The following is a 48771-nucleotide window of genomic DNA, read 5'->3' on the forward strand; positions in this document are numbered from 1 at the left end:
GATCGGGCGGCCTGATCGGCTATCATGGCGCCTCCCTTGTAACTGGAGGTGGCCGATGGAGGCTCTTGACGTTCTGCTCAACCGCGTATCCCAGGCCCGTCTGCAGGACCCGGCGCCATCCGCCGCGCAGCGTGACATCCTGTTCCGTGCTGCCCTGCGCGCGCCCGACCACGGCTACCTGCGCCCCTGGCGCTTCCTCTGCGTGGAAGGCGAGGCCCGCCAGCGCCTGGGCGAGCTGTATGCGGCCGCGCTGCTGAGGAAGAATCCTGAAGCGGCCCCCGAGGCTCTGGCCAAGGCCCGCGCCATGCCGCTGCGCGCACCGCTGCTGGTGGTGGTGATCGCCAAGGTCCAGAAACATCCCAAGGTGCCCGAGGAAGAGCAACTGCTGTCCGCTGGCTGCGCCGCCCACGGCATTCTGCTCGCCGCCCACGCCCAGGGCTTCGGTGCCATCTGGCGCACCGGCGAGATGGCCCACGACCGCTGCGTCGCCGAGGGACTGGGCCTGGCCGCCAACGAACGGATCGTCGGCTTCCTCTACCTGGGCTCCGTGGAGGGCGAACGGCGCAATGCGCCGCAGCTGGATCCGGTGGACTTCGTCAGCAACTGGTAATTCCCGTCTTCAGTGCCCGCCGGCGCTGCCGCCTCCGATGCTGGCCGGCAGCGGGCGGGTCAACAGCACGGCAAGCATGCTCACCCCCAGGGCGATGCCGATGAAATGGAAGGCGTCGTTGTAGGCCATGATCAGCGCCTGCTGGTGGACCAGTTCGTTGAGCTTGCCAAGTGCTGCCTGCTCGCTGCCCAGGCGTTCGCCCAACTGCGCCAGGCGCTCGGCGACCTGTGGGTTGCCGGGGGCCACCGCCTCGCGCAGGTAGTCGAAATACACCTTGGCGCGGCTGTCCAGAAGCGTGGCCAGCAAGGCGATGCCGATCGCCCCGCCGAGGTTGCGCAGGATGTTGAACAGGCTGGAGGCCGAGCCGGCGTCCTGGGGAAGGGTGTAGGCGGTGGCGATCAGCGAGATGGTCACCATCACCAGCGGCTGGCCGAGGGCGCGGATGATCTGGATATGGTTGAACTGCTCGCCGGCGAAGTCTGGGTTGAGCACCCCGGAGGCGAAGCTGGCCAGGCCGAACAGGCCGAAGCCGGCGGCGCACAGCAGCTTCGGCGGGATGCGCTTCATCAGTTTGGGCACCAGCGGGATGAGGAACAGCTGGGGAATGCCCATCCACATGATCACCTCGCCGATCTGCAATGCGTTGTAGCCCTGGATCTGCGCCAGGTACAGCGGCAGTACGTAAATCGAACCGTACAGGCCGATACCCAGGCCCACGCTGGAGATGCTCGCCAGGCCGAAGTTGCGCTCGCGCAACACGCTCAGGTTGATCAGCGGCTGCGGGCGGGACAGCTGGAGGATGACGAACAGCACCAGGCTGACCAGGGCGATGCCGCCCAGGCCGACGATCAACTGCGATTCCAGCCAGTCCTTGCGGTGGCCCTCTTCAAGGAACACCTGCAGGCAGCCGAGGCCCAGGCCGAGAGTGAGGATGCCGGCGTAGTCGGTGGTCCTCAGCAGCGCCCAGTGCGGTGGTTTCCTTTCCAGACCGTAGAGCAGTCCGGCGATCATCAGCAGGCCCGGCGGCACGTTGATGTAGAAGATGTATTCCCAGCCCCAGTTCTCGGTCAGCCAGCCGCCCAGGGTCGGGCCGATGGCCGGGGCGAAGGTGGCGGTCACGGCGAACAGCGCCATGCCCTTGGGGCGCTGGTGCTCGGGCAGCCTGATCAGGGTGAGGGTGAAGGCAAGGGGGATCAGCGCGCCACTGGTGAAACCCTGCAGGGCGCGGAACAGGATCATGCTCTCCAGGTTCCAGGCCATCGAGCAGAGCAGCGAGGAGGCCAGGAAGCCCAGCGACACCCAGAGCGCCAGGCGTCGTGCGGAGAGCAGCTGCACCAGCCAGGCGGTCAGCGGGATCATGATGATCTCCGCTACCAGATAGGAGGTGGATATCCACGAGCCTTCCTCCAGGGTGGCGGACAGCGCGCCCTGGATGTCCTTCAGCGAGGAGTTGGTGATCTGGATGTCCAGTACCGCCATGAAGGCGCCGAGCATGGCGCTCATCACCGCGATCCAGTCGCGGCGGCTGGGCTCGGCGGTGGGCCGCACCAGCGCCTCAGCCGCCACTGGCTTCGGCCTTCAGGTGGACCTTGACCAGCACCGACATGCCGGGGCGGATCTTGCCGCGCAGCGGGTTATCGGCAGCGAGGGTCAGCTTCACCGGAATGCGTTGCACCACCTTGGTGAAGTTGCCGGTGGCGTTGTCCGGCGGCAGCAGGCTGAACTGCGCGCCGGAGGCGGCGAACAGACTGTCCACCCGGCCCTCGATGGAGGTGTCGGGGAAGCTGTCGAAGACCAGTTCGGCGCGCTGTCCGGGCTGCATGCGGCCGATCTGGGTTTCCTTGAAATTGGCCTGCACCCAGATGTCCTCGTCCGGGACCACCGCCAGCAGGTAGGCGCCGGCCTGCACGAACTGGCCGTTGCGTGCCGAGCGCTGGCCGACCAGGCCGCTGATCGGCGCGCGGATCTCGGTGCGGCTGAGATTCAGCTCGGCCTGAGCCAACTCGGCGCGGGCGGTGGCGATCAGGGCGTCGAGGCGCTTGAGCTCGGCATTCAGGGTGTCCAGCTGCTGGCGTCGGGCGGTCAGGTCCGCCTGTGCCTTGGCGTAGCGCGAACGGGCCACCTGGCTGTCGGCGCTTAGGGTGGTGACCCGTTCCTCGGAGACGAAGCCGGGCTTGCGCAGCGCCTGGGCGCGGGCCAGGTCTAGGCGGGTGCGCTCCAGGGTCGCTTGGCTGGCGGCCAGGTCCGCCTCGCTGGCGGCGATCAGGCTGGATTGGCGGTTAAGCTCGCTCTGCGCCTGGACGCGCTCCGCCTCGCGGGTGGCCAGGGCGGCGCGGGCGCGCTCCACGGCCAGACGGAAGTCGTCGGCCTCCAGCCGGACCAGCAGCTGGCCACGCTCCACGTGCTGGTTGTCGCGCACCAGCACCTCCTCGATGCGCGCGGACAGCTGGCTGGAGAGGCGGGTGATCTCGCCCTGCACGTAGGCATTGTCGGTACTTTCCACGAAGCGGCCGACGAACAGCCAGTGGGTGAGGAGGCCGGCCAGGACCAAGCCGAGCACGACAAGGAAGACTGTCAGGCGGCGTTGTAGTTGTGTGGGCATGCGGATGCTCGCGAGGCAGGCAAAAGTGTTGGCAAATGTAACAATGTTGCCCTTGGGGTAATAGACGCTACACTCCGGACACTTTGTTGCTTGTGAGGAACAATCATGGGGCTGGATGATGCCCTGGTCTTCACCCGCGTGGTGGAATGCCACAGCTTCACCTTGGCTGCCCAGGTGCTGGGCATGCAGAAATCCACGGTCAGTCGGCGCATCGCCATGCTCGAGGAACGCCTCGGCGTGCGCCTGCTCAACCGTACCACCCGCAAGCTGCGTCTCACCGAGGTGGGACAGGCCTATTACGAGCGCTGCCGGCAGATCATGTTGGACTTCGCCGAGGCCGAGCAGGCGGTCATGCAGCTGCAGCAGGAACCGGCCGGGCTGCTGCGCATCACTGCGCCCATCGAGTTCGGCCAGTTGTTCCTCGGCCGGGTGCTCGGGGCCTTCATGCGTCAGTACCCGCAGATCACCGCCGAGGTGGAGCTCACCTCGCGTCACGTGGACGTGGTGGAGGAGGGCGTGGACATCGCCATCGCCCTCGGCCAGCCGCAGGACTCCACGCTGATCGCCCGCAAGCTGTTCGAAAGCCGCCGCTATTTCTACGCCAGCCCCGGTTACCTGCAGGCCCACGGAACGCCGCGGAGCACTGCCGAGCTGGCCGGCCACCGGGCCATCCTGCTGCCCAGCGACTCGCAGCGCTACTGGCCGCTGGCGAACGAGAGCGTGCCCTGCCAGCGGGTGTTGTTCTGCAACAACATCACCTTCGTGCGCGAAGCGGCCATCGCCGGAGCCGGGATCTGTGGCCTGCCGGCGATGATCTGCCAGGAGGCCCTGGCCGCCGGCAGCCTGGTGCAGCTGCTGCCGGAGGCCCGACTGTCCTCCGGCGAGCTCTACGCCCTGTATCCGTCACGGCGTTTCCAGGCGATGAAGGTCAAGGCCTTCCTCGACTTCCTGATGCGCAGCCTGGCGGTGGACGAGGGCCGCGTGCTGGAGCCGACCTCGGTCGGCCTGATAACATCGCGACTTTGATCCCTTCCTCTGTTTCGCCTCTTCCCGAGAGATTTCCATGACCACTGTTCGCACCCGCATCGCGCCGTCGCCCACTGGCGATCCGCACGTCGGCACCGCCTATATCGCTTTGTTCAACCTGTGCTTCGCCCGGCAGCACGGCGGTCAGTTCATCCTGCGCATCGAGGATACCGACCAGTTGCGCTCGACCCGCGAGTCCGAACAGCAGATCTTCGACGCCCTGCGCTGGCTGGGCATCGAGTGGGACGAAGGCCCGGACGTCGGCGGCCCGCACGGCCCCTACCGGCAGAGCGAGCGTGGCGAGATCTACAAGAAGTACTCGGACGAGCTGGTCGCCAAGGGCCACGCCTTCCCCTGCTTCTGTTCCGCCGAGCGCCTGGAGAAGGTGCGTGCCGAGCAGATGGCGCGCAAGGAAACCCCGCGCTACGACGGCCACTGCCTGCACATCGATCCGGCCGAGGCGCAGCGCCGGATCGCCGCCGGCGAGCCCCACGTGGTGCGCATGAAGGTGCCCAGCGAGGGCATCTGCGAGGTGCCGGACATGCTCCGCGGCACCGTGGAGATCCCCTGGGACCGCATGGACATGCAGGTGCTGATGAAGGCCGACGGCCTGCCCACCTACTTCCTGGCCAACGTGGTGGATGACCACCTGATGGGCATCACCCACGTGCTGCGCGGCGAGGAATGGCTGCCTTCGGCGCCCAAGCTGATCAAACTCTACGAATACTTCGGCTGGGAGCAGCCCAAGCTCTGCTACATGCCGCTGCTGCGCAACCCGGACAAGAGCAAGCTGTCCAAGCGCAAGAACCCCACCTCGATCACCTTCTACCAGCGCATGGGCTTCCTCCCGGAGGCCATGCTCAACTACCTGGGGCGCATGGGCTGGTCGATGCCCGACGAGCGCGAGAAGTTCTCCCTGGCCGAGATGATCGAGCACTTCGACCTGTCGCGGGTCTCCCTGGGTGGGCCGATCTTCGACCTGGAGAAGCTCTCCTGGCTGAACGGCCAGTGGCTGCGCGAGCTGCCCCTGGAGCGCTTCGCCGAGGAGGTGCAGAAGTGGGCCTTCAACCGCGACTACCTGATGAAAATCGCCCCGCACGTGCAGGGCAGGGTGGAGACCCTCAGCCAGATCGCCCCGCTTGCCGGCTTCTTCTTCACCGGCGGGGTGCCGCTGGACGCCAGGCTGTTCGAGCACAAGAAGCTGTCGCCCGACCAGGTGCGCCAGGTCCTGCAGCTGATCCTCTGGAAGCTGGAGGCTCTGCGCCAGTGGCAGAAGGACAGGATCACCGCCTGCATCCAGGCCGTGGCCGAGCACCTGGGGCTCAAGCTGCGCGATGTGATGCCGCTGATCTTCCCGGCGATCACCGGCCAGGCCAGCTCGGTCTCGGTGCTCGACGCCATGGAGATCCTCGGCGCCGACCTGTCGCGCTACCGGCTGCGCCAGGCCATCGAGCTGCTCGGCGGGGTGTCGAAGAAGGAAAGCAAGGAGTGGGAGAAGCTGCTGGCGGCCATCCCTTCCTGAGTCGCCAGGGTAAGTGGTTGTTCTAACGGTGAATTTTTTTCGCCAAGGCGGAAAAATTCTGTTGACAGCCCGGCGGGGCGCCCCTAATATGCGCCCCGTCCAAGCGACGGGGCTATAGCTCAGCTGGGAGAGCGCTTGCATGGCATGCAAGAGGTCGACGGTTCGATCCCGTCTAGCTCCACCAAATTTGCCGCCGAACGAATTTCCAGCGCGTTCGGTCTACCGAAGGATTCGTCCCCTTCGTCTAGTGGCCTAGGACACCGCCCTTTCACGGCGGTAACAGGGGTTCGAGTCCCCTAGGGGACGCCACTTCAAAGCAGCATCCGTGCTGCGCGTCGCGAGACGTAAAATCCGGGGCTATAGCTCAGCTGGGAGAGCGCTTGCATGGCATGCAAGAGGTCGACGGTTCGATCCCGTCTAGCTCCACCAAATTCCACACAAGGCCAGCCTCAGCGCTGGCCTTGTTCGTCGAAGGATCCGTCCCCTTCGTCTAGTGGCCTAGGACACCGCCCTTTCACGGCGGTAACAGGGGTTCGAGTCCCCTAGGGGACGCCAGTTTCTCCCAGTCTGGGAGTCTCAAGGGTCATTCCATGGTGAATGACCCTTTTTGTTTTTTCCGCGAAAAAACTCTCCGCCCGCGACACCGGTACGGCTTGGGCTGCGCGTGCCGATCGCGCATCATGGGGCAATTCCTAGCATTGGGGGATGCCGTCATGACTGCCACGCTGATCAGCTTTTCCGAGCGCAGTGCCTGCGTGCGGCAGCTTGCCGAGGATCTCGGCCACCAGCTGCGCGAAGTGCTGGCGCGCAAGCCCAGGGCCGGCCTGCTGCTGCCCGGTGGCAGCAGTCCGCAGGCGCTGCTGCCGCTGCTGCGCCGCCAGGCGCTGGACTGGAGCCGGGTGGACCTGAGTCCCACCGACGAACGCTGGGTGGAAGCCGAGGACCCGGCCAGCAATTGGCGGCTGCTCAGCCACGGCCTGCCTGAGGTGGCCTGTCTGGACCCGCGCCAAGCCGAGGACCCGCAAAGCGCCGCCGAGCATTGGGGGCGCAACCTGGAGGGCTGGCAGCCCTTCGCTGCAGTGCTGCTGGGCATGGGCGAGGACGGTCACATCGCCTCGCTGTTTCCCGGCATGCCGGGGCTGGCCGCGGCCCTGGACCTGGGGATGCCGCCCCGCGCCCTGCTCGGCTGGGCGCCGGAGGCGCCGCGCCAGCGCCTGTCGCTCAGCCTGAGCCTGCTCTGCGACTGCGACTGGCTGGGCCTGCTGGCCTTCGGCGCGGTCAAGCGTCGGCTGCTCGAGCAGGCGCTGGCCGACCAGCCGGACAGCCGAGGACTACCGCTGCATGCGCTGCTGCACCAGGAGGCGCGCCCGGTGCGCCTGTACTGGGCGCCCTGAAGCGGCGCGCCAGACGCTGTCGCTGGGCATGATCCCCGGCCGCTTAACCGTTACACTGCCGGGGTAGAGCCCCATCGGAAGCCGCCATGCCGCATCCCGTCGTCGAACAGGTCACCGCCGCCCTTGAGCAGCGCTCCGCCACTCGCCGTCAGCGCTACCTGGAGCGTCTGCGCTCCGCCGCTGCGCGCGAGCCACGGGACCGGCTGGGCTGCTCCAACCTGGCCCATGCGCTGGCGGCCCAGCCGGAGCAGGCGCGGCTGATCATCCGCCAGGGCGGGGCGCCGCACATTGCCATCGTCTCCAGCTACAACGACCTGCTTTCCGCCCACGCACCGCTGCGCGACTACCCAGAGCGTCTCAAGCGCAGCCTGGCCCAGCAGGGCGCCACCGCGCAGTTCGCCGCCGGGGTGCCGGCCATGTGCGACGGCATCACCCAGGGCCAGGCGGGCATGCAGCTGTCGCTGTTCTCTCGCGACCTGATCGCCCAAGCCACGGCCATCGGCCTGACCCACGGGATATTCGACGGCGCCCTGTACCTCGGGGTGTGCGACAAGATCGTTCCCGGCCTGCTGATCGGCGCGCTGGCCTTCGGTCATCTGCCGGCGGTGTTCGTCCCGGCCGGGCCCATGCATTCCGGCCTGCCCAACAAGGACAAGGCCGCCGTGCGCCAGCGCTTCGTGCGCGGCGAGGCCAGCCGCGACGAGCTGCTCGCCGCCGAGCTGGCCGCCTACCACCAGGACGGCACCTGCACCTTCTACGGCACCGCCAACACCAACCAGCTGCTGATGGAGGTCATGGGCCTGCACGTGCCGGGCAGTGCCTTCGTCCATCCCCACACCCCACTGCGCGATGCCATGACCGACGAGGCCGCGCGCCTGGTGGCGCGCAACAGCCGCCAGGGCGAGCGCTACCTGCCGCTCGGCGAGCAGGTCGACGCGCGGGTGCTGGTCAACGCCGTGGTGGCCCTGCTGGCCAGTGGCGGCTCCACCAACCACAGCCTGCACCTGCCCGCCATCGCCCGCGCCGCCGGCTACGAGCTGACCTGGGAGGACTTCGCCGCGCTGTCGAAGGTGGTGCCGCTGCTGGCGCGGGTCTACCCCAACGGTGCGGCGGACGTGAACCAGTTCCAGGCCGCCGGCGGGCCGGCCTGGATCATCCGCGAGCTGCTCGGCGCCGACCTGCTGCATGCCGAGGTGCCCACGGTGGCCGGCGTGGGGCTGGCCGCCTACGCCCGCGAGCCCTGGCTGGACGCTGGTCGGCTGGCCTGGCGCGAGCTGCCGGCGCAGAGTTCGGCGCCGGACATCGTGCGGCCCGCCGCGCAGCCGTTCGCGGAGGAGGGTGGCCTGGTGCTGCTCTCGGGCAACCTGGGCCGCGCCATCCTCAAGACCTCGGCGGTGGACCCGGCGCACTGGTGGGTGCGGGCCCCGGCCCGGGTGTTCGACAGCGAGGCGGCGGTCCAGGCCGCCTATGCGGCCGGCGCGCTGCGCGGCGACCTGGTCCTGGTGGTGCGCTTCCAGGGCCCGCGGGCCAACGGCATGCCCGAGCTGCACAGGCTGATGCCGCTGCTGGCCAACCTGCAGCAGGCTGGCCAGCAGGTGGCGTTGGTCACCGACGGGCGACTGTCCGGCGCCTCCGGGCAGGTCCCGGCGGCCTTGCACCTGACGCCGGAGGCGGCCGCCGGTGGGCCGCTGGCTCGGGTGCGTGACGGCGACTGGATCGAGCTGGATGCCCGCCGGGGCGTGCTGCGCCTGGAGGTGGACGAGGCCGCGCTAGACGCCCGCGAGGCAGCGGCCGCCCCGGCCGGGTTGGCGGAGGGCTTCGGATTGGAATTGTTCGCGGCGCAGCGCCAGCTGGTCGGTCCGGCCGACCAGGGCGCTTCGACGCTGTCATGGGATTGCGTGGAGTGAGAAGAGCATGACCCTGAGGATGGACGAGGTGTTGCAACAGGCACGCCCGGTGCTGCCGGTGCTGGTGATCGAGGAGCCCGGCCTGGCCATCGACGTGGCCCGCGCGCTGCATGCCGGCGGCGTGCGCGTACTGGAAGTGACCCTGCGCACCCCGCGCGCCCTGGATGCCCTGGCGGCGATCCGCGCCGAGCTGCCGGAGCTGCTGGTCGGCGCCGGCACCCTGATCCACCCCGAGCAGTTCCTCGAGGTCCGCGAGGCCGGCGCGCAGTTCGCCGTGAGTCCCGGCTTCACCGAGCGCCTCGGCGCCGCCGCGGAGGATTCCGGGCTGCCCTACCTGCCCGGGGTGATGACCCCCTCCGAGGTGCTGCTCGCCCTGGAGTACGGCTATCGCTCGCTGAAGCTGTTCCCCGCCAACGGCAATGCCAGCGTGAAGATGCTCAAGAGCCTCAAGGGGCCCTTCACCGGCATCCGCTTCTGTCCGACCGGCGGTATCACTCCGGACAACCTGTTGAGCTTCCTGCGCCTGCCCAACGTCGCCTGCGTCGGCGGCACCTGGGTGGCGCCGGCCAACCTGATCCGCGCCCGCGCCTGGGACCAGATCACCCAATTGGCCAGCGAGGCCTTCGAGCTGGCCAGCAGCCTGGAGCATCACCCATGAACTGGGACCTGCCCGAGCCCTTCACCATCGACCTCAGGGTGAGCGCCGAGGACATCGACGGCCTCGGCCATGCCAACAACGCCGCCTACGTCACCTGGATGGAACGCTGCGCCTGGCGCCACTCGCAGAGCCTGGGTCTGGACCTGGCCGAATACCGTCGCCTGGACCGTGCCATGGCGGTGGTCCGCCACGAGATCGATTACCTGGCCAGCGCCTACGAGGACGACGAGCTGCAGATCGGCACGTGGATCGTCGAGTCCGATCAGCGCCTGAAGATGACCCGGCGCTTCCAGCTGATCCGCCCGGCCGACGCCACCACCCTGCTGCGTGCGCAGACCACCTTCGTGTGCATCGAGCTGTCCAGCGGGCGGCCGAAGCGCATGCCGGCGGAGTTCATCGAGGGCTACGGCGCGGCCCTGCGCCAGCCGCCGGCCGATTGAGCCGCCCTGCGCCGGGAGCCTACAAAGGCGGCGATCCGGCCGCTACAATCGCCGCCCCGCAATTTGCCGAGCCGTAGTCCATGCAAATCGCCCTGGCGCCGATGGAAGGCCTGGTCGACGAAATCCTCCGCGACGTCCTGACCCGTATTGGCGGCATCGACTGGTGCGTCACCGAATTCATCCGGGTCTGCAACCGCCTGCTGCCCGAGGCCACCTACCGCAAGCTGGCCCCCGAGCTGTTCGCTGGCGCGCAGACCGACGCCGGTACGCCCCTGCGCGTGCAGTTCCTCGGCTCCGACCCGGTGTGCCTGGGCGACAACGCGGCCTTCGCCGCCAGCCTGGGTGCGCCGGTGATCGACCTCAACTTCGGCTGCCCGGCCAAGACGGTGAACAAGTCCCGCGGCGGGGCCATCCTGCTGCGTGAGCCCGAGCTGCTCCACGCCATCGTTCGCGAGGTGCGCCGCAGCGTGCCGGCCGGGATCCCGGTGACCGCCAAGATGCGCCTTGGCTACGACCACAAGGACGGTGCCCTGGACTGCGCCCGCGCCCTGGCCGAGGGCGGCGCCGCGCAGATCGTGGTGCACGCGCGCACCAAGACCGAGGGCTACAAGCCGCCGGCGCACTGGGAATGGGTGGCGCGCATCCAGGAGGTGGTCGGCGTGCCGGTGTTCGCCAACGGTGAGATCTGGAGCCTGGAGGACTGGCAGCGTTGCCGGGAGGTGAGCGGGGTGGACGACGTGATGCTCGGCCGCGGCCTGGTGGCGCGTCCGGACCTGGCCCGGCAGATTGCCGCGGCGCGTGCCGGCGAAGCCGTGACGGCGCTGGGCTGGGCGGAGCTGCTGCCGCATCTGCGCGACTTCTGGCTGCAGGTGCGCCGCAAGGTGCCGCCGCGCCACGCGCCAGGGCGCATGAAGCAGTGGTTGGCGCTGCTGACCCGCAGCTATCCAGAGGCGGTGCGCATGTTCGACACCATCCGCCGGGAGAACGACAGCGAGCGGATCGACGCTCTGCTGGGCCTGCGCTGCGTCGAGGCGGCGGAAGTGGCCTGATCCCGGCACGCCGGGCGGGGCAGGGCGGCTTGCCGAGGCGCCAGGCCTTGACGTTTTTTTTACAGACTCGAGGGGAGAATGCCGGCCTCTGACCGGACACTTCCGGCCTGTCTGTGAATCGCAATGGATTTCCCCGCTTCATGACCTCCTGCGACAAGAGTTCCCTCCGGCCTGCCGCCGTCACCTTGCCTCACCACCTCGGCTTCACCGTCCTCTCCGGCCTGATCCTGCTGCTGCTCTGCACCCTGCTGCGCGCGGCCCTGCTGGTCTACAACCGCGAGCTGATCGGCGACAGCCCCGCGGCGGTGTTCGCCGAAGCCTTCTTCAATGGCCTGCGCTTCGATCTGCGCCTGGTGGTGTTCGTCTGCGCGCCGCTGCTTTTGGCACTGCTCAGCCACCGCGCCATGGCCGCCCGGCGCCTGCAGCGCCTCTGGCTGACCGGCTGCGGCAGCCTGATCCTGCTGCTCGGCGTCACCGAACTGGACTTCTACCGGGAGTTCCATCAGCGCCTGAACAGCCTGGTGTTCCAGTATCTGCAGGAGGACCTGGGCACGGTGTCCAGTATGCTCTGGCACGGTTTCCCGGTGGTCCGCTACCTGCTGGCTTGGGCGCTGGCCACCTGGCTGCTGTACTGGCTGTTCGGGTGCCTCGACCGCGCCACCCGCAGCGCCGCCGGTACGCATTCGGGCGTGTCCTGGTATCTGCGCGGCACGGTGTTCGTGCTCTGCCTGCTGGTGGCGGTGGTCGCCGCCCGCGGCCATCTGCGCCAGGGCCCGCCGCTGCGCTGGGGCGATGCCTACACCACGGAGTCCATGTTCGCCAACCACCTCGGCCTGAACGGCGTGTTGACCCTGGCCGACGCCGCCAGGCACAGCTTCTCGGCGCACCGCGACAATGCGTGGCAGGCGACCCTGCCGGCCAAGCAGGCGGTAGCACTAACCCGCGAGATGCTGCTCACCCCACACGACAGCCTGGTGGACGCCGAGCGCGCCGCCGTGCGCCGCGACTTCAGGCCGCCGGCGGCGAATACCCTGCCGGTGCGCAACGTGGTGGTGATCCTCATGGAAAGCTTCGCCGGCCACGCGGTGGGGGCGCTGGGCAGCAGGGTCAGGGGCATCACCCCGAACTTCGACCGTCTGGCTGAGGAGGGACTGCTGTTCGAGCGCTTCTTCTCCAACGGCACCCACACCCACCAGGGGATGTTCGCCACCATGGCCTGCTTCCCCAACCTGCCGGGCTTCGAGTACCTGATGCGCATGCCCGAGGGCGCCCACCTGTTTTCCGGCCTGCCGCAGCAGCTGAGCGCCCGCGGCTATGCCGACCTGTACGTCTACAACGGCAACTTCCAGTGGGACAACCAGTCCGGGTTCTTCAGCAACCAGGGCATGACCCGCTTCATTGGCCGCGAGGACTTCGTCGACCCGGTGTTCATGGATCCCACCTGGGGTGTCTCCGATCAGGACATGTTCGACCGCGCCGCCGAGGAACTGGCCCGGTTGCCCGCCGGCCGGCCGTTCTACGCGCTCCTGCAGACCCTCTCCAACCACACGCCCTACGCGCTGCCGGAGAACCTGCCGGTGGAACCGGTCACCGACCAGGGCAGCCTGAACGAGCACCTGACCGCCATGCGCTACGCCGACTGGGCGCTGGGTCGTTTCTTCGAGCAGGTGAAGCAGGCACCGTACTACAAGGACACCCTGTTCGTGCTGGTGGGCGACCACGGCTTCGGCAACCGCATGCAGATCACCGAGATGGACCTGTCGCGCTTCCATGTGCCGCTGCTGCTGATCGGGCCGGGCGTGCAGGAGAAGTTCGGCCGGCGCAGCCGGACGGTGGGCACCCAGGTCGACGTGGTGCCCACCATCATGGGCCGCTTGGGCGCCACCAGCCGCCATCAGTGCTGGGGCCGCGATCTGCTCAACCTGCCGGAAGGCGATCCCGGCATCGGGGTGATCAAGCCGTCCGGCAGCGACCAGACGGTGGCCATCGTCCGTGGCGGGCACATCCTGGTGCAGCCCAAGGACTTCGCGCCCAGCCTGTACCGCTACCGTTTAGGCGCACGGGCCGGCGCCGAGCGCGAGGCAGCGGTGGATGCGCAGCTTGCTCGCTACCTGGAAGCCTTCCTGCAGACCGCCACCGACAGCCTGCGCCGCAATACCGCCGGGGTCGTCGACCCGCGCTAGCGCTGGCTGCGCTGGAAGCGCCGCGGCGGCACCCCCTTCCAGCGCTTGAAGGCGTGGATGAAGTTGGACACCTCGCTGTAGCCCAGGCGCTCGGCGATCTCCTCCAGGCTCAGGCTGCCGAGGCCGAGCAGTTCCTCGGCGAGGGTCTGGCGCACCTCCTCCTGGAGCAGTCTGAAGCTGGTTCCCTCGGCGCCCAGGTGGCGGCGCAAGGTGCGCGAGGTCATGTGCAGGTCGGCGGCCACCTGTTCCAGGTCTGGCAGGCGCCCGGGGCTTTCCAGCAGGCGACTGCGCACTCGCGCGGCCAGGCCGTCGCGCTGCCGGCGGCGGGCGAGCAGATGCTGGCACTGGCGTTCGCAGAGCAGGGCGGTCTGCGGGCTGGCGCTGGCCAGCGGCAGGTCGAGCAGCCGGCGCGGGAACACGAAGCGGTTCTGCGCCTGGCCGAATTGCGGCAGCACGCCGATCTCCGCCTCGTACAGCCGGGTGTCCGCCGGCTCCGCCAGGCGCAGCTCCACGCGCAGCGGTGGCAAGTCGCGGCCGAACAGCTCGCGCTGCACCTGCAGCAGGCCGCCCAGGTCGCGCTCCAGCAGGAAGGCGCGCAGGTCCTCGGGCACCTGGTCGTCGTCGAGCAGCAGCCGGGCTTCCTCACCATGCTCTTCCAGGTGCATGCCGTGGAAGGCGTATGTCAGGTCCAGGTAGCGCAGGCCGAGGCGGGCGGCATCCCGGTAGGTGGGGCTGCTGAGCAGGGCGAAGCCCCAGATCCCATAGCTGTTCAGCTGGTAGCGCCGTCCGGCCAGCAGGCCCAGGCCCGGCCGGTGGCCCAGCTGGCGGGCCAGGTTGCGCAGCAACTGCAGCTCCTGCTCGGCGTCGATCTCCGCGCCGGGGTCGGCGAGCAGGCGCCAGTCCAGGCCGGTGCCGGCCAGGCAGGCGTCGATGCTCAGGCCGTGGTCGCGGCCGAACTGGGTGAGTAGCTGCACGCTGATGGCACTGCGGCGGGGGCGAGACATGCTTGTCCGAAACTCACAATTTTTGGCCGACTATGCCATAAACAAGATCCCGGGCAACCCCTAGCATCGCAAGGGCCTCAGGCGTGATTTCGAGGCGCAGAGAACCTGGGAGACAACAATGCATAACAATTCCCCATCGCCCGTGCGGGTACTGATCATCGGTGCCGGCTTTGGCGGGCTGGGCCTGGCCATCCGGCTGCGCCAGGCCGGCATCGAGGACTTCCTGATCCTGGAGAAGGCCGACGAGGTCGGCGGCACCTGGCGCGACAACTGCTACCCGGGTGCGGCCTGCGACGTGCCCTCCCACCTGTATTCCTTTTCCTTCGCCCCCAAGCTCGACTGGTCGCGCAAGTTCGCGCCCCAGGAGGAGATCTTCGCCTACCAGCGCCAGCTGGCCGACGACCATGGCCTGCGCCCGCGCATCCGCTTCGGCGTCGAGGTGTCCGGTGCCGAGTTCGACGAGGCCCGGGCCCTCTGGCAGGTGACCAGCACCGGCGGTGAGACCTTCCTGGCCCGCGTCTTGGTGAGCGCCTGCGGCCAGCTCAACCGCCCGCTGTACCCGCAGCTGCCGGGGATCGAGCGCTTCCGTGGCGAGGTATTCCATTCGGCACGCTGGAACCATGCCTACGACCTCTCCGGCAAGCGCGTGGCGGTGATCGGCACCGGCGCCAGCGCCATCCAGTTCGTCCCGCAGATCGCCCCCAAGGTAGCCAGGCTGCACCTGTTCCAGCGCTCGGCGGCCTACGTGATTCGCAAGCCGGACCGCGCCTACCGCAGTTGGGAGATCGCCCTGATGCGGCGCTTCCCGCTGCTGCAGAAGCTCGACCGGCTGCTCAAGTACGTGCAGCACGAGTCGCGGGTGCTGGCCTTCAGCGTATTTCCGCCGCTGATGCAGCTGTTCCGCATGAGCTTTTACGCCAACCTGCGCCGCGGCATCGCCGACCCGCAGCTGCGCCGCAAGCTGATCCCCGACTACCCGATGGGCTGCAAGCGCATCCTCATGGCCAACGACTACTACCCGGCGCTGGCCCGGGACAACGTCGAGGTGGTCACCGAGGGGATCCGTGAAGTGACTGAGACCGGGCTGATCGCTGGTGACGGTCGCGAGCGCGAGGTGGATGCGATCATCTACGGCACCGGCTTCGCCGCCACCGACTTCCTCGCGCCGATGCGCATCATCGGTCGCCACGGCCGGGAGCTGAACCAGGTATGGCGGGAGGGCGCCGAGGCCTACCTGGGGACCAGCGTCAGCGGCTTCCCCAACCTGTTCGTGCTCTACGGGCCGAACACCAACCTCGGCCACAACTCCATCCTCTACATGCTGGAGAGCCAGTTCAGCTATGTGCTCGGCTGCCTGCGCGCGCTGGAGGAGCGGGGCCTGCGCTACCTGGACGTGAAGCCCGAGGTGCAGCAGCGCTTCAACCAGCGTCTGCAGCAGCGCATCCGCCACACCGTCTGGGAGCAGGGCTGCACCAGCTGGTACAAGACCGCCGATGGCAAGAACACCAATAACTGGCCCGGCTTCACCATCGCCTATCGCCAGCTGACCCGCCAGCCTGAGCTTGCCGACTATGAATGCGTGCGCTGAATTCACCGCCCCGGCACCTGGGCAGCCGCTGCTCCGTGCCCTGCTGCGCGGCGCCCTGCGCCTGCTGTTCCGCGGCCTGGTGCGGCCGCCCATGCCGATCGCCGGGCAGCGCCTGGTACTGCGCCTGCTCACCGCGGCGACCCTGACTCCCGGCGGGGTACGGCGCAGCGCCGGCGAGCTGGGCGGGCGGCCCTGCGAATGGCATCACCCGGACCAGGCGGAGGAGGGCGTGCTGCTCTACCTGCACGGCGGCGCCTACCTGATCGGCGCGCCGGCCACCCACCGGGCGATCTGCGCCCATCTGGCCCGGCGCGCGCGTCTGGTGGTATGCGCCCTGGACTACCGGCTGGCCCCCGAGCATCCCTATCCAGCCGCATGCGAGGATGCCCTGGCCGCCTACCGGGAGCTACTGCGGCAGGGCCATCGACCGGAGCGGATTTTCATCGGCGGCGACTCGGCCGGCGGCAACCTGACCCTAGTCACCGCCCAGCGCCTGATCCGGGAGGGCCTGCCGGTTCCGGCCGGGCTGGTATGCCTGTCACCCTGGACCGACGCCAGCGGCGCGCACCTGCACCAGCCGCCGGGCGGCGATCCGCTGCTGCACCCGGCCTGGCTGGAACAGGCCGTGGGGCTGTTCTGTCCGCCAGGAATGGACCGCCGCGACCCCGGCCTGTCGCCGCTGTATGGCGAGCTGGCCGGGCTGCCGCCCCTGCTCATCCAGGTCGGCGAGGACGAGGTGTTGCGCGACGACAGCCTGCGCCTGGCCGAACGGGCCCGCGCCGCCGGCGTGGCGGTGACCCTGGAGCGTTATCCGGGGCTCTGGCACGTGTTTCAGGCCCATGCCGGCCTGCTGCGCAGCGCCGACCTGGCTCTGGCGCGCGTCGCCGCCTTCATCGATCAGCTGAGGAGAAGTACGGATGCCTAACATTCTGATTACCGGCGCCGCCTCGGGGATCGGCGCGGCCACCGCCCGGCTGTTCCATGCGCGCGGCTGGGCGGTCGGCCTGCTGGACGTCAACCGGGAGGCGCTGCTCGCCCTGTCCGACGAGCTGGGCGGCGCCTGGCACGCAGTGGTGGACGTCACCGATGCAGCGGCCGTGCGCCAGGCCCTGGCGGACTTCTGCGGCCGCCACGACGGTCGCCTGCGCCTGCTGTTCAACTGCGCCGGGGGGCTGCGCTTCGGGCACTTCGAGAGCATCGACCTGGACGAGCACGTGCGCATCCTCGACATCAACCTGCGCGGCTTGTTGCAGGTCACCTACGCGGCCTTCCCGTACCTCAAGGCGGCCTCGGGCGCCCAGGTGATCAACATGGGGTCGGCATCCGGGCTCTATGGCACGCCGCACATGGTCAGCTACTCGGCCTCCAAGTTCGCCGTGCGCGGGCTGACCGAGGCACTGGAGCTGGAATGGCGCCGCCACGGCATCCACGTCGGCGACCTGATGCCGCCCTTCGTGCGCACCCCTATGGTCGACAGTCAGCGCTTCGTGCCGCCGACCCTGCGGCGCCTGGGCGTGCGGCTGGAGGCCGAGCATATCGCCGAGGCGGTCTGGCAGCAGGCTCGGCACGCCCGGGTGCACCGGCCGATCAGCTGGAGCTTCAGGCTGATGTACTGGACCGGGCAGCTGTCGCCGAGCTGGCTGAACCGAGCGGTGATGGGCTGGCTGAGCCGGGAGGGCTGAGAGCTCCTGCTCCCGCGCCGTTCCGCCGACCGTCCTTCGGAGCGGCGATGTTTCCGTGGCCGCCCGTCCGTCCGCAGCCTCGGCCGCCGGCAGATCCTGGCGCCGGGCGCTAAGCTGCAAGGCAGGGCTCTGGCCGGCCGTGAGCCTGGCGGCCACCCCGCACGGGTCCAGTGCTGCCGGGCCCGACGCTTGCTTGATCGCGGCACGTCCCTCCAGTGTCGCCGTGCCGGTCGCCAGACCGGTCGCACCCAGCGAAATGCGGTACCCATCAGCCGTCGCTTGAGAGGAGGTTTGTCATGAGCACTGCCTTCCACGATGACGCCAGCAGTAAAGTGCTGCGCCGCATGAAAGAGGGTGGCTTCGATTTCACCCGGTTCCATCCCATCGAGTTCTACGCCATCTTTCCCGACGAGGAGCGGGCGCGACTGGCGGCCCGCCGACTGCCCCAGGGCGAGTCTCTGAACACCCAGGTCAGTGCCGACGAGAATGGCGCCTGGCAGCTGGCGGTGAGCAAGGTGATGTACGCCACCAGAGAGGACATCGGCGACTTCGCGCAGAGTCTGGAGACCCTGGTCGCACCCCTGGGCGGGGTGCTGGATGGCTGGGGCGTGACCCAGGAAGCCTACGAGCGACGAACCTGAGTCGCGGGCCCTCGCGCCGCGGGCACGGTTTGCGTCAGACTGTGCCCCGGAGGAATTCCCGACATGTCCGACATCCTGATCCTGACGCACGTCGACTACTGTCCCCCCGGCCATCTGAGCGATTTCCTGACGGCGCGGCGCCTGGACTTCCGGGTGCTGCGCGCCGACCTGGGCGAGCTGGACGGCTACGACCTCGACCGCCCCAGGGCGGTGGCGGTGATGGGCGGGCCGATGAGCGTCAACGACCCGCTGCCTTGGCTGAGCACCGAGGTGGCGGCCCTGCGTCACTTCATCCGCCGCGACATCCCGCTGATCGGCCACTGCCTGGGCGGCCAGCTGATCGCCAGGGCACTGGGGGCTCGGGTGCAGCGCATGCCCTATACCGAGGTCGGCTGGCAGCCGCTGCGGCGCCTGCCGCAGGCGGCCGACGATCCTTGGGTCGCCGGACTGCCCGAGGAACTGGTCATCTACCAGTGGCATAGCGATACCTTTGACTTGCCGGAGGGCGCCCGGCACCTGCTGTCCAGCGCCTGGTGCCGCAACCAGGCGTTCGCCTGGGGCGAGCGGGTGCTGGCTCTGCAGGGCCATCCGGAAATCACCGAGTCCCTGCTGCGTGCCTGGCTGGAAGGCTGGTCGCACCTGCTGGATGCCAGCCAGCCGAGCCAGCAGGGCGTGGAGCAGATGCTCGAAGCCCTGCCGGAGAAGGTCTCCGCCCTGCAGCGGGTCGCCGAGCACTTCTGGAGCCGCTGGCTGGGCCTGGCCGGGCTGGCCTGAGTCAGCCGCTGCGTGGCCGGCGGCCGTTGCGACGCCTGGCCCAGTTGCGCTGCACCCACCAGCGCCAGTAGAGCAGGGTCAGCAGGTAGCCGAGCAGGCCGGCGACCACCCCGCAGATCAGGGAGCCGACCAGGAAGGGTTCGAGGATCGGCTTCCACATCAGCTGCAGCAGATCCCACGAGGGTTCGTCGAGGAAGCCGCTGACCTTCGGCCAGACCTGTTCGGCGACCTGGCCTGCGGGCGTCTGGAGGATCCAGGTGCCCAGCTTGTAGGTGCAGTAGAACACCGGCGGCATGGTGATCGGATTGGTCAGCCAGACCAGGCCCACGGCGATCGGCAGGTTGCCGCGCACCAGTACCGCCAGGCTGGCGGCTATTAGCATCTGCATGGGGAGGGGCACGAAGGCGGCGAACAGCCCCATGGCCATGGCCCGGGACACCGAGTGGCGGTTGAGGTGCCAGAGGTTGGGGTCGTGGAGCAGGGTGCCGAGAAAGCGCAGCGACCGGTGTTCGCGAATGCTCTGCGGGTCGGGCATGTAGCGCTTGAACAGGCGGCGGGGCATGCGGGGTTCTCGGGCTGAACATGAAACCGGGCTATTATGCCCGTTGGCTTCGGAAGACCCAGCGGCATTTTGTGACAACAAATAAGCGGCCGTCTCCCGGGGCCTGCCGGCCGTTTCCCGACGGTTCCGGCTCATCGACCTGACCGGCACGGATGCTTGTTCGGAGTTCCCATGCGCACAGGGATGATCGCGCTCGCCGCGGGGCTGCTCGCCCTGCGCTTTTTGCCCGAGCTGCCGCCGGGCTGGCTGCTCGGGCTGTTCACGGTGCTCGGGCTGATGCTCTTGCCCTATCGCAGCTACCCGCTGGCCTTCTTCCTGTTCGGCCTGACCTGGGCCTGCATCTCGGCGCACTGGGCGCTGGCCGAGCGCCTGCCTGCCGCGCTGGACGGCCGTACCCTGTGGCTGGAAGGGCGGGTGAGCGGCCTGCCGGAGCAGCGCGACGGGGTGGTGCGCTTCCAGCTGGAGGAGCCCCGCTCGCGGCGTGCCGAATTGCCCCGACGGCTGCGCCTGGCCTGGTACGGCGGCCCACAGGTCAAGGCCGGCGAGCGCTGGCGTCTGGCGGTCAAGCTCAAGCGCGGTCGCGGCCTGGTCAACCCGCAGGCCTTCGACTACGAGGCCTGGCTGCTGGCCCAGCGCATCGGCGCCACCGGCACGGTGAAGCAGGGCGAACGGCTCGCCGAGGCCCGGGGCCCGGCGGCCTGGCGGGATGCCCTGCGTTTGCGCCTGTTGGCGGTGGACGCCTTCGGCCGCGCGGGCGGTCTGGCCGCGTTGGTGCTGGGTGACGACTCGGGCTTGTCGACCGATGACTGGCGGCTGCTGCAGGACACCGGTACCGTGCACCTGATGGTGATCTCCGGCCAGCACGTGGCGCTGGTCGCTGCGCTGATCTACGGCCTGATCGCCGGCCTGGCCCGCCTGGGCTGCTGGCCGTCGGGCCGCCCCTGGCTGACCTGGGCCTGCGCGCTGGCCTTCGCCGCGGCGCTCGGCTACGGGCTGCTGGCCGGCTTCGAGGTGCCGGTGCGCCGCGCTTGCGTGATGGTCGGCCTGGTTTTGCTGTGGCGGCTGCGCTTCCGCCATCTCGGCGTCTGGCTGCCCTGGCTGCTGGCCCTGGATGCCGTGCTGCTGGTGGAGCCGCTGGCCAGCCTGCAGGCCGGCTTCTGGCTGTCCTTCGCCGCCGTGGCGGTGCTCGCGCTGGTGTTCGCCGGCCGGCTCGGCGCCTGGAGCCCCTGGCGCAGCTGGGGGCGGGCGCAGTGGACCATGGCCGTCGGTCTGCTCCCGGTGCTCCTGGCCCTGGGCCTGCCGGTCAGCCTGAGCGGGCCGCTAGCCAACCTGATCGCGGTGCCCTGGGTGAGCTTCCTGGTGGTGCCTCTGGCCCTGCTCGGCACCTGCCTGCTGCCGTTGCCCGGCGTCGGCGCGGGACTGCTGTGGCTGGCCGGCGGTCTTCTGGAGCTGCTGTTCCGCCTCCTCGCCGGCATTGCCGCCTGGCTGCCGGCCTGGACGGCTCCGACGCTGCCCGGGTGGGCCTGGGCCCTGGGTGCCCTCGGCGCCTTTCTAGTCCTGCTGCCGCCTGGCGTGCCGCCGCGCCTGCTCGGCCTGGCCCTGCTGGTGCCCATGCTGGCGCCGCCGGTGCCGCGTCCGGCGCCGGGACAGGCCGAGGTCTGGGTGCTGGACGTGGGGCAAGGGCTTTCCGTGCTGGTGCGTACCCGCGAGCACGCGCTGCTCTACGACGCTGGGCCGCGCTTCGGCGAGTTCGACCTCGGCGAGCGGGTGGTGGTCCCCGCGCTGCGCGGGATGGGGGTAGGGCGGCTGGATCTGTTGCTGCTCAGCCATGCCGATACGGATCACGCCGGCGGCGCTGTGGCTGTGCACCGGGCCCTGCCGGTGACGCGGGTGGTCAGCGGCGAGCACGAGGCGCTGACCGAGGAGCTGGCGGCCGAGCCCTGCGTCGACGGCGCCGACTGGCGGTGGGACGGCGTGCGCTTCACCACCTGGCGCTGGCCGGAGGCGACCGCGGGCAATGCCGCCAGCTGCGTGCTGCGGGTCGAGGCCGGCGGCGAGCGCCTGCTGCTCACCGGCGATATCGATGCCCGGGCCGAGCGGGCGCTGCGTGCGGCTGGCCGCGACCTGCGCGCCGACTGGCTGCTGGCGCCACATCACGGCAGCCGCAGCTCCTCGTCCATGGCCTTCCTCAAGGCGGTGCGACCGCACACGGTGCTGATCTCCCGCGGCGTGCACAATGCCTTCGGCCATCCCCATCCGCTGGTGCTGGCCCGCTACCGGGCGCTCGGCAGCGAGGTGGCGGACACCGCCGAGCGCGGTGCCTTGCGCATCCGCCTGGGCCAGCACTCGACCATCGAAGCGCTGCGCGACCAGCCGCGCTTCTGGCGGGAAAAATGAGAACGGCGGCGGTCGGCGCGCCCCGCTCCCTATGCTAGAGTGGCGCCATTTTTCCGAGGGGAAACAACGTCGTGTGGGAACTGATCAAAGCCGGCGGCTGGCTGATGCTGCCGATCATCCTCTGCTCCATCGCCGCCATGGGGATCATCGTCGAACGCCTCTGGACCCTGCGGATCAGCCGGGTATCACCCCCGCACCTGCTCGGCCAGGTCTGGCGCTTGGTCAAGGACAAGAAGCTCAACGCCCAGAAGCTCAAGGAAATCCGCGCCTCCTCGCCGCTCGGCGAGGTGCTGGCCGCCGGTCTGGCCAACTCCAAGCATGGCCGCGAGGTGATGAAGGAGTGCATCGAGGAGTCCGCCAGCCGGGTCATCCATGAGCTGGAGCGCTACCTGAGCGCTCTCGGCACCATCGCCGCGGTGGCGCCGCTGCTCGGCCTACTCGGCACCATCCTCGGCATGATCGAGATCTTCAGTGGCTTCATGGAAGGCGGCATGGCCAACCCCGCGGTGCTCGCCAGCGGCATCGGCAAGGCGCTGATCACCACCGCCGCCGGTCTGGTGGTGGCGATTCCGGCGGTGTTCTTCCACCGATTCTTCGTGCGCCGCGTCGACGAGTTGGTGATCGCCATGGAGCAGGAAGCCATCAAGCTGGTGGAAGTGCTGCAGGGCGATCGTGAAGTGGACTTCGCCGAGGTGAGCAAAGCGTGAAATTCCGTCGCCGCGCGGGCAATGTCGCCCGGGAGGAGGTCTTTCTCAACCTGACCTCGATGATCGACGTGATCTTCGTGCTGCTGCTGTTCTTCGTGGTCACCACCACCTTCATCCGTCCGGCGCAGATGAAGGTGGAACTGCCAGAGGCGGTCAGCGGCACCCCGCCGGAGGCCACCGACCAGCGCCAGCTGGAGGTGGCGATCAGCGCCGACGGCAGCTATGCGCTGAACGGCCAGCCGCTGGCCAAGAGCGACCTGGCCACCCTGATGGCCGCGCTGCAGAAAGAGTCGCAGGGCGACAGCAGCCTGCCGCTGACCATCAGCGCCGACGGCAAGGCCACCCACCAGGCGGTGGTCACTGCCATGGACGCGGCCGGCAAGCTCGGCTTCAGCCAGCTGCGCATCACCACCGTCGAGCCCCAGGCGACCCCCTGATGGCCTTCGCCGATCGCCTGCTGGCAGCCTGGTATGCCGGGCATCCGGTACTGCACCTGCTGCGCCCCCTGGAATGGCTGTACCGCGGCGTGGTGCAGCGCCGGCGGCGGCGCTTCCTGGCGGGCGAGGGCGACATCTACCGCGCTCCGGTGCCGGTGCTGGTGGTCGGCAACATCACCGTCGGCGGCACCGGCAAGACCCCGCTGATCCTCTGGCTGGTCGAGCACTGCCGGCGTCGCGGCCTCAGGGTCGGGGTGGTCAGCCGTGGCTATGGCGCCCGGCCGCCGCGGCTGCCCTGGCGGGTCGAGGCCGGGCAGGACGCCGCGCTGGCCGGCGACGAGCCGCTGCTGATCGTCGAGCGCAGCGGCGTGCCGCTGATGATCGATCCGGACCGTGCCCGCGCGGTGCGCGCGCTGCTGGAGGCCGAGCCGTTGGACCTTATCCTCTGCGACGACGGCCTGCAGCACTACCGCCTGGCACGCGACCTGGAGCTGGTGCTGGTGGACGCCGCGCGTGGCCTGGGCAACCGCCGCTGCCTGCCGGCCGGGCCGCTGCGCGAGCCGCTGGAGCGCCTGGACAGCGTCGACGCCATGCTGTTCAACGGCGCCGACGCGGACCGCGTGGAGGGCTTCGCCTTCCGCCTGCAGCCTTCGATGCTGGTCAACCTGGCCAGCGGTCAGCGAGCCGGTCTCGACCATTTTCCTCCCGGCCAGGCAGTCCATGCCGTGGCCGGCATCGGCAACCCCCAGCGTTTCTTCGCCACGCTCGAAGCGCTAAACTGGCGACCAGTGACGCACGCCTTCCCCGACCATGCGCGGTACAGTGCGGGACAGCTGGCGTTCAGCCCCGAGCTGCCGCTGCTGATGACCGAGAAGGATGCCGTCAAGTGCCGGGCCTTCGCAGCGCCGGACTGGTGGTATCTGGCGGTCGACGCCGTTCCCTCGCCGGCCTTCGTCGCCTGGCTCGATGCGCAACTGGCCCGCCTGCTGCCCGGGCGTTCCGACCTCAAAGGATGTTCCGATGGATCCGAAACTGCTTGATATCCTTGCCTGCCCGATCACCAAGGGCCCGCTCAAGCTCAGCGAGGACAAGACCGAACTGATCAGCAAGGCCGCCGGCCTGGCCTTTCCCATCCGCGACGGCATCCCGGTGATGCTGGAAAGCGAGGCCCGCACCCTGACCGCAGAAGAGCGACTGGAGAAATGAGCCAGGCGTTCACTGTCGTCATTCCCGCCCGCTACGCCTCCACCCGCCTGCCCGGCAAGCCGTTGCAGGACATCGCCGGCAAGCCGATGGTCCGCCACGTCTGGGAGCAGGCCCGCAAGAGCCGCGCCGAGCGCGTGGTGATCGCCACCGACGACGCGCGCATCGTCGAGGCCTGCCAGGCCTTCGGCGCCGAGGTGCTGCTGACCCGCGAGGACCACAACTCGGGCACCGACCGCCTGGCCGAGGTGGCCAGCCGGCTGGAGCTCCCCGGCGATGCCATCGTGGTCAACGTGCAGGGCGACGAACCGCTGATTCCGCCGGCGATCATCGACCAGGTGGCGGCCAACCTGGCGACCCATCCAGAAGCGGGGATCGCCACCCTGGCCGAGCCCATCGAGGAGGTGGCTGCGCTGTTCAATCCCAATGTGGTCAAGGTGGTCACCGACCGGAACGGCCTGGCCCTGACCTTCAGCCGCGCTCCGCTGCCCTGGGCGCGCGACGCCTTCGCCGCCAGCCGCGACCAGCTGCCGGCCGGCATTCCCTACCGCCGGCACATCGGTATCTACGCCTACCGTGCGCAGTTCCTTCACGACTTCGTCGCCTGGGGGGCGTGTTGGCTGGAGAGCTGCGAGAGCCTGGAACAGCTGCGCGCGCTCTGGCACGGGGTGCGCATCCACGTCGCCGATGCCCTGGAGGCACCGCCCACCGGGGTGGACACCGCGGAAGACCTGGAGCGCGTGCGCCGCTTGCTGGGGGCCTGATGAAGATCCTGTTCGTCTGTCTGGGCAACATCTGCCGTTCGCCCACCGCCGAGGGCGTGTTCCGTCACAAGCTGCAGCAGGCGGGATTGGCTGAGCGGGTGTTGGTGGAATCCGCCGGCACCGGAGACTGGCACGTCGGCAAGGCACCGGACCGGCGTGCCCAGCAGGCCGCCGCCCGACGTGGCTATGACCTCTCTGGGCTGCGCGCCCGTCAGGTGGCGGTCGAGGATTTCCAGCGCTTCGACCTGATCCTCGCCATGGATCACGATAACCTGGCCCGCCTGCGCGCCCTGCATGATGGCGGGCGCGCCGAGCTGGACCTGTTCCTGCGCCGCTACCGGGTGGGTGACGAGGTGCCTGATCCCTATTACGGCGGCCCCGGCGGCTTCGAGGCGGTCCTCGACCTGATCGAGCAGGCCAGCGATGCGCTGCTCGACGAGGTCCGGCAACGACTATGAGCCTGTCGATCCGCCAGCACGTTTCCCTCAAGCCCTACAACAGCTTCGGCGTCGAGGTGCAGGCCCGCGCGTTCGCCGAGGCCCATGACGATGACGAGGTCCGCGAGGCCCTCGCCCATGCCCGGGCGCACGGCCTGTCCCTGTTGGTGATCGGCGGCGGCAGCAACCTGCTCCTTACCGGCGACCAGGACGCCTTGGTGCTGCGCATGGCCAGCCGCGGTCTGCGTATCCTCGCCGACGACGGCGAGCGGGTGCTGGTTGAGGCCGAGGCCGGCGAGCCCTGGCATCCCTTCGTGCTCTGGACCCTGGAGCAGGGTCTGGGCGGGCTGGAGAACCTCAGCCTGATCCCCGGTACCGTGGGCGCTGCGCCCATGCAGAACATCGGCGCTTACGGAGTGGAGCTCAAGGACGTGTTCGCCGGACTCACCGCCCTGGACCGGCAGAGCGGCGAGCTGCGCGATTTCGTTCTGGAGGAATGCCGCTTCGCCTACCGTGACAGCCTGTTCAAGCAGCAGCCGGGGCGCTGGCTGATCCTCCGCGTGCGTTTCGCCCTGTCGCGCAGACCCACCCTGCACCTGGATTACGGTCCGGTGTGTCAGCGCCTGGCCGAGCAGGGCATCGAGCGACCGACGCCCAAGGACGTCAGCCGGGCGATCTGCGCGATCCGCAGCGAGAAGCTCCCCGACCCGGCGCAGTTGGGCAATGCCGGCAGCTTCTTCAAGAACCCTGTGGTCTCCGCCGAGAGGGCTGCTCGGCTGCGTCAGCAACACGCCGATCTGGTCGCCTATCCGCAACCCGATGGCCAGGTAAAGCTGGCTGCCGGCTGGCTGATCGAGCGCGCCGGGTGGAAGGGTTTCCGCGATGGCGACGCTGGGGTGCACCGCCTGCAGGCCCTGGTGCTGGTCAACTACGGCAAGGCCAGCGGTCGGCAGTTGCTGGATCTGGCGCGGCGCATCCAGGTCGACGTCGCGGCGCGCTTCGGCGTGGAGCTGGAGATCGAGCCCAACGTGCTCTAAATCCCGCGCTCTGCGGCCCGGCTCGTCGAACTGTTGCTCCGAGCGAATCCGCCAGAAATGAAAAAGGGATGCTTACGCATCCCTTTTTCGTGGCTGCCTGAAACTCAGGCGAGCGGCTTGGCGTCCGGATCGGCCGGTTTTTCAGCCTGATCTTCCGCCTTGGTTTCCTCAGCCTGGACGGCAGGTTCGGCGGCCGGTTCGGCTTCGGCGGTCGGAGCTTCCTGCGCGACCGGCTGTTCGGCCTGCGACGCCGTTTCGGGGCTTTCCGCGGTGGCCGGGGTCGGCTCGCTGGCGCTCACCGGCTGTTCAGCCGCTTCGGCTTGGGCCGGGGCTTCGCTCGCAGCGGCCTCGGCTTCCGCCTGAGCCTGTTCGCGGGCCAGCCGCTCGGCCTCCTCACGCTGCCGGCGTTCGGCCTCCTCGCGCTGACGGCGACGCACTTCACGTGGGTCGTTCGGCGCGCGGCCGGTGAACACAGGCGCCGGCTGGACCGGAGCGGGTTCGGCCTGGACGGCCGGGGCCGGTTCGGCGGGCGACTGGGTAGCTTCGACGGCAGGCGCGCTCTCCTCGGCGACCTGCGGAGCCGGGGCGGCGGATTCGGCAGCAGACGGAACTTCCTGGGCCGGCGCTTCGTTCTCGACCGGAGCCGGGGCGGTCTCGGCGCTCGAGGTGCTTTCCTCGGCAGCGGCCGGAACTTCGGCCGGGGCCTCGGCGACCGGCTGGGCGACCACGGCGGTTTCCTCGGCGCTTTCAGTTTCGGCCGCTTCGGCAGTCGCGGCGACCACGGCACTGGCGGCCACGGCGGCGGCTGCGGCGATGGCGCCGTCGCTACCTTCCTCGGCGGCTTCGATCAGGTTGCCTTCGGCATCACGCTGGCGCTCGCGGCGGTTGCTGCGGCGGCGCTGGCCGCGGGAGCGGCGGCGCGGACGTTCGTTCTCGCCGGCTTCCTGCTGCTCGTCCTCGTTCAGCAACTCCTCGTTGGGCAGGGCTTCAGCCTCGCTGGCGGCCTGTTCGGAAACGGCGCGGGCCTGGCGCTCCTCACGCGGCGGACGGGGCTGGCGTTCCTCGCGCGGCTTGCGCTCGGCACGTTCCTCGCCGGCGGCCGGGGCATCCAGCGGCTCGCGCAGTTCGCGCACGCGCTCTTCGCGGGCCTGGCGCTCGCGGCGGTTGTCCTCGCGGGGCTTGCGTTCCTCGCGGGCCGGACGCTCGCGGCGGCCTTCCTCGCGGGGCTGCTGCTCGTCGCGGGCCTGGCGCTCCTCGCGGGGCTTGCGCTCCTCGTCGCGACGGCCACCGCGGTCACGATCGCGATTGCGGTTCTGCTGACGGCCGCTGCGGCGCTCCTCGTTACGCGGCTGACGCTCGCCGGCAGCCTTCTTCTCGGCCACGGCGGGCTTTTCCTCTTCCTTGGAGGCGAACAGGCTGACCAGCGATTTCACCAGCCCCTTGAACAGGCTGGGCTGCGGCGCGGGAGCGGCGGCGGGGGCTTCCTCGACCACCTGCACCGGGGCGGCCGGACGCGGCGGGGCGGCCTTGATCGCGGCCTCCTGGCGCACCAGGGTACGGGTAGCGCTGACCGGCTGCTCTTCCTCGACCTCCGAGCCGGCCATCTCGTAGCTGGACTGACCGCTGAGCACTTCCGGGCTGTCGTCGCGCAGGCGCTGGACCTCGAAGTGCGGGGTCTCCAGGTGGTCGCTGGGCAGGATGACGATGCGTGCACGGGTGCGCAGCTCGATCTTGGTGATGGCGTTGCGCTTCTCGTTGAGCAGGAAGGCGGCCACCGGGATCGGTACCTTGGCGCGTACTTCGGCGGTGCGCTCCTTCAGCGCCTCCTCCTCGATCAGGCGCAGGATCGCCAGGGACAGGGATTCGACGTCGCGGATGATGCCCTGGCCGTTGCAGCGCGGGCAGACGATGCCGCTGGTCTCGCCGAGGGACGGACGTAGGCGCTGGCGGGACATCTCCAGCAGGCCGAAGCGCGAGATGCGGCCGATCTGCACGCGGGCGCGGTCGGCCTCCAGGCATTCGCGCATGCGCTCTTCCACGGCACGCTGGTTCTTCGCCGGTGTCATGTCGATGAAGTCGATGACGATCAGCCCGCCGATGTCACGCAGACGCAGCTGGCGGGCGATTTCCTCGGCCGCTTCCAGGTTGGTCTGCAGGGCGGTTTCCTCGATGTCGGCGCCCTTGGTGGCGCGCGCCGAGTTGATGTCGATGGAGACCAGCGCCTCGGTGGGGTCGATGACGATGGAGCCGCCGGAGGGCAGCTTCACTTCGCGTTGGAAGGCGGTCTCGATCTGGCTTTCGATCTGGAAGCGGTTGAACAGCGGGACGCTGTCCTCGTACAGCTTGATCTTGCTGGCGTACTGCGGCATCACCTGCTGGATGAAGGTCAGGGCCTCCTGCTGGGCCTCGACGCTGTCGATCAGCACCTCGCCGATGTCCTGGCGCAGGTAGTCGCGGATGGCGCGGATGATGACGTTGGATTCCTGGTAGATCAGGAAGGGGGCAGGGCGGCTGGTGGAGGCTTCCTTGATGGCGTTCCACAGCTGCAGCAGGTAGTCCAGGTCCCACTGCATCTCCTCGCTGGAGCGGCCGAGACCGGCGGTACGCACGATCAGGCCCATGTCCGGCGGGACTTCCAGACCGTTCAGCGCCTCGCGCAGCTCGTTGCGCTCCTCGCCCTCGATGCGCCGGGAGATGCCGCCGGCCCGCGGGTTGTTGGGCATCAGTACCAGGTAGCGACCGGCCAGGCTGATGAAGGTGGTCAGGGCCGCGCCCTTGTTGCCGCGCTCTTCCTTCTCGACCTGGACGATGACTTCCTGGCCTTCGGAGATCACGTCCTTGATGTTGACGCGACCGCCTTCCGGGGTCTTCTTGAAGTATTCGCGGGAGATTTCCTTGAGGGGGAGGAAGCCGTGACGTTCGGAGCCGAAGTCGACGAAGGCGGCTTCCAGGCTGGGTTCGACTCGGGTGATGCGACCTTTGTAGATGTTGGCCTTCTTCTGCTCGCGGGCGCCCGACTCGATGTCCAGGTCGTAGAGGCGTTGGCCGTCTACCAGGGCGACACGCAACTCTTCGGGCTGAGTTGCGTTAATTAGCATTCTTTTCATGTAGTACCGTTGGTTTCCGGGCTGCCGGAAACGGCGGACGGCACACACGACTCTCAGGGTCGGTGCCAGGTGTGCGTCAGGAACGGTTGTCAGTCGTTCCTGTGTCAAGCGACGCCGGCATCTGGGCCGGGGGCGCGACGGACGTCTCCTGTTCTTGTGCTGACAGAAGCACTCAATACCAAGGAGGAGGAATCAGTCGCCGGCAGCGGACGCGTCGAGCGTCTTGGGAAAAGCTAATGCTACGCATGCCGACGATTGTGCATCTCCACCCTACACGCATCGCTGAAAATCGGGTGCCGCTCGCAGAATCCGCAGCGGGTTGGCAATAAGCGCGTCACCTGGAAGGGCCGCGCGTCATAACTCAAGGCGTTGTTTCAGGGGCGTTCGCAGGATGTGCGCGGAACGACCCGTCGGACGGCCTTCTGCGTCCTGAATGTCGTTGCTCACGGCCCGGAGATGGCAGTTTTGGCGATCATCCCGGAGCCGGGCCGTTTTTGGCGGCGTTGGCGACTATAGCAGCTCCGATTAAGTGCTTCAATTCGATAAAAAATTGTTATGATGAGCGGATGAATGAACCTGCCTCTTCGGCTTCTGGCGTCCAACTGCTCGAAGTCGCTCCGGAATACGCCGGCCAACGTATCGACAACTTCCTGCTCGCCCGCCTCAAGGGAGCGCCCAAGACCCTGATCTACCGCATCCTCCGCAAGGGTGAGGTGCGGGTGAACAAGGGGCGCGTCAAGCCCGACTACAAGCTGCAGGCGGGCGACATCGTGCGCGTGCCGCCGGTGCGCCTGCCCGAGCGCGACGAGCCGGCGCCGGTGGCCCAGGGCCTGCTGGAGCGCCTGGAAGCCGCCATCCTCTACGAGGACAAGGCGCTGATCGTCCTCAACAAGCCGGCCGGCATCGCTGTGCACGGTGGCAGCGGGTTGAGCTTCGGGGTGATCGAGGCGCTGCGCCAGCTGCGCCCGGAGGTCAGGGAGCTGGAGCTGGTCCATCGTCTGGACCGCGACACCTCGGGCCTGTTGATGGTGGCCAAGAAGCGCAGCATGCTGCGCCACCTGCACGAGGCGCTGCGCCGCGACGGCGGGGTGGACAAGCGCTACATGGCGCTGGTGCGCGGCAACTGGCCGACCTCGAAGAAGAAGGTGGCCGCGCCGCTGCAGAAGAACAACCTGCGCTCCGGTGAGCGTATGGTGGAGGTGAGCATTGAGGGCAAGGAGGCGCTGACCCTGTTCCGCGTGCTGCGTCGCTTCGGCGAGTTCGCCACCCTGGTGGAGGCCAGTCCGGTCACCGGGCGCACTCACCAGATCCGCGTGCATGCCAAGCATGCCGGACACCCCATCGCCGGCGACGCCAAGTACGGCGACGACGACTTCACTCGGGAGATCCGCGAGCTGGGTGGCAAGCGCCTGTTCCTGCACGCCTACGCCCTGAAGGTGCCGATGCCGGATGGCAGCGAGCTGCAGCTCGAGGCTCCGGTGGATCAGGTCTGGGAGCAGACCCTGGAGCGTCTCGGTGCGTGACTATCGCTTGCTGATCTTCGACTGGGACGGCACGCTGGTGGACTCCATTCAGCGTATCGTCGACTCCATGCGCCTGGCCGCTGAAGCCTGCGGCCTGCCGTGCCGCGACGATGCGGCGATCCGCGGGATCATCGGCCTGGGCCTGCCGGAGGCGATCCGCACCCTGTATCCGGAGCTGGACGACCTGGCGCTGATCGAGCGCGTCCGCCGCCTCTATGGCGAACACTATCTGGCCTTCGAGGCCCGGCCGTCGCGGTTGTTCGATGGGGTCGCCGAGTCGCTGGAGGCGTTCCGCGCCGAGGGCTACCGTCTGGCGGTGGCCACCGGCAAGACCCGGCGCGGTCTGGATGCGGTGCTGGCCGGGCAGGGCTGGCAGGATTACTTCGACGTCACCCGCTGCGCGGACGAGACGGCCAGCAAGCCGGACCCGCGGATGCTCCACGAGATCCTCGAGCACTGCGGGGTGGTGCCGGAAGAGGCCCTGATGGTGGGTGATTCGGTCTTCGATCTGCGCATGGCGCACCGGGCCGGGATGGACGCGGTGGCGGTGGGCTACGGCGCGCAGCCGCTGGCATTGCTGCGCGAGGAGAAACCGTGCCTGGCGATCGAGTCGTTCGGCGAGCTGCGTGCCTGGTTGGGGCAGCGCAGGCAATGGTCATTACGGGAGATGAATGCGTATGGCGGATGAATGGAAAGCCCCGACGGAAGGCAATGAGGAGGCCAAGAGCTGGCGGCTGCTGGAGAAGGTGCTGCTGTCCAGCGTGCAGGAGCAGCGTCGGGCCCGGCGCTGGGGGATCTTCTTCAAGCTGTTGACCTTCGCCTACCTGTTCGTGGCCTTGGCGGTGTTCTCGCCGCGTTTCGGCTTCCAGGGGGCGGCCGGCAGCGGTGATGCACATACCGCGCTGATCGAGATCACCGGGATGATCGCCGACAAGGAACAGGCCAGTGCCGACAACGTGGTCACCGCCCTGCGCCGGGCCTTCGAGGATTCCAGAACCAAGGGCGTGGTGCTGCGCATCAACAGTCCGGGCGGTAGTCCGGTGCAGTCCGGCTACATCTATGACGAGATCCGCCGGCTGCGCGGTGAGCATCCGGACATCAAGGTCTACGCGGTGATCACCGACCTGGGCGCCTCCGGGGCTTACTATATTGCCAGCGCCGCCGATGCCATCTATGCCGACAAGGCCAGCCTGGTCGGCTCCATCGGCGTCACCGCCGCGGGCTTCGGTTTCGTCGGCACCATGGAGAAGCTCGGTGTGGACCGCAGGGTCTATACCGCCGGCGAGCACAAGGCCTTCCTCGATCCCTTCCAGCCGGCCAAGGAGGATGAAGTCCGCTTCTGGCAGCAGGTGCTGGAGACCACCCACCGGCAGTTCATCGACAGCGTCAAGAAGGGCCGTGGCGAGCGTCTCAAGGATGCCGAGCATCCGGAACTGTTCTCCGGTCTGGTGTGGTCCGGCGAGCAGGCGCTGGAGCTGGGGCTGATCGACGGTCTGGGCAGCGCCAGCTCGGTGGCCCGCGACGTGGTGGGTGCCAAGGACCTGGTGGACTTCACCATTCAGGAGTCGCCCTTCGATCGCTTCGCCAAGCGCCTGGGCGCCGGCGTTGCCGCCCATCTGTCGCTGCTGATGGGGCTGCAGGGGCCGTCGCTGCACTGAGTCCTGCTCATGCGAGAAGCCGGCCCGAAGCCGGCTTCTTCTTTTTATATTTATATGGATCAGGGAATCTGCACGCCCTCGGCCAGTAGCATGTCCACCAGGCGGATCAGTGGCAGGCCGATCAGGCTGGTGGCGTCCGGGCCCTCGGTGGCGCGGAACAGGCTGATGCCCAGTCCCTCGCACTTGAAGCTGCCGGCGCAGTCGAACGGCTGCTCGGCCTCCAGATAGCGGCGAATGCGCGCCTCGTCCAGCTCGCGAAAGTGCACGGTGAAGGGCACGCAGTCGACCTGGCAGTGGCCGGTGGCGCTGTTGAGCAGGGCCAGGCCGGTGAGAAAGCGCACGCTAGCGCCGCTGGCGGCGAGCAACTGACGAGTGGCGCGTTCCAGATCGTGGGGCTTGCCGAGTATCTCGGAGCCGTTCACCGCCACCTGGTCGGAGCCGATGATCAGGTGCTCGGGATAGCGCTCAGCCAGGGCGCGGGCCTTGGCCTCGGCGAGGCGGCGCACCAGAGTCTCGGCATCCTCGTCCGGGTGGCGGCTTTCGTCGATCTCCGGTGCGGCGCAGGTGAAGGGCAGGCGCAGGCGGGCGAGCAGTTCGCGGCGGTAGGGGGAGCCGGAGGCGAGAATCAGTGGCGGCATCAGGGAATCCTCGAATGCAGAGGGCGCGATTCTAGCGACGTCGAGGACGGCGCCGATAGCCGGAATTTCCTTTGACAGGGGCAGGGTATCTCCCTAGAATGCCGCGCCTATGTTGAATGGGCCGATTCCACCTCACGTCGATCCGCGCAAGCTGGCCGATCGGAATGTCACGCTGAACTGCGAGACACCGCTGAACGAGCTGACACGCTTTTGCGATCCGCTTGCCGAAACAGAGGGCACCGTCCGTGCGAAGTTCGTCTTCGAGCGTGGCGAGCGCAATCTGGTCGTCATGCGCAGCGAGCTCGACGTCGAGGTCAAGATGGTTTGCCAGCGTTGTCTGGAACTGGTCGCGCTACCGATCCACAGCGAGTGTCACTACGCCGTGGTGAAGGAGGGTGCGAATACCCAGTCGCTGCCGAAAGGCTATGACGTGCTGGAGTTGGGCGAGGCCCCTCTGGAACTGCTGGAGCTGGTCGAGGACGAGTTGCTGCTCGCCTTGCCCATAGTGCCAGCTCATGATCCGAAAGATTGCCAGCAGCCGGCGGGACTCGAAGAGCCCGACTCGAGCGAGGACGAGGTGACGCGGTCCAACCCGTTCAGTGTATTGGCACAGTTAAAGCGTGACCCAAAAGTTTAGGAGTTTTGATTATGGCTGTTCAGCAGAACAAAAAATCCCGCTCTGCCCGTGACATGCGTCGTTCCCACGATGCTCTCACCGCCAACGCCCTGTCCGTTGAAAAGACCACCGGTGAAGTGCACCTGCGTCACCACGTGTCCCCCGAGGGCGTGTACCGTGGCCGCAAGGTGATCGACAAGGGCGCAGACGAGTAATCCTTGTCCGCTTCGGTCATCGCGATCGATGCAATGGGTGGGGACCACGGTCCCCACTGCATTGTTCCGGCCTGCCTGTCCGTGCTGGCCGAGCTTCCCTCCCTGCAACTGGTCCTCGTCGGCCAGGCTCCACTCCTTGAAGAATTCCTTGCCTGTCAACCTGGCGTCGATAGGTCGCGTCTGCGCATTGAGCACGCCGGCGAAGTGATCGGCATGGACGAACGTCCGGCCCAGGCCCTGCGCGGCAAGCCCGACTCCTCCATGCGTCGTGCCCTGGAGCTGGTACGCAGCGGACAGGCCCGCGCCTGCGTCAGTGCCGGCAACACCGGCGCGCTGATGGCTCTGTCCCGCTACGTGCTGAAGACCCTGCCTGGTATCGACCGCCCGGCGATGGTCACCGCGGTGCCCACCGAGCGCGGCCACTGCCACCTGCTCGACCTGGGCGCGAACGTCGACTGCAGCGCCGAGCACCTCTACCAGTTCGCGGTGATGGGGGCGGTGGCCGCCGAGGCGTTGGGCATCGAGCGGCCGAAGGTGGCCCTGCTCAACGTCGGCACCGAGGACATCAAGGGCAACCAGCAGGTCAAGCTGGCCGCCAGCCTGCTCCAGCGGGCGCAGGGCCTGAACTACGTCGGCTACATCGAGGGCGATGGCCTGTATCGCGGCGAGGCCGACGTGGTGGTGTGCGATGGTTTCGTCGGCAACATCCTGCTGAAGTCCAGCGAGGGGCTGGCCAGCCTGGTCTCCAAACGTCTCGAAACGCTGTTCCGGCAGAGCCTGGGGGCTCGACTGGTTGGCGCCCTGGCACGGCCGCTGTTGCGTCGCCTGCAGAACGAGCTGGCCCCGGCCCGGCACAACGGCGCCAGCTTTCTCGGCCTGCAGGGCATAGTGGTGAAGAGCCACGGCTCGGCGGGGCCGGAGGGTTTTCAGAGCGCCATTCGTCACGCCCTGCGTGAAGTGCGCGAGGACCTGCCGCAGCGCCTGCACGGCCGCCTCGAACATCTGCTATAGAGAGTGACTCCGCATGCCCGGCGAGTAGCACCTGCTAGCTTCGCGGATGTGACCGCGCCCCATGGCTCGTCATCCAACTTCCAGTTCGTCGCCAGGGCCTGGCCCTGTGCGGTTCTCCGATGATCAGACCTCAAGGACTCCCGCAATGTCTGCATCTTTCGCATTCGTCTTCCCCGGCCAGGGTTCGCAGTCTCTCGGCATGCTCGCCGAGCAGGGTGCTCGGCACGCCCTGGTTCGCGACACCTTCGCCGAGGCCTCCGAGGCCCTCGGCTACGATCTCTGGGCACTGACCCAGGAGGGCCCGGAAGAGCGCCTCAACCAGACCGACAAGACCCAGCCGGCCATCCTTACCGCCTCCATCGCCCTGTGGCGCCTCTGGCAGGCTGAGGGTGGCGCGCGGCCGGCCTTCGTCGCCGGGCACAGCCTGGGCGAGTACTCGGCGCTGGTCGCTGCCGGGAGCCTGGGCTTCGCCGACGCGGTCAAGCTGGTCGAGCGTCGTGGCCAACTGATGCAGGAGGCCGTGCCGGCAGGGCAGGGCGGCATGGCGGCGATCCTCGGCCTGGAGGATGATGACGTGCGCGCCGCCTGTGTAGAAGCCGCCCAGGGCGAAGTGGTCAGTGCGGTGAACTTCAATGCCCCGGGCCAGGTGGTGATCGCCGGTGCCGCGTCCGCCGTGGCTCGCGCCGTCGAGGCCTGCAAGGCCAAGGGTGCCAAGCGCGCCATGCCGCTGCCGGTCAGCGTGCCGTCCCACTGCGAACTGATGCGCCCGGCCGCCGAGCGCTTCGCCGAGGCGGTCGCCGCGGTGACCTGGCAGGCCCCGCAGATCCCTCTGGTGCAGAACGTCAGCGCGGCTATCGTCAGCGACCTGGAAACCCTCAAGCGCGACCTGCTGGCTCAGCTGTACAGCCCGGTGCGCTGGGTGGAATCGGTGGTGCGCCTGTCGGAACAAGGCGTCACCGCCTTGGTCGAATGCGGCCCGGGCAAGGTGCTGTCGGGTCTCAACAAGCGTTGTGTGAAGGGCGTCGAGACCTACGGCCTGGACACCCCGGATGCCTTCGCCGCGACTCGCGCGGCTCTGGCCTGAAGCAAGGAGAAACTGCATGAGCCTGCAAGGTAAAGTTGCGCTGGTCACCGGCGCGAGCCGTGGTATCGGTCAAGCTATCGCCCTCGAGCTGGGCCGTCGCGGCGCCGTGGTGATCGGCACCGCCACCACCGCCAGCGGCGCCGAGCGCATCGCCGAGACCCTCAAGGCGGCCGGCATCGAAGGCGCTGGCCTGGTGCTGGACGTCGGCAACGACGAGTCGGTGGCCTCCACCCTGGAGCACATCCAGCAGCACCTCGGTCAGCCGCTGATCCTGGTCAACAACGCCGGGATTACCCGCGACAACCTGATGATGCGCATGAAGGACGACGAGTGGTTCGACGTCATCAACACCAACCTGAACAGCCTCTATCGCCTGACCAAGGCGGTGCTGCGTGGCATGACTAAGGCGCGTTGGGGCCGCGTCATCAATATCGGCTCGGTGGTCGGGGCCATGGGGAACGCCGGGCAGACCAACTACGCCGCCGCCAAGGCCGGTCTGGAAGGCTTCAGCCGCGCCCTGGCGCGCGAGGTCGGTTCGCGGGCGATCACCGTCAACACGGTAGCCCCGGGCTTCATCGACACCGACATGACCCGCGAGCTGCCCGAGGCTCAGCGCGAGGCACTGCTCACCCAGATTCCCCTGGGCCGCCTCGGCCAGGCGGAGGAAATTGCCAAGGTGGTCGGTTTCCTGGCTTCCGACGATGCTGCCTATATCACCGGGGCGACCATTCCGGTGAACGGCGGCATGTACATGTAAGCCGGATGTGACCGCGACACTCGGCGATAAGTCATAGGTGTTGTCTAAAATCCGCTATAAGACAACGGTCGATTTATAGACAGATGGTTGGAGTGGTGGGCAGGCCCCGGGGTTTTTGGCTTGAAATGCGGAAAACCCTTTCTATACACTTACCCACCAACCAGCCGCCTGGATTTGTTCATTAGGAGTGAAAACAAGGTATGAGCACCATCGAAGAACGCGTCAAGAAAATCGTCGCTGAACAGCTTGGCGTAAAAGAAGAGGAAGTGACCAACAGCGCTTCCTTCGTCGAAGACCTGGGTGCCGATTCTCTTGACACCGTGGAGCTGGTGATGGCCCTCGAAGAAGAATTCGAGACCGAAATCCCGGATGAGCAAGCTGAAAAGATCACCACCGTTCAGGAAGCCATCGATTACATCACTGCCCATGCGCAGTAAGATTTGATCGTCGATTTCCTGATCGGAGAAAACCGCACGCCCTTCATCGGGCGTGCGGTTTTTCTTTAAGAGCTTGAACCCGGTCGGCCAGCGGCAGGGCGGGGTGGCCCCGGGCAGTGCGTCGGGGTGGGATCCAGAGAACGAAAGCAGTAGAGACAGAACGAAGGAGATTGCTGTGTCGCGTAGACGCGTTGTGGTCACCGGCCTGGGCATGGTGTCGCCGTTGGGTACCGATGTGCCGAGCACTTGGCAGGGTATTCTGGCGGGGCGCAGCGGTATCGCGCTGATCGAGCACACCGACCTTTCGGCTTACTCCACCCGCTTCGGCGGCTCGGTCAAGGGATTCGACGTCGAGCCCTACCTGTCCCTCAAGGAAGCCCGCAAGCTCGACCTGTTCATCCAGTACGGCCTGGCCGCCAGCTTCCAGGCGGTCCGCGATTCCGGCCTGGAAGTCAGCGACGCCAACCGCGAGCGCATCGGCGTGGTGATGGGCTCGGGCATTGGTGGCCTGACCAACATCGAGAATACCTGTCGGACCCTCTTCGAGCAGGGCCCGCGGCGCATTTCGCCGTTCTTCGTGCCCGGCTCGATCATCAACATGATTTCCGGCTTCCTGTCGATCCACCTGGGGCTGCAGGGGCCGAATTACGCCATCACCACCGCCTGCACCACCAGCACCCACTGCATCGGCATGGCGGCGCGCAACATCGCCTACGGCGAGGCCGATGTGATGATCGCCGGCGGCGCCGAGATGGCCGCCTGCGGCCTGGGCATCGGCGGCTTCGCCGCGTCCCGCGCGCTGTCCACCCGCAACGATGACCCGCAGGCCGCCAGCCGGCCGTGGGACAAGGACCGCGACGGCTTCGTGCTGTCCGACGGCGCCGGCGCCATGGTTCTGGAGGAGCTGGAACACGCCAAGGCCCGTGGCGCCACCATCTATGCCGAGCTGATCGGCTTCGGCATGAGCGGCGACGCCTACCATATGACCCTGCCGCCGGAAGACGGTGCCGGGGCTGCCCGCTGCATGAAGAACGCCCTGCGCGATGCCGGCCTGAATCCGGAAGCGGTGGACTACATCAATGCCCACGGTACTTCCACCCCGGCCGGCGATCTGGCCGAGGCGGCGGCGATCAAGTCGGTGTTCGGCGAGCACGCCTACCGTCTGTCGGTCAGCTCGACCAAGTCGATGACTGGTCACCTGCTCGGCGCCGCCGGTGCGGTGGAGGCGATCTTCAGCGTGCTGGCGATCCGCGACCGCATCGCCCCGCCGACCATCAATCTGGACGAGCCGGACGAAGGCTGCGACCTCGACTTCGTGCCGCATCAGGCCAAGGAGCGCGAGATCGACGTGGCGCTGTCCAACTCCTTCGGTTTCGGCGGCACCAATGGCACCCTGGTGTTCCGCCGGTTCAACGGCTGATGCTGGACTGGGTCGACGGACGCCCGGTGCAGACGCTGTCCGTCAGGGACCGCGGACTCGCCTACGGTGACGGTCTGTTCGAGACCATCGCCGTCAAGAGCGGTCGACCCAGACTGCTGTCCCGCCACTTGGCGCGCCTGTCAGACGGCTGCGCGCGCCTCGCCATCCCCTGTGATCAGGGCTTGCTGCGCGACGAGCTGCTGGCCTTCTGTGCGGCGCTGGGCGAGGGCGTCGCCAAGCTGATCCTGACCCGCGGCGACGGTGTGCGCGGCTATGCGCCCGCGGTCGACGCCGAGCCCCGACGGATTCTCCTGGGCAGCGCCTTTCCCGCCTATCCGCCAGGCAACGCGGAGCAGGGCGTCCGCCTGTTTCCCTGCCGCACCCGCCTGGCCGAGCAGCCCCTGCTGGCAGGGCTCAAGCACCTCAATCGCCTCGAGCAGGTGCTGGCTCGCGGCGAATGGCAGGATGCCGAGTACGCCGAGGGGCTGATGCGCGACCAGGCCGGCAGGATCGTCGAGGGGGTGTTCAGCAACCTGTTCCTGGTCCGCGACGGGACGCTGGTCACCCCGGCGCTGTCCCGCTGCGGCGTCGCCGGGGTGATGCGCGCCGAGTTGCTCGACCGGGCGGCCGCCGCGGGGGGTGCGGTCGAGGTACGGGACGTCGACTACGCTGAACTGTTCGGTGCCGACGAGGTCTTCCTGTGCAACAGCCTGTACGGCATATGGCCGGTACGGGCGCTGGAGGATCGTCACTGGCCGGTGGGGCCGCTCACCCGTAAACTGCAGCACATCATCCGCGATCTGGATTCCTGAAGTCGTGTTGCGAAGAGTCATTCTGCTGCTGGAAATCGGCCTGGTCGTCGCCGGCCTGGCGGTGGCTGTGGCTGCCTGGCAGCAGCGCTCGGCCCTGCAGCAAACCCTGGCGCTGAGCGAGGAGCGCCTGGTGGAAGTGCCCGCCGGGGCGACCCCGGGTGGCATGTTCAATCGCCTGGAAGACGAAGGGATACTGCATGGCGCCTTCTGGCTGCGCCTCTACTGGCGCTTCAACCTGGCCCAGCAGCCGCTGCACAGCGGCGAGTACCGTCTCAGCCCCGGCATGCGTGCGCTCGATCTGATCGAGCTGTGGAAGCGCGGCGAAGTGGTGCAGTACAGCCTGACCCTGGTGGAGGGCTGGAACTTCCGCCAGGTGCGCGCCGCCTTGGCTCGTCAGGAAAAGCTCGAACAGACCCTCGAAGGTCTCAGCGACGACGAGGTGATGGCGCGCCTGGGCAGCCCCGGCGCTCATCCGGAAGGGCGTTTCTTCCCGGACACCTACCGTTACGTGCGCGGTATGAGCGATCTCGATCTGCTCAAGCAGGCCCATGCGCGGCTCGAGGAGATCCTCGCCGCGGAATGGCAGCAGCGCTCGCCGGATCTGCCCTACAAGGATCCCTACCAGGCGCTGATCATGGCCTCGCTGATCGAGAAGGAAACCGGGGTGCCCGAGGAGCGCCGGCAGATCGCCGGAGTGTTCATCCGCCGCCTGCGGCAGGGCATGCTGCTGCAGACCGATCCGACGGTGATCTACGGCATGGGCGAGCGCTACAACGGCAAGCTGACTCGCGCCGACCTGCGCGAGCCGACACCCTACAACACCTACGTGATTTCGGGCATGCCGCCCACGCCGATTGCCATGGTCGGCCGTGAGGCCATCCACGCGGCTCTACACCCGGCGCCCGGCAAGAGCCTGTACTTCGTCGCCCGCGGCGACGGCAGCCACGAGTTCTCCGACGACCTCGAGGCGCACAACCGGGCGGTCCGCGAGTACCAGCTCAAGCGCCGCGCCGACTACCGTTCCAGTCCGGCGCCGCTTCCGGCTCCGGACACAGTAACCGACAAGGATAGCCAGTGACCGGTCTGTTTATCACTCTGGAAGGCCCGGAAGGTGCAGGCAAGAGCACCAACCGCGACTACCTGGCCGATCGCCTGCGCGAGCGCGGCCTGGAGGTGGTGCTGACCCGCGAGCCGGGCGGCACGCCCCTGGCCGAGCGCATCCGCGACCTGTTGCTGGCGCCCAGCGCCGAGCCCATGGCGGTGGACACCGAGCTGCTGCTGATGTTCGCCGCCCGCGCCCAGCACCTCGCGCAGGTGATCCGTCCCGCCCTGGAGCGCGGTGCGGTGGTGCTCTGCGACCGCTTCACCGACGCCACCTACGCCTACCAGGGCGGCGGCCGTGGAGTGCCGGAGACGCGCATCGCCGAACTCGAACGTTTCGTGCAGGGCGAGCTGCGCCCAGACCTGGTGCTGGTCTTCGACCTGCCGGTGGAGGTCGGTCTGGCCCGGGCCGCGGCGCGCGGCCGCCTGGACCGTTTCGAACAGGAAGGGCAGGGGTTCTTCGAGGGCGTGCGCCAGGCCTACCTGCGCCGCGCCCAGGCGACTCCCGAGCGCTACCGGATCATCGATGCCGCGCAGCCGCTCGCCGGGGTGCAGCGCGCGCTGGACGAACTCCTGCCGCAGATCGTGGAGCGCATCGGTGGCCGCTGAAGCCTATCCCTGGCAGGCCGAGCTCTGGCAGCAGCTGGCCAGACGCGAGCGGCATGCCCACGCCTATCTGCTGCATGGCCCGGCCGGCATCGGCAAGCGGGTGTTGGCCGAGCGGCTGCTGGCCTACCTGCTGTGCCGCAGCCCGGCGAACCTGGATGCCTGCGGACAGTGCAAGGCCTGCCAACTGCTCGCTGCCGGCACTCACCCGGACGTCTTCGTCCTCGAGCCGGAGGAGGCCGACAAGGCTATCCGCGTCGACCAGGTGCGTGACCTGGTGGCCTTCGTGGCGCAGACCGCGCAGCTCGGCGGTCGCAAGCTGGTGCTCATCGAGCCGGTCGAGGCGATGAACCTGAACGCCGCCAACGCTCTCCTGAAGAGTCTGGAGGAACCATCCGGGGACACGGTGCTGCTGCTGATCAGTCACCAGCCCAGCCGCCTGTTGCCCACGGTGAAGAGCCGCTGCGTGCAATTGGTCTGCCCGCTGCCCGACCAGGCCACCGCACTGGCCTGGCTGGCCCGGGCCCTGCCGGACCTCGATGAGGCCACACGCGGCGAGCTGCTGGCCCTGGCCGCCGGTTCGCCGCTCACCGCGCTGCGCCTGCAGGAGCAGGGGGTGATGGAGCAACGTGCCCAAGTGGTGGACGGCGTGAAGAAGCTGCTCAAGCAGCAGCAGACCCCCAGCCAGCTGGCAGAAGCCTGGAACGCCGTGCCCCTGCCGCTGCTGTTCGACTGGTTCTGCCAGTGGGCGCACCTGATCCTGCGCTACCAACTGGCCCGCGATGAGGAGGGGCTGGGGGCGGCGGACATGCGCAAGGTCATCCAATATCTGGCGGAGAAGTCCGCTCAGGCCAAGGTGCTCGCCTTGCAGGACTGGTTGCTCGAGCAGCGCCAGAAGGTGCTCGCCAAGGCCAACCTCAATCGTGTCTTGCTTCTCGAAGCCTTGCTGGTGCAGTGGGCAAGCCTGCCTGGACAGGGCTAGAATCGGCCCGCAACCGTCAGATAGGAATGCCGCATGAGCCTGCCACCCAACCTTGGCCCCCGTAATGGAATCCTGTCCCTGACCATCAAGGACAAGTCCGTGCTCTATGCCGCCTACATGCCGTTCATCAAGAACGGCGGGCTGTTCATTCCGACCAACAAGAGCTACAGGCTCGGCGATGAGGTCTTCATGCTGCTCAACCTGATGGACGAGCCGGAGAAGATCCCGGTGGCCGGCAAGGTGGTGTGGATCACCCCGAAGGGCGCCCAGGGCAACCGAGCCGCAGGGGTCGGCGTGCAGTTCAACGACGGCGACAACACCGCGCGCAACAAGATCGAGACCTACCTGGCCGGCGCCCTGACCTCGGACCGCCCGACCCACACCATGTAACCCGCGGTGCGCTGCCCGCCGGCGGCAGCGCCTCCACCTGTTACCCAGAAGAACCGGGCGCAGCCTGGGTTTTTTCCATTACAATCCGCTCCCTTCCTTTTCCTTCCAAGCCGTCGTTTGTCATGCTGGTTGATTCCCATTGCCACCTCGACCGTCTGGACCTCACCGCCCATGACGGCTCCCTGGATGCCGCTCTGGATGCCGCGCGTGCGCGCGGCGTCGGGCATTTCCTGTGCATCGGCGTGAGCGCCGAGAATGCCGCCGCGGTCAAGGCCTTGACCGAGCGCTACGCGGACGTGGACTGCTCGGTGGGGGTGCACCCTCTTGACCTCAAGGGGGCGACCCCGGCGCTGGACTGGCTGGTGGCCGAGCTGGCGCATCCCCATGTGGTGGCGATCGGCGAGACCGGCCTGGACTACCACTACGAGCCGGAAGCTGCCGAGCTGCAGCAGGAAGCCTTCCGCCTGCACCTGGAGGCGGCGCGGATTACCGGCAAGCCGGTGATCGTACATACCCGTGCGGCGCGGGCCGATACCCTGCGCCTGCTGCGCGAGGCGGCCCTGCCGCAGGCCGGCGTGCTGCACTGTTTCACCGAGGATTGGGAGATGGCCCGGGCTGCCCTGGACCTCGGCTTCTACATCTCCCTGTCGGGAATCGTCACCTTCCGCAATGCCGAGGCCCTGCGCGAGGTGGCCCGTCAGGTGCCGGCTGACCGCCTGCTGGTGGAGACCGACTCGCCCTACCTGGCGCCGGTACCCCACCGCGGCAAGCCCAACCTGCCGGAATACGTGCGCGAGGTGGCCGAGTTTCTGGCCAGCGTGCGCGGCATCAGCTTCGAGCAGCTCGCCGCGCAGACCACCGCCAACTTCCGTCGTCTGTTCCCGCTGGCTCGAGTGGCACAGGGATGACGAAGACAAAAAAAACCCGGGTTCTGGGGGAGTGAATCCGGGTCAAGACCATTAGGAGTAAATCAAGGTACGCAGTCCAAGGTACCTTGGCTGGCGGGGCACTTGGGGGGAGGTGCCGCACGCCAGTACCTTTGAGTATTGGCGAAGAACGCCGCACGTCCAGGTAGGTCTGTACGTTTTTTAAACAGATTTGGAATACTCCGGCCTCTGTTGAGTGCTCACTCCCTTGACAGCTGGGCCAGCAGCGTCAGGGTCTCCTCGATCACCCGTTCGTTGGTGTAGAAGTGCGGCGAGAAGCGGATGCCGGGGCCGCGCTGGGCGCAGACCACCTGTTCGGCCATCAGCCGCTCGTGCAGCGCACGGTTGTCCCAGCCGGCCAGAGTGAAGGTGAGGATGCCCGCGCGCCGTTCGGGCTGCCGTGGGCTGTGCAGGCTGATACCGGGGATCCGCGTCAGCCCGTCGAGCAGCCACTGCACGCGCTCGTGGAGCAGCCGGCCGACGGTCTCCAGGCCAACTTCCTCGAGCAGCGCCAGGCTGGCCTCCAGTGCCACGGCGCCGAGCATGTTCGGGCTGCCGCATTCGAAGCGCCGCGCACTGCGCGCCGGCTGCCAGTCGGGCCGCTCATAGTCGCTGGCGTGCTCCAGCATGTGCCAGCCGTATTCGTGCAGGCGCAGCCGTTCGCGCAAGTCGCTGCGGCAGTAGAAAACCCCCAGTCCCTCGGGCCCGAGCATCCACTTGTGGCCGTCGGCCATGGCGAAGGCGCAGTCGCAGCCCTGCACGTCGAAGGGCAGGGCGCCGAGCTGCTGGATGGCGTCCACGCAGAGCAGCACGCCGCGCTCCCGGCAGCCCCGTCCGAGGCGTTCCAGGTCCAGGCGCAGGCCGCTGGCGTACTGAACGGCGCTGATCGACAGCAGCCGGGTGCGCGGTCCGCAGGCGGCGAGCAGGGCGGCTTCCGGATCGGCGCCATCGAGGGCTACCTGGATCACCTCCACGCCCTGTGGCTGCAGGGCCTGCCAGACCACGCGGTTGGAGGGGAATTCCTCGTTGCTGATGACGATCTGCTCGCCGGGTCGCCAGTCCAGTCCGAAGGCGACGAAAGACAGCGCCTCCGAGGTGTTCTTCACCAGGGCGATGTCCGCCGTGCTCGGCGCGTTGAGCAGTCGCTTGAGGCGCTCGCGCAGGCGGCGTTCCACCTCCAGCCAGGTCGGGTAGTCGCGGGCGCCGAACCGGGTGTTCTGTTCGCCGAAGGCAGCCACTGCCTCGGCGGCTCGGCGCGGCCAGGGGGCGACGGCGGCGTGGTTCAGGTAGCGCAGCCCCGGCGCCTGTGGGAACTCGTCTTGAAAGCCGTACATGGTCTTGTGATCCGTGCAATTTCATGCTGAATAGGCATAATACGCCCCTTCGCTTCTTGACCTTGCAGTCCCTATGCAGAAAGAACCCCGAAAGATTCGCGAATTTCGCCGCCGTGAGCAGGAGATCCTCGATACCGCGCTGAAGTTGTTCCTCGAAAAGGGGGAGGACAGCGTCACCGTCGAGATGATCGCCGACGCCGTGGGCATTGGCAAAGGCACCATCTACAAGCACTTCAAGTCCAAGGCGGAGATCTACCTGCGCCTGATGCTGGACTACGAGCGCGATCTCAACGCCCTGCTGCTGTCCGAGGACGTGGCCAAGGACAAGGAGGCGCTGGCGCGTGCCTACTTCGAGTTCCGCATGTGCGACCCGCAGCGCTACCGGCTGTTCGACCGCCTCGAGGAGAAGGTGGTCAAGGGCTGCCAAGTGCCGGAGATGGTCGAGGAGCTGCACAAGATCCGCGCCTCCAACTTCGATCGCCTGACCAGACTGATCGAGGGCCGCATCGCCGAGGGCAAGCTGGAGAACGTGCCGGCCTACTTCCACTACTGCGCGGCCTGGGCGCTGGTGCATGGCGCCGTGGCGCTGTACCACTCTCCGTTCTGGAGCAGCGTGCTGGAGGACCAGGAAGGCTTCTTCCAGTTCCTCATGGACATCGGCGTGCGCATGGGCAACAAGCGCAAGCGCGAAAACGAAGCGCCTTCCTCCTGAGCCGGGCCGCGGCGCGCGGCGAGATATACTCAAGAGAACCGCCGCCGGAGCCATTCATGATCGTCGACCGTCAGGGCAGGAGTTTCCGCAATCTGCGGGTCAGCCTGACCGCAGCCTGCAACTATGCCTGCACCTACTGCGTGCCCGACGGCAAGCGCCTGGTCGCCGCCCAGGACGAGCTGTCCGCCGAGGCCCTGGTACGCGCCGTGGCCTACCTGATCGAGGCCGCCGGCATCGAACGACTGCGCATCACCGGCGGCGAGCCGCTGGTCAGTCCACGGCTGGAGCCTTTCCTGCAGGGCGTGCGTGACTTGGGCCTGGTCGAGATCGGCATTACCACCAACGGTCAACTGCTGGCCCGCAAGCTGCCAATCCTGATCGACGCCGGCCTGCACCGCCTGAACGTCTCCCTCGACACCCTTGATGCTGGGCGCTTCCGCGAGATCGCCCGTGGCGGCGACCTGCGCACCGTGCTCGACGGTCTGCAGCAAGCCCGCGCGGCCGGTCTGAAGATCAAGCTGAACATGGTGCCCATGCGCGGGCAAAACCTCGACCAGGTGCTGCCCATGCTGGAGTACAGCCTGGAGCAGGGTTTCGAGCTGCGCTTCATCGAGCTGATGCGGATGGGGCACCTGGCCCGGGACGCTAGCGCTTTCCAGCAACGTTTCGTGGGTATCGCCGAGTTGCTGGAGTTGATTGGCAGGCACCATGCCTACGTGCAAGCCGATGCGCCGCTGGATGCCACCGCATTGCGCTACGAGATCCCCGGTCGCGGCTTCTTCGGGGTGATTGCCAACGAGAGCGTGCCCTTCTGTCGGACCTGCTCGCGGTTGCGCCTGTCGTCGACCGGCTGGCTGCACGGCTGCCTGTCGTCCACCAACCGCCACTACATCGGCGATCTGCTCGACAAGTCGCGCGACGAGGCGTTGCCGGCTTTGCAGCAGCGACTGCTCAGGGCTCTGGCGGACAAGCAGGAGGTGGCCTTCTCCGGCGGGGCGACCATCATGAAGATCATCGGTGGCTGAGCCTGGGCGAAGCTGGCGCGGAAGCTGCAATGCATCCCTATCCGTCGGATTTCCGTCGCCTAGGGAGGACCCAATGCGATACCTGATCCTGCTGGGCATGCTGCTGCTGGGCGGCTGCATGAAGGTCAGCGACATGGCCGAGAGCACCCGCTATCACCTGAGCGACGCCGGGCTGCTGGATCACAGCGACACCCGCCGTGCCAGCCCTTGGCGATTGCAGGCCGATTCCTTCATCTACATCGCGCAAGGGCATTTCGTGCCGCCGGGTGGCGCCCATCCGCGGCCCAACGTGGTGGCAGAGGAGGCCTTCAACGGCTTCGTCGAATACTTTCCGCTGGTACGTCGGGCCCGCACGCCGTTGGGGCTCGAGGAGGCCTTGGGCGAGGCACGCTCGGCCGGTGCCCACTATCTGTTGTACAGTCGTTTCGCGGCGGCTGATGACCGTATCGGCACCTATGATGAATGGGCCGACGAGGAGGCCCTGGATCGTCTCGGTCGCGACCGCGGCGTGATCCAGATGATGCTGATCGAGACCGGGAGCCGCTACCTGGTCGATACGGCGACCGTGCGCAGCCGCGGCGGTTTTCTGACGTTCTACGACCAGAAACCCGAGGAGCTGCTCGGTCCGCCAATGCGCGATTACGCCCGCCGCCTGCTTGGAGTGAGCAATTAGGAGACTCTAGCGATGACCGCCGAGAACCTGCTGGCGCAGATTCCCAAATCGGACAAGAAAGGCTTGCCGCCGGTGCATCTGTGGAACCCGGATTTCTGCGGCAATATCGACATGCGCATCGCCCGCGACGGTACTTGGTACTACCAGGGCACGCCGATCGGCCGCAAGGCCATGGTGCGGCTGTTCTCCACCATCATCCGCCGCGATGGCGGCGATTACTTCCTGGTCACTCCGGTGGAGAAGGTGGGCATCCAGGTCGATGACGCGCCCTTCGTCGCCGTGGCCCTGCAGGTGGAAGGCGTGGGAGAAGAGCAGCGGCTGCGCTTCGTTACCAATGTGGAGGACGAGGTGGAGGCCGGCCCCGAGCACCCGATCCGTGTCGAACTGGATCCCGCGACCCAGGAGCCGGCGCCCTACGTGCACGTGCGCGCCAACCTGGAGGCGCTGATCAACCGCAGCGTGTTCTACCAACTGGTGGAGCTGGCGGTGCCGCGCGAGATCGGCGGGTGTACCTGGCTGGGCGTGTGGAGCAATGGTCAGTTCTTCCCCATCGGCCCGCAGGAGTGAGCTTTCCGCGGGTATGAAAAAGGCTCCCGAGGGAGCCTTTTTCATCGTGGCGTCTTACATGTTGGGATAGTTGGGCCCGCCGGTGCCTTCCGGGGCCACCCAGGTGATGTTCTGCGAGGGGTCCTTGATGTCGCAGGTCTTGCAGTGCACGCAGTTCTGGGCGTTGATCTGGAAGCGTTTGGAGCCGTCCTCGTTGCTCACCACCTCGTAGACCCCGGCCGGGCAGTAGCGCTGTGCCGGTTCGTCCCACTTCGGCAGGTTGACCTGGATGGGGATGTTCGGGTCGGCCAGGCGCAGGTGCACCGGCTGGTCTTCCTCGTGGTTGGTGTTGGAGAGGAACACCGAGGACAGCTTGTCGAAGCTGAGTTTGCCGTCCGGCTTCGGATAGTCGATGCGCTTGGCCTCGGCAGCGGGCTTCAGGCAGGCGTAGTCCGGCTTGTTGTCGTGCAGGGTGAGCGGGATCTTGCCGCCGAACCAGTTCTGGTCGATGTAGTTGAAGGCACCGCCGAGCAGGGCGCCGAACTTGTGGATGGCGGCGCCGAAGTTGCGGCTG

The 48771-nt window shown here is 67.9% G+C and carries 51 protein-coding genes and 4 tRNA genes (1 of these 55 running past the window's edge); 47 read left to right on the forward strand and 8 right to left on the reverse strand.

Going from position 1 to position 48771, the window contains the following annotated elements; translation table 11 throughout:
* Positions 1-15 carry the 3' end of a YkgJ family cysteine cluster protein gene (locus H165_RS0104840; protein ID WP_026146366.1) on the forward strand. The gene continues 357 nt to the left of window position 1, outside the view, so 15 of the gene's 372 nt are visible here — the last part of the coding sequence; its start codon lies off the left edge, out of view; its stop codon occupies positions 13-15.
* A 40-nt stretch (positions 16-55) separates the two neighbouring features.
* A complete protein-coding gene (locus tag H165_RS0104845) occupies positions 56-610 on the forward strand; it encodes a nitroreductase family protein (RefSeq protein WP_017937783.1) in 555 nt (184 codons plus the stop codon).
* Between the two features lie 9 nt (positions 611-619).
* Here H165_RS0104845 and H165_RS0104850 read toward each other — a convergent pair whose 3' ends face one another.
* Both H165_RS0104850 and H165_RS0104855 read right to left on the reverse strand, forming a co-directional pair.
* Positions 620-2176 (reverse strand): MDR family MFS transporter, encoded by a 1557-nt coding sequence (locus H165_RS0104850; RefSeq protein WP_017937784.1) that lies wholly within the window; start codon positions 2174-2176, stop codon positions 620-622.
* Positions 2166-3212 (reverse strand): HlyD family secretion protein, encoded by a 1047-nt coding sequence (locus H165_RS0104855; protein ID WP_026146367.1) that lies wholly within the window; start codon positions 3210-3212, stop codon positions 2166-2168. Before H165_RS0104855 ends, H165_RS0104850 begins: the two co-directional genes overlap by 11 nt.
* Positions 3213-3317: 105 nt before the next feature.
* Between H165_RS0104855 and H165_RS0104860 the strand changes: the two genes are divergently transcribed.
* The 12 genes from H165_RS0104860 (at position 3318) to H165_RS0104915 (ending at position 13391) form a co-directional block, all read left to right on the forward strand.
* On the forward strand, positions 3318-4238 hold the full coding sequence (locus tag H165_RS0104860) for a LysR family transcriptional regulator (protein ID WP_017937786.1): 921 nt from the start codon (positions 3318-3320) through the stop codon (positions 4236-4238).
* A gap of 37 nt (positions 4239-4275) precedes the next feature.
* A complete protein-coding gene (gltX, locus tag H165_RS0104865) occupies positions 4276-5760 on the forward strand; it encodes a glutamate--tRNA ligase (protein WP_017937787.1) in 1485 nt (494 codons plus the stop codon).
* A 108-nt stretch (positions 5761-5868) separates the two neighbouring features.
* Positions 5869-5944, forward strand: a tRNA-Ala gene (locus H165_RS0104870).
* Positions 5945-5993: 49 nt separating this feature from the next.
* A tRNA-Glu gene (locus H165_RS0104875) sits at positions 5994-6069 on the forward strand.
* Between the two features lie 44 nt (positions 6070-6113).
* Positions 6114-6189: transfer RNA gene (locus tag H165_RS0104880), tRNA-Ala, on the forward strand.
* Positions 6190-6239: 50 nt separating this feature from the next.
* Positions 6240-6315 (forward strand) — tRNA-Glu (locus H165_RS0104885).
* A 158-nt stretch (positions 6316-6473) separates the two neighbouring features.
* Entirely contained in the window at positions 6474-7154 is a 681-nt protein-coding gene (gene pgl, locus H165_RS0104890) for a 6-phosphogluconolactonase (RefSeq protein ID WP_017937788.1), read from the forward strand.
* A gap of 86 nt (positions 7155-7240) precedes the next feature.
* On the forward strand, positions 7241-9061 hold the full coding sequence (edd, locus tag H165_RS0104895) for a phosphogluconate dehydratase (protein WP_017937789.1): 1821 nt from the start codon (positions 7241-7243) through the stop codon (positions 9059-9061).
* Positions 9062-9068: 7 nt separating this feature from the next.
* Positions 9069-9719, forward strand: coding sequence for a bifunctional 4-hydroxy-2-oxoglutarate aldolase/2-dehydro-3-deoxy-phosphogluconate aldolase (locus tag H165_RS0104900; RefSeq protein WP_017937790.1), 651 nt, complete (start codon positions 9069-9071; stop codon positions 9717-9719).
* Complete coding sequence (locus H165_RS0104905; RefSeq protein ID WP_017937791.1) at positions 9716-10159, forward strand: acyl-CoA thioesterase; 444 nt, start codon at positions 9716-9718, stop codon at positions 10157-10159. The genes H165_RS0104900 and H165_RS0104905 overlap by 4 nt, the downstream gene beginning before the upstream one ends.
* 80 nt (positions 10160-10239) lie before the next feature.
* Positions 10240-11208, forward strand: coding sequence for a tRNA dihydrouridine synthase (locus H165_RS0104910; protein ID WP_017937792.1), 969 nt, complete (start codon positions 10240-10242; stop codon positions 11206-11208).
* 140 nt (positions 11209-11348) lie between these two features.
* On the forward strand, positions 11349-13391 hold the full coding sequence (locus H165_RS0104915) for an LTA synthase family protein (protein ID WP_017937793.1): 2043 nt from the start codon (positions 11349-11351) through the stop codon (positions 13389-13391).
* On the opposite strand, the gene H165_RS0104920 is transcribed toward H165_RS0104915, so the two are convergent.
* Entirely contained in the window at positions 13388-14395 is a 1008-nt protein-coding gene (locus H165_RS0104920; protein ID WP_017937794.1) for an AraC family transcriptional regulator, read from the reverse strand. The two genes, H165_RS0104915 and H165_RS0104920, sit on opposite strands and share 4 nt — an antisense overlap.
* Positions 14396-14513: 118 nt before the next feature.
* Between H165_RS0104920 and H165_RS0104925 the strand changes: the two genes are divergently transcribed.
* The 5 genes from H165_RS0104925 (at position 14514) to H165_RS0104945 (ending at position 19080) form a co-directional block, all read left to right on the forward strand.
* Positions 14514-15983, forward strand: coding sequence for a flavin-containing monooxygenase (locus H165_RS0104925; protein WP_026146369.1), 1470 nt, complete (start codon positions 14514-14516; stop codon positions 15981-15983).
* Positions 15967-16908 (forward strand): alpha/beta hydrolase, encoded by a 942-nt coding sequence (locus H165_RS0104930; RefSeq protein ID WP_017937796.1) that lies wholly within the window; start codon positions 15967-15969, stop codon positions 16906-16908. Before H165_RS0104925 ends, H165_RS0104930 begins: the two co-directional genes overlap by 17 nt.
* Positions 16901-17665 carry an SDR family oxidoreductase gene (locus H165_RS0104935; protein WP_017937797.1) on the forward strand — a complete coding sequence of 255 codons (765 nt, stop codon included), beginning with the start codon at positions 16901-16903 and terminating at the stop codon, positions 17663-17665. The genes H165_RS0104930 and H165_RS0104935 overlap by 8 nt, the downstream gene beginning before the upstream one ends.
* A 296-nt stretch (positions 17666-17961) precedes the next feature.
* On the forward strand, positions 17962-18306 hold the full coding sequence (locus H165_RS0104940; RefSeq protein ID WP_017937798.1) for a ribonuclease E inhibitor RraB: 345 nt from the start codon (positions 17962-17964) through the stop codon (positions 18304-18306).
* 63 nt (positions 18307-18369) lie between these two features.
* Positions 18370-19080 (forward strand): type 1 glutamine amidotransferase, encoded by a 711-nt coding sequence (locus H165_RS0104945; RefSeq protein ID WP_017937799.1) that lies wholly within the window; start codon positions 18370-18372, stop codon positions 19078-19080.
* Position 19081: 1 nt separating this feature from the next.
* Here the strand turns inward: H165_RS0104945 and H165_RS0104950 are convergent, their stop codons facing one another.
* Complete coding sequence (locus tag H165_RS0104950) at positions 19082-19642, reverse strand: DUF2062 domain-containing protein (RefSeq protein ID WP_017937800.1); 561 nt, start codon at positions 19640-19642, stop codon at positions 19082-19084.
* Between the two features lie 171 nt (positions 19643-19813).
* On the opposite strand from H165_RS0104950, the gene H165_RS0104955 reads away from it, so the two are divergent.
* The 8 genes from H165_RS0104955 to murB all read left to right on the forward strand — a co-directional run bounded on the left by H165_RS0104955 (position 19814) and on the right by murB (position 26624).
* Positions 19814-22039, forward strand: coding sequence for a DNA internalization-related competence protein ComEC/Rec2 (locus tag H165_RS0104955; protein ID WP_026146370.1), 2226 nt, complete (start codon positions 19814-19816; stop codon positions 22037-22039).
* Between the two features lie 71 nt (positions 22040-22110).
* Entirely contained in the window at positions 22111-22746 is a 636-nt protein-coding gene (locus H165_RS0104960) for a MotA/TolQ/ExbB proton channel family protein (protein WP_017937802.1), read from the forward strand.
* On the forward strand, positions 22743-23183 hold the full coding sequence (locus H165_RS0104965; protein WP_017937803.1) for an ExbD/TolR family protein: 441 nt from the start codon (positions 22743-22745) through the stop codon (positions 23181-23183). The genes H165_RS0104960 and H165_RS0104965 overlap by 4 nt, the downstream gene beginning before the upstream one ends.
* Positions 23183-24223 (forward strand): tetraacyldisaccharide 4'-kinase, encoded by a 1041-nt coding sequence (gene lpxK / locus H165_RS0104970; protein ID WP_017937804.1) that lies wholly within the window; start codon positions 23183-23185, stop codon positions 24221-24223. Before H165_RS0104965 ends, lpxK begins: the two co-directional genes overlap by 1 nt.
* Positions 24204-24389 carry a Trm112 family protein gene (locus H165_RS0104975; protein WP_017937805.1) on the forward strand — a complete coding sequence of 62 codons (186 nt, stop codon included), beginning with the start codon at positions 24204-24206 and terminating at the stop codon, positions 24387-24389. Before lpxK ends, H165_RS0104975 begins: the two co-directional genes overlap by 20 nt.
* Complete coding sequence (gene kdsB / locus H165_RS0104980) at positions 24386-25150, forward strand: 3-deoxy-manno-octulosonate cytidylyltransferase (protein WP_017937806.1); 765 nt, start codon at positions 24386-24388, stop codon at positions 25148-25150. Before H165_RS0104975 ends, kdsB begins: the two co-directional genes overlap by 4 nt.
* Positions 25150-25608: a low molecular weight protein-tyrosine-phosphatase gene (locus H165_RS0104985; protein ID WP_017937807.1), complete on the forward strand. Its 459-nt coding sequence runs from the start codon at positions 25150-25152 to the stop codon at positions 25606-25608. Before kdsB ends, H165_RS0104985 begins: the two co-directional genes overlap by 1 nt.
* Positions 25605-26624 (forward strand): UDP-N-acetylmuramate dehydrogenase, encoded by a 1020-nt coding sequence (gene murB / locus H165_RS0104990; protein WP_017937808.1) that lies wholly within the window; start codon positions 25605-25607, stop codon positions 26622-26624. Before H165_RS0104985 ends, murB begins: the two co-directional genes overlap by 4 nt.
* 104 nt (positions 26625-26728) lie before the next feature.
* Here the strand turns inward: murB and rne are convergent, their stop codons facing one another.
* On the reverse strand, positions 26729-29731 hold the full coding sequence (gene rne, locus H165_RS0104995; protein ID WP_026146371.1) for a ribonuclease E: 3003 nt from the start codon (positions 29729-29731) through the stop codon (positions 26729-26731).
* Between the two features lie 566 nt (positions 29732-30297).
* Here rne and rluC point away from each other — a divergent pair.
* Genes rluC through sppA form a run of 3 tightly spaced genes read left to right on the forward strand, consistent with a single transcriptional unit; the run spans position 30298 to position 32912 of the window.
* Positions 30298-31254 carry a 23S rRNA pseudouridine(955/2504/2580) synthase RluC gene (rluC, locus tag H165_RS0105000; RefSeq protein WP_017937810.1) on the forward strand — a complete coding sequence of 319 codons (957 nt, stop codon included), beginning with the start codon at positions 30298-30300 and terminating at the stop codon, positions 31252-31254.
* Positions 31247-31942 (forward strand): HAD-IA family hydrolase, encoded by a 696-nt coding sequence (locus H165_RS0105005; protein WP_017937811.1) that lies wholly within the window; start codon positions 31247-31249, stop codon positions 31940-31942. Before rluC ends, H165_RS0105005 begins: the two co-directional genes overlap by 8 nt.
* Positions 31932-32912, forward strand: a complete 981-nt coding sequence (gene sppA / locus H165_RS0105010; RefSeq protein WP_017937812.1) for a signal peptide peptidase SppA — start codon at positions 31932-31934, stop codon at positions 32910-32912. Before H165_RS0105005 ends, sppA begins: the two co-directional genes overlap by 11 nt.
* A 59-nt stretch (positions 32913-32971) precedes the next feature.
* Here the strand turns inward: sppA and H165_RS0105015 are convergent, their stop codons facing one another.
* Positions 32972-33550 carry a Maf family protein gene (locus H165_RS0105015; RefSeq protein ID WP_017937813.1) on the reverse strand — a complete coding sequence of 193 codons (579 nt, stop codon included), beginning with the start codon at positions 33548-33550 and terminating at the stop codon, positions 32972-32974.
* 109 nt (positions 33551-33659) lie between these two features.
* Here H165_RS0105015 and H165_RS0105020 point away from each other — a divergent pair, with 109 nt between their 5' ends.
* From H165_RS0105020 to H165_RS0105080, 13 genes are all read left to right on the forward strand, one after another.
* Positions 33660-34187, forward strand: coding sequence for a YceD family protein (locus tag H165_RS0105020; RefSeq protein WP_017937814.1), 528 nt, complete (start codon positions 33660-33662; stop codon positions 34185-34187).
* An 11-nt stretch (positions 34188-34198) separates the two neighbouring features.
* Complete coding sequence (gene rpmF, locus H165_RS0105025; protein ID WP_026146372.1) at positions 34199-34381, forward strand: 50S ribosomal protein L32; 183 nt, start codon at positions 34199-34201, stop codon at positions 34379-34381.
* Positions 34382-34384: 3 nt separating this feature from the next.
* Entirely contained in the window at positions 34385-35392 is a 1008-nt protein-coding gene (gene plsX / locus H165_RS0105030; protein ID WP_081609329.1) for a phosphate acyltransferase PlsX, read from the forward strand.
* 145 nt (positions 35393-35537) lie between these two features.
* Positions 35538-36476 carry an ACP S-malonyltransferase gene (fabD, locus tag H165_RS0105035; protein WP_026146374.1) on the forward strand — a complete coding sequence of 313 codons (939 nt, stop codon included), beginning with the start codon at positions 35538-35540 and terminating at the stop codon, positions 36474-36476.
* Between the two features lie 16 nt (positions 36477-36492).
* The gene (fabG, locus tag H165_RS0105040; protein ID WP_017937818.1) at positions 36493-37233 is read left to right on the forward strand and encodes a 3-oxoacyl-ACP reductase FabG; all 741 of its coding nucleotides are present in this window, start codon (positions 36493-36495) and stop codon (positions 37231-37233) included.
* A 200-nt stretch (positions 37234-37433) separates the two neighbouring features.
* A complete protein-coding gene (gene acpP, locus H165_RS0105045) occupies positions 37434-37670 on the forward strand; it encodes an acyl carrier protein (protein ID WP_017937819.1) in 237 nt (78 codons plus the stop codon).
* Between the two features lie 175 nt (positions 37671-37845).
* Entirely contained in the window at positions 37846-39090 is a 1245-nt protein-coding gene (gene fabF, locus H165_RS0105050; protein ID WP_026146375.1) for a beta-ketoacyl-ACP synthase II, read from the forward strand.
* Positions 39090-39902 carry an aminodeoxychorismate lyase gene (gene pabC / locus H165_RS0105055; RefSeq protein ID WP_017937821.1) on the forward strand — a complete coding sequence of 271 codons (813 nt, stop codon included), beginning with the start codon at positions 39090-39092 and terminating at the stop codon, positions 39900-39902. The genes fabF and pabC overlap by 1 nt, the downstream gene beginning before the upstream one ends.
* A gap of 7 nt (positions 39903-39909) precedes the next feature.
* A complete protein-coding gene (gene mltG, locus H165_RS0105060) occupies positions 39910-40980 on the forward strand; it encodes an endolytic transglycosylase MltG (protein ID WP_017937822.1) in 1071 nt (356 codons plus the stop codon).
* Positions 40977-41612, forward strand: a complete 636-nt coding sequence (gene tmk, locus H165_RS0105065) for a dTMP kinase (RefSeq protein WP_017937823.1) — start codon at positions 40977-40979, stop codon at positions 41610-41612. Before mltG ends, tmk begins: the two co-directional genes overlap by 4 nt.
* Positions 41602-42591 carry a DNA polymerase III subunit delta' gene (locus H165_RS0105070; protein WP_017937824.1) on the forward strand — a complete coding sequence of 330 codons (990 nt, stop codon included), beginning with the start codon at positions 41602-41604 and terminating at the stop codon, positions 42589-42591. The genes tmk and H165_RS0105070 overlap by 11 nt, the downstream gene beginning before the upstream one ends.
* Before the next feature lie 33 nt (positions 42592-42624).
* A complete protein-coding gene (locus H165_RS0105075; RefSeq protein WP_017937825.1) occupies positions 42625-42981 on the forward strand; it encodes a PilZ domain-containing protein in 357 nt (118 codons plus the stop codon).
* A 122-nt stretch (positions 42982-43103) separates the two neighbouring features.
* Positions 43104-43889, forward strand: a complete 786-nt coding sequence (locus tag H165_RS0105080) for a TatD family hydrolase (RefSeq protein WP_017937826.1) — start codon at positions 43104-43106, stop codon at positions 43887-43889.
* Positions 43890-44107: 218 nt separating this feature from the next.
* Here the strand turns inward: H165_RS0105080 and H165_RS0105085 are convergent, their stop codons facing one another.
* Complete coding sequence (locus H165_RS0105085; protein ID WP_017937827.1) at positions 44108-45241, reverse strand: aminotransferase class V-fold PLP-dependent enzyme; 1134 nt, start codon at positions 45239-45241, stop codon at positions 44108-44110.
* A 73-nt stretch (positions 45242-45314) separates the two neighbouring features.
* Between H165_RS0105085 and H165_RS0105090 the strand changes: the two genes are divergently transcribed.
* The 4 genes from H165_RS0105090 (at position 45315) to H165_RS0105105 (ending at position 48218) form a co-directional block, all read left to right on the forward strand.
* Positions 45315-45953, forward strand: coding sequence for a TetR/AcrR family transcriptional regulator (locus tag H165_RS0105090; RefSeq protein ID WP_017937828.1), 639 nt, complete (start codon positions 45315-45317; stop codon positions 45951-45953).
* 56 nt (positions 45954-46009) lie between these two features.
* The gene (locus H165_RS0105095) at positions 46010-46978 is read left to right on the forward strand and encodes a GTP 3',8-cyclase MoaA (RefSeq protein ID WP_017937829.1); all 969 of its coding nucleotides are present in this window, start codon (positions 46010-46012) and stop codon (positions 46976-46978) included.
* Between the two features lie 73 nt (positions 46979-47051).
* The gene (locus H165_RS0105100) at positions 47052-47651 is read left to right on the forward strand and encodes a DUF4823 domain-containing protein (protein ID WP_017937830.1); all 600 of its coding nucleotides are present in this window, start codon (positions 47052-47054) and stop codon (positions 47649-47651) included.
* 12 nt (positions 47652-47663) lie between these two features.
* Positions 47664-48218, forward strand: coding sequence for a DUF1285 domain-containing protein (locus H165_RS0105105; RefSeq protein WP_017937831.1), 555 nt, complete (start codon positions 47664-47666; stop codon positions 48216-48218).
* 54 nt (positions 48219-48272) lie between these two features.
* Here the strand turns inward: H165_RS0105105 and H165_RS0105110 are convergent.
* The coding region (locus tag H165_RS0105110; protein WP_026146377.1) for a 4Fe-4S dicluster domain-containing protein at positions 48273-48771 on the reverse strand (499 nt) is incomplete at its 5' end.

The organism is Pseudomonas thermotolerans DSM 14292 (genome assembly GCF_000364625.1).
Lineage (GTDB): Bacteria > Pseudomonadota > Gammaproteobacteria > Pseudomonadales > Pseudomonadaceae > Aquipseudomonas > Aquipseudomonas thermotolerans.

Excerpts from the sequence above, each read along its gene's own strand:
- H165_RS0105075 (WP_017937825.1), top strand. The coding sequence starts at position 42,625 with ATGAGCCTGCCACCCAACCTTGGCCCCCGTAATGGAATCCTGTCCCTG.
- H165_RS0105020 (WP_017937814.1), top strand. The coding sequence starts at position 33,660 with ATGTTGAATGGGCCGATTCCACCTCACGTCGATCCGCGCAAGCTGGCC.
- H165_RS0104925 (WP_026146369.1), top strand. The coding sequence starts at position 14,514 with ATGCATAACAATTCCCCATCGCCCGTGCGGGTACTGATCATCGGTGCC.
- H165_RS0105015 (WP_017937813.1), bottom strand. The coding sequence starts at position 33,550 with ATGCCGCCACTGATTCTCGCCTCCGGCTCCCCCTACCGCCGCGAACTG.
- H165_RS0105090 (WP_017937828.1), top strand. The coding sequence starts at position 45,315 with ATGCAGAAAGAACCCCGAAAGATTCGCGAATTTCGCCGCCGTGAGCAG.
- H165_RS0104945 (WP_017937799.1), top strand. The coding sequence starts at position 18,370 with ATGTCCGACATCCTGATCCTGACGCACGTCGACTACTGTCCCCCCGGC.
- H165_RS0104915 (WP_017937793.1), top strand. The coding sequence starts at position 11,349 with ATGACCTCCTGCGACAAGAGTTCCCTCCGGCCTGCCGCCGTCACCTTG.
- H165_RS0104950 (WP_017937800.1), bottom strand. The coding sequence starts at position 19,642 with ATGCCCCGCCGCCTGTTCAAGCGCTACATGCCCGACCCGCAGAGCATT.
- H165_RS0104940 (WP_017937798.1), top strand. The coding sequence starts at position 17,962 with ATGAGCACTGCCTTCCACGATGACGCCAGCAGTAAAGTGCTGCGCCGC.
- H165_RS0105085 (WP_017937827.1), bottom strand. The coding sequence starts at position 45,241 with ATGTACGGCTTTCAAGACGAGTTCCCACAGGCGCCGGGGCTGCGCTAC.
- H165_RS0105095 (WP_017937829.1), top strand. The coding sequence starts at position 46,010 with ATGATCGTCGACCGTCAGGGCAGGAGTTTCCGCAATCTGCGGGTCAGC.
- sppA (WP_017937812.1), top strand. The coding sequence starts at position 31,932 with ATGGCGGATGAATGGAAAGCCCCGACGGAAGGCAATGAGGAGGCCAAG.
- H165_RS0104955 (WP_026146370.1), top strand. The coding sequence starts at position 19,814 with ATGCGCACAGGGATGATCGCGCTCGCCGCGGGGCTGCTCGCCCTGCGC.
- H165_RS0104930 (WP_017937796.1), top strand. The coding sequence starts at position 15,967 with ATGAATGCGTGCGCTGAATTCACCGCCCCGGCACCTGGGCAGCCGCTG.
- H165_RS0104920 (WP_017937794.1), bottom strand. The coding sequence starts at position 14,395 with ATGTCTCGCCCCCGCCGCAGTGCCATCAGCGTGCAGCTACTCACCCAG.
- H165_RS0104985 (WP_017937807.1), top strand. The coding sequence starts at position 25,150 with ATGAAGATCCTGTTCGTCTGTCTGGGCAACATCTGCCGTTCGCCCACC.
- fabG (WP_017937818.1), top strand. The coding sequence starts at position 36,493 with ATGAGCCTGCAAGGTAAAGTTGCGCTGGTCACCGGCGCGAGCCGTGGT.
- kdsB (WP_017937806.1), top strand. The coding sequence starts at position 24,386 with ATGAGCCAGGCGTTCACTGTCGTCATTCCCGCCCGCTACGCCTCCACC.
- pgl (WP_017937788.1), top strand. The coding sequence starts at position 6,474 with ATGACTGCCACGCTGATCAGCTTTTCCGAGCGCAGTGCCTGCGTGCGG.
- H165_RS0105105 (WP_017937831.1), top strand. The coding sequence starts at position 47,664 with ATGACCGCCGAGAACCTGCTGGCGCAGATTCCCAAATCGGACAAGAAA.
- pabC (WP_017937821.1), top strand. The coding sequence starts at position 39,090 with ATGCTGGACTGGGTCGACGGACGCCCGGTGCAGACGCTGTCCGTCAGG.
- lpxK (WP_017937804.1), top strand. The coding sequence starts at position 23,183 with ATGGCCTTCGCCGATCGCCTGCTGGCAGCCTGGTATGCCGGGCATCCG.
- H165_RS0104860 (WP_017937786.1), top strand. The coding sequence starts at position 3,318 with ATGGGGCTGGATGATGCCCTGGTCTTCACCCGCGTGGTGGAATGCCAC.
- edd (WP_017937789.1), top strand. The coding sequence starts at position 7,241 with ATGCCGCATCCCGTCGTCGAACAGGTCACCGCCGCCCTTGAGCAGCGC.
- rne (WP_026146371.1), bottom strand. The coding sequence starts at position 29,731 with ATGAAAAGAATGCTAATTAACGCAACTCAGCCCGAAGAGTTGCGTGTC.
- murB (WP_017937808.1), top strand. The coding sequence starts at position 25,605 with ATGAGCCTGTCGATCCGCCAGCACGTTTCCCTCAAGCCCTACAACAGC.
- fabD (WP_026146374.1), top strand. The coding sequence starts at position 35,538 with ATGTCTGCATCTTTCGCATTCGTCTTCCCCGGCCAGGGTTCGCAGTCT.
- H165_RS0104845 (WP_017937783.1), top strand. The coding sequence starts at position 56 with ATGGAGGCTCTTGACGTTCTGCTCAACCGCGTATCCCAGGCCCGTCTG.
- H165_RS0104905 (WP_017937791.1), top strand. The coding sequence starts at position 9,716 with ATGAACTGGGACCTGCCCGAGCCCTTCACCATCGACCTCAGGGTGAGC.
- H165_RS0105100 (WP_017937830.1), top strand. The coding sequence starts at position 47,052 with ATGCGATACCTGATCCTGCTGGGCATGCTGCTGCTGGGCGGCTGCATG.
- gltX (WP_017937787.1), top strand. The coding sequence starts at position 4,276 with ATGACCACTGTTCGCACCCGCATCGCGCCGTCGCCCACTGGCGATCCG.
- H165_RS0104975 (WP_017937805.1), top strand. The coding sequence starts at position 24,204 with ATGGATCCGAAACTGCTTGATATCCTTGCCTGCCCGATCACCAAGGGC.
- acpP (WP_017937819.1), top strand. The coding sequence starts at position 37,434 with ATGAGCACCATCGAAGAACGCGTCAAGAAAATCGTCGCTGAACAGCTT.
- H165_RS0105080 (WP_017937826.1), top strand. The coding sequence starts at position 43,104 with ATGCTGGTTGATTCCCATTGCCACCTCGACCGTCTGGACCTCACCGCC.
- H165_RS0104935 (WP_017937797.1), top strand. The coding sequence starts at position 16,901 with ATGCCTAACATTCTGATTACCGGCGCCGCCTCGGGGATCGGCGCGGCC.
- H165_RS0104910 (WP_017937792.1), top strand. The coding sequence starts at position 10,240 with ATGCAAATCGCCCTGGCGCCGATGGAAGGCCTGGTCGACGAAATCCTC.
- H165_RS0104900 (WP_017937790.1), top strand. The coding sequence starts at position 9,069 with ATGACCCTGAGGATGGACGAGGTGTTGCAACAGGCACGCCCGGTGCTG.
- rpmF (WP_026146372.1), top strand. The coding sequence starts at position 34,199 with ATGGCTGTTCAGCAGAACAAAAAATCCCGCTCTGCCCGTGACATGCGT.
- H165_RS0104855 (WP_026146367.1), bottom strand. The coding sequence starts at position 3,212 with ATGCCCACACAACTACAACGCCGCCTGACAGTCTTCCTTGTCGTGCTC.
- rluC (WP_017937810.1), top strand. The coding sequence starts at position 30,298 with ATGAATGAACCTGCCTCTTCGGCTTCTGGCGTCCAACTGCTCGAAGTC.